Raw genomic sequence first — 57671 nt, forward strand, 5'->3', positions numbered from 1 at the left:
CACGCCAGTCTCACCGACTGCGCGAGTTGTCACACGAACAAGAAACCGGCGAACCACTTTGCGGGTCAATGCTCGCAGTGTCACACGACGACATCGTGGAAACCGGCGACGTTCAATCATACCGGCTTGACTGACTGCGCGAGTTGTCACACGAACAAAAAACCGGCGAATCACTTTGCCGGGCAATGCTCGCAGTGTCACACGACGACATCGTGGAAAGGCGCGAAGGTGAATCACGCCGGTCTCACCGACTGCGTCAGTTGCCACGCGAACAAGAAACCGGCGAATCACTTTGCCGGGCAATGCTCGCAGTGTCACACGACGAACGCGTGGAAACCAGCAAGTTTCAATCACACGGGACAAACGGATTGCGCGAGTTGTCACACGAACAAGAAACCGGCGAATCACTTTGCCGGGCAATGCTCGCAGTGTCACACGACGAACGCGTGGAAGCCGTCAACATTCAAGCACACCTTTCCGATGAATCACGGCAAGGCGGCGAGCCAGTGTTCCACGTGTCATCCCAGCAATCCGCCGGTGTACACCTGCTACGGTTGCCACAATCAATCCGAAATCACCAAGAAGCATCAGGAGAAAAAGATCGCCAATTTCAGTAATTGTGTGAGTTGCCATCCGACCGGCAAGGGTGGCTAGCGCCCAACCCCGTGCGCGGGTAAAGCATCCAGGTTTCTTGGCGAATGTATCGTGATGAAAACTCCAGTTCTAGCATTACTCTAACGGTTCTCGCGCCGCTTTTTGCAACTTTTTATCGGTTCTACTGGTATATTTGTAGCATCCTTTTTTACACCGCCTTGCGCGGGATCGCACAACCAGAACGCGATAAAATTCGAACGAGCAAAAAGTTAAGGACGGGACACCGCGATGTTTGCAAGCGGTCAGGTAGCCAAACGTTTGACGTGTGTAATTCCAAAGCCGGCTCAAAGGGCAGGACAATCTTTGTCTGCCCTTTTTGATTTGAGTTATAAATCGCACCGCGTGCCGCGCGCAGGGCTCTAGTTCCTCCCGCTCCGCACTATCGAATTGAAAACGCCGCATTCCCGAATCGGTAAGAAGAATCTGGCTCTCCCATCTTGATCTGAGAGAGCGCGTACTTGCTGCATTAACCCAGGTATTTCACAACGCGAATCATAACGGAGCGAGAGATGGAGATCTTGCAACTCATCGCGCTTGGCTTGGACGTTCTGTTGGTAGCCGCCGCGATCATGGCTTATTTAACTCGTCCACGCATTGGCGGCGAGTTGGCACGCGGACTAGGGATACTGTTAGTGGGAGTGATGATCCTGGGATTGGCTCATCTCCTCGAAAGCATCCTGTTTGTCGTTATCAATGTGGGACTCTATGTCAACGAGGTAGTCCATCGGTTATTTGTCGGGTTTGGATTCGTGTGGGTCATCGTCGGTTTCGTTACGATGAACCGCGCATTTCGCGAGTAATCAAGTAAACGAATCACGGGGTCCATCGTGCTAGAATCATCGTCTATGGAAGATGTGCAGTTCTGCGCAATTCTTACTGCGATTGTCAAGCGGTTTGTGCGATTGGTTGGCGTGCCCGCGGCGCTGAATGTGGCGCGACGCGTCCCTGGATTGATCGTGGATGAGACGGGCAACGTCCTCGCTTACGACAAGACCGATCCACTCCCCACCCTCACCATATTGATTGACCAATATGAAACCGTCTTTGGCAACATTGCGTCTACCCTGGCGCAACAAGCGACGCAAACATTGCGGAGTCCGCCCAAACCGGTCGTCAATCGGAATGGGAACACTCCCACCGTCACTCGCCCTATTACGATTCTCATTGCCGACGATCACGTTGTCTACCGCGAGGGCTTGGCAAGTTTGCTCTATTCTCAATCCGATTTCAAAATCGTCGGGCAGGTGGATACGATTGAAAACACCATTCAATCGGCGCGTGACTTGAAACCCAACGTGGTGTTGTTAGATTGTGACCTGGCTGACGGTGATGCGGCAAGCGCCACCCGCGCGATCTTGAATGAATCGCCGCAAACCTCCATCGTGTTTCTCGGTACGCACGACAATCAAGAATGGATCTTTGATGCGATCCGCGCCGGGGTGGTCGGGTTTCTGTTCAAGACAATGCGTTCGACCGAATTGGTCAACACCATTCGCGGCGTGATGCGCGGCGAAGCCGGCATCTCGCGCACGATTGCGCGCCGTTTGTTGCAAGAACTCTCGCGTACACCGGCTCCACAGGATGATGAATTTTGCGGCAACGGATCAAAGCATCCGACCAAACGAGAAATCGAAATCATTCGTGAATTGGCAAGAGGAGCCAGCAACCGCGAAATCGCGCAACGATTTGTGATCAGCGAGAACACGGTACGGAATCACGTCGGCAACGTGCTCGCCAAACTGCATCTGCGTAGCCGTCGCGATGTGGCGCAATACGTGCGTCGTTATGGCATCCCCGTATCGGCGTCTGCCCGAGATGCGGCGAAATAACTCGGCACGCTCGACGCCGTCTCGTGCCGCGCCGAGAGTTTGGTCGCGCCTATCTGCCTGACGAACGGGTATGCCCCGGACCTCCGATATGACCGCAAGGTTGTCGCGGAGGTTTTTTATTTTCTTCACCAGCGTCCAGGTTTCTGAAAGAGACCTGGACGCTTTCGCGCCCGGCGAAGATATTTGGCAGTGGAGGCGTCGCCGAGTCTCAAGCGCGTCGGACTAAAGAATAGTCCCCCAATAGTTGTTAGAACTAGTTGATTAACTATCGACAGTGTGGCTTGAAGGGCTTATACAATGGGTACATATTTTCGACAATTGTAAACTCACTTGAACCCACAACACCTTCGCCAAAATCATAAATTCATCCGCGAATAACGCGAACCCTGGCACTTGCGTTCCCACCAGGGCTAGTGTAACCCGAATGAATTTAAAAATTAGCGGAGATTCGCGTTATTCGCGGATAAAAAAACGGGCGAAAACGATTTGGCGAAGGGATTGACCCAGGAAACGATTTCCAGTTCCAGACCGACCGTCGCTCGCGGGCGCGGCGACGACAACACTGGAGGTGCGCAGTGTCAGCATTAACGCTCATCGGCGTGTACGCCATCTTTGGCGGATTGATGTTGCTGGTCATGCTCGGCGCGATTGGGCTGGTTAAGGGAAGCAAGAACTAGCGCGAATTCCGATTCGATTTACGGCTTGCATCGCATCCAAGACCTGTCAGGTTTCCGCGAAGCAAACCTGACAGGTCTGCCGTAAATGCGTTAGGAATCTGCGCTAGGCGGAAAAAGAGAGCGTGTCGCATCAACGCCCGCGTTCGAACGATTGGTAATTGTTCGTGGTGGATAAACAAGGTTCAATCCAATTGGAGGTCAACATGTCGCATCGTCAGTGGTGGTCTGTATCTGGGCTTCGCTTGCCGGCGATCCTGGTCGCCCTCTTGGTGCTGCTCGTCATCGCCGTGCCCGGTTCGCTAGCGCACGCGGCGGCAACCACCAATCCCGGCGAGTTGGACCGACAGCCGAACCCGGCAATCCCAGCCGCCGTCACCAACACACTGCGGATCAGGGTGGTCAGTGCGCGCACATCCGGCGCGATTACGCAAGGTCAGGTCGTTCCCAATTTCCAGTTCATCATCGTGCGCGACGACACCGGCAATCCCACGCAAGCGCGCACGCCCGGTTGTTCGCCCGCGACCGATCCGAATTATCCGGCAAATTGTGAATGGCCCTCGATCAAGGTCATGTCGGGCGGCTCGGCGGGTCAAGTGGTCACGCAAGGCAGTCAGACTAATCTCAACGAAACCACGGGCATCATTCTCCCTAACGGTCGCTACATGATTTCAGTCACCGCGGAGGGATTCAAGATTGATGGCGCGTGGTTTACGGTTCCCCTCGCCGACCCAGGATTGATTACGGTTTCGATGCAGCCGCACCCCTTGCCGCTCGGCACTCTGCGTATTCAGGTGTTTGAAGACAGCATGACCAACGGTCAGTACGATCCCAACTCCGGCGAACGCGGACTCGCCGGATTCGTCGCGCATCTGGACGATGTGCTCGGCGAAGTGACCACCGACTGGTTCGGCAATCCGCTCTGCACGCGCTACGACGCCGGCGGCAATCCGATTCCTGGGTCGGGCGGTCAATGCGTGAGCGATGTGAACGGTCTCATCACGATCCCGAACCTGGGTCCGAATCGGTACGCCGTCTTTGTCGTTCCACCGAACGGGCAGACCTGGATTCAAACGACGACGCTCGAAGGCGGTCATGATTGGGACGTGTGGCTGCACGAGAACTATACCGGGTACGATCCGGAAATGATCGTCGGCGGCGAGCAGGTGCCGGAAGCTGTGTTCGGCTACGTGCAACCCAGGTCTCTCCCAGCGAGCGGCGCGGCCGGTCGCATCACCGGGCGCGCTATGGGCATTCGCGAGTACGTCCAGCAAGCCGGCGGCTCGGTGCCCGAAGGACCCGTCGCGCGTCCCTGGGTCGCGCTGACCAATCTCCTCACCGGCGATACGCTCATCTATGCCGCGCAAGGCAATGCGGACGGAACCTTTGACATTCAGAATGTGCCGAATGGCGATTATCAACTCGCGGTCTGGGATGCGCCCCAACTTTATTTGTTGCAACTGCAGAATGTGACCGTCCAAAATGGTCAGACCGTAAATGTGGGCGATATGCTCTTGGCGCATTGGTTCGGCACGATTGAAGGAACTGTTTTCATTGACACGAATGAAAATGGTCGGCGCGATCCCGGCGAAGCCGGATTGCCCGGTCAGAGCATCGCCCTGAAAACGCGCGAGAACTCACTCGTGGATCAAGGGAGCAACAGCACCGTCACCGACAATCAGGGACGCTATGTGATGAACCTGACCTACGAGTACGGTTGGTGGAATGTCCTCGAAGTGTACAACGATCGTTTCTTTACGACCGGCGTGACGTGGCAAACGGACAATCAACCGACCGAGACGACCGTGCTTGGCGCGGGCGTGGATGTTGCCGTGTACAATCTTGCCGGTTTACGCACGCGCGTGGATTGGGGCGTGCGTCCATACGCGCCGGGCACGAACGGCGGCATCGTCGGCACGGTCGTCTACAACGCGACGCGCAACGAACTCGACGCGCGCTTTTCCGCGACGGAAGACTATGAAGGCGGTATTCCCAATCTGACGGTTAATTTGTACGCCCCCGTGCCATGCACGCTCGACCCTGGCGACCCAACGTGCGCGCCGAACCCCAACGGCTTGGGCGGGTATCGCACCAATCCCGACGGTTCATTCACGCGCGGACCTCTGCTCAACACGTACCTCACCGAGACTTTTACGCGACCGACCGATTGTGTCGCGCGGACAAGCACCGGCGTACCTTTGTCGCAAGCATTCTTGCCACCCTCGACCGGCGGATTCGATTGTCTCGAAGCGCCAGTGATGGGAAATCAAGTTCAGACCGGTTTTTCATCCGTCAATGGCAATTACGGTTTTACGACGATCCTGGCAGACCCGGTAACCGGCGCGCCGATTCCCGAATCGCCGATGCCGCCGGGCGAATACCTGGTCGAAGTGGTCGTGCCGAACGACGCGTTTGGCAGACCCTTGTTCAAGGTCACGAAGGAAGAAGACATTAACGTTTTCGGCGGCGATCAATTTGCGCCGCAAGTTCCGCCGCCGCCCTGCGTGGGTCCCTTGCACACGGTTCGCGTGGTGGGCGATGTGTCGCAGGCGCTCTTCGATCCGTTCAATCCTTCGACGACGAGCGGTGTGTACAATCCCAGTTTCTTGGACGCGGGCGGCAGTCCCTACGAAGGGCAACGCCGACCCTTGTGCAACATGCTCCTCGTCACCGTGCAGAATGGAAAATCCATCGCGCCGATCTTTTCGTACTTTACCGATGTGCCTTTGCCGGGACGTCTGTTCGGCACTGTGTTCAACGACCTCGCGCTTTCGGTCAACCCGCAAGATTTGTGGTACGGCGAAAAAGCCGGCATTCCCAATATTCCGGTTGGCATTTACGATTACAGCGGCAGATACATCACGACCTTGACTTCGGATCCCAATGGCACGTTCGAGATATTGCTCCCCTCCACCGCGACGTACAACTGTCCCTTGCCGGCGGGACCTTGTCCTGGGGTGTATCGTCTAGTCTCGAATGATCCTGGGCAACCTGGACGACCGAATCCGAACTATAACCCGTACTATCGAACGCTCGTGACGAATTGGCAAATCTGGCCCAATCTCACTTTGCTCGCTGATGCCGCGCTCGTATCGTCGGCGACCGTCCTCGAATTTCCAGGTACGCAGACGGTGCGCGCGGCGCAGTGCCAACTCGCCGCGACCACGCCGCAACTCTTCGCCGTATCGCCGCGACCGTACGTCACACTTCCCGCCAATGCCGCGGCGCGCACGTTCACGATCAGCGGTCAAGGTTTTGGCGCGACCCAGAATGACGGCAGAGTGATGCTCGACAATGTGGTGTTGGACATCAACTCGTGGAATGATCGCGAGATCAGCGCGCGGGTACCGGACACGATCACGCCCGGCGCGTATCAACTTCAGATTATCGCGGGCAACGGTCAGCGCACCGTGAATGGCTTGACCTTCCACGTACGCGGCAACGGCTACACGCCCACGGTGTTCGAGGTCGGACCCGGGCGAACGTACGCGACGGTGCAAGCTGCGCTCGAAGCGGCGGCAAACACTGCGCGCGCGCTCGTCGTCGTGTACCCGAACACCCCAGGACAATTCACGCCGTTGGGTGACTATTACGAAAACATCGTCATCCACTCGCCGGTAAAATTGCAAGGTGTGGGACCAGGCGGCACGCGCGCCGATGGCACGTTCGTTCCTGGCTCGATCCTCAACGGGCTGGGTTTTGGAACGCTCCGCGCGCCGGCGTGGCTCACACTCGTCGCGGGATTACAAAATAATCCGGCGACGCAATGGAGCGGCAATCAAAATGTGTACGAGTCAGAGGTCATCTATGTCCTCGCGCGCAACGGACAATTCACCCCGAACTATCGCGCGGGGATTGACGGCTTGACGATTCGCAGCGGCACTGAGTTCGGCACACCCGGACCGACGCCGGCATTTCCGGCGGGCGTGGCGACCCAGGGAGGCGGCATTCTCGTCAACGCCTACGCGCGCAATTTGCAAATCACGAACAATGTGATTTGGGGCAATGGCGGCGCGTACGGCGGCGCGATTCGCGTGGGCACGCCGTACGTCGGCAACAACAACAACGACAATCTTCGCATCGCGAACAATCGCATCCTGGACAACGGCGGCACGAATCTCGCCGGTGCAATCGCCATCTTTACCGGTTCCAACAACTATGAAATCGCGAACAATGACATCTGCGGAAACTTTTCCGCCGAGTACGGCGCGGGCATCAGCCACTTTGGTCTCAGCCCGAACGGTTCGATCCATCACAATCGCATCTACCTGAACGAATCGTACGACGAAGGCGCGGGCATTATGATCGCCAGCGAATTGCCGGCGAATCCCGCCGCGTTGCCGCCGGGCGCGGGCGCGGTGGACATCTACGACAACATTATCGAAGCGAATCTCGCGAATGACGACGGCGGCGGCATTCGTTTCCTGATGGCGGGCAACTTTCCGTACAACATTTACAACAACCTGATCGTGAACAATGTTTCCACCGACGAAGGCGGCGGCATCGCGATTGACGACGCGCCTAACGTACGGATTTACAACAACACGATTATGAAGAACATTACCACGGCGACGGCGGCGACGAGCAACGGACTCCCCAAGCCGACCGGTCTCTCGACTTCGCAAAACAGCGCGGCGTTGCAAGCATCGTTGCCGACTGGCTCGCCGATTTTCAGCAACCCGGTTCTGTTCAACAATATCTTCTGGGACAATCGCGCGGGACGTTGGAATGGGACGATGCTCGTCGGCATCGGCGCTGCCGGCGATGCAACGCCGATCAACTACTGGGACCTGGGTGTGGCTGATGGTTCCGGTTTGCTCGCGCCGACAAACTCGCTTCTGCAAGAAGCGTCCACCGCGTTGCATCCGTACACGATGAATGCGTCCAACGTCGTGGGATCGAATCCTCAAGTCGTATCGCCTTACGATCTGACGGTGACGGCGCTGCCTTGGCGCGGCGAACCAAACTTTATTGATAACATTATCGTCGCGCTCGAAACGCCGCCGAACCAGATGGGCAACTATCACATCGCCAACACATCCCCGGCGCAGAATGCCGGCGCGCAACAACGCTCTGGAATTTTTGCGCCGATGACGGACTTGGATGGCGACTATCGTCCCTCGTTCGGCGGATTTGAAATCGGCGCGGATGAACGCCCCGGCGCATTCCCAGTCTTGGATACGTTCAATCGCGCGGATGGGAATGTGAACAGCGGCGGCATCACCGAGTGGCGCGGCAATACGAACCTGACCGCGTTCCGTGTGTTCAACAATCGCCTCCAGGTTCGCAGCGCCGGGTACTTGTACTGGAATCCAACATTCGGCGCGAATCAAGAAGCGTTCTTTACCTTCCGCCGGACATCGCCGACCGCGACGCGCCAGGGAGTGTTGCTCAAAGTGGACAACCTTGCCGCGAACGGTTCTGGTCCAGGTCCGAACACACGATTCATCGAAGTGAGTTATCGCGCCAATACCAACTCGGTGACGATAGATACACTAGCGCCCGCACCACAGGGGCGTGTCCAGCGTGCGGCGATCAACCGCGTGAACCTGGACGACGGCGATCAATTGGGCGCGCGAGCGTACTCGGATGGAACGGTGAACGTGTACAAGAATGGGATCTTGCTCGGCAGTACGAACATCGCGACCGGCGCGAATGCCTGGGCGCTCGCTTACGTCGCGGGCGGCGGACAGATCGGTCTCTGGTTCCAGGGTCCGCTCGCGCCGCCGAACGACGCGCGCCTGGATCGGTTTGGCGGTGGCACGTTGCCCGCGATCGGTCCGGCTGCGGTGGTTCTCGTGAACGTACCCACCGCGACAGTGACCGCGACAAGGACGGTGACACCGACCGCGACGATCACGCGGACAGCAACGGTTTCGGCGACGGCAACGCTCACGCGCACCGCGACGATCACGCCAACCGCCACCGCGACGCGCACCATCACGCCGACCGCGACGCGCACGATCACAGCCACACTCGCACCCACCGCGACGCGCACACCAACCATCGCGCCAACGCGCACCGTCACGCCGACCGTCGCGCCAACGCGCACCATCACACCCACCCTCGCGCCGGCGGTTCTGCCCAATCCCACACGGACGATCACACCAACGCGCACGAGTATGCAATTCCCATCGCCGACAAATCGCGACGCGGCGCAGCCGGAATACGCAATCGCCAATCCGGTCGCGCGATGGGAGATGCTGGGATTGCTCTCGAACATTTCGGGTTTGGAAACGGTACGTCGGCGCGAGATCGCGCGGAGTTTGAGCTAGTCGAAATCAGGTAGGGCAAATTTCCAATTTGCCCTACCGCGTAACCCAAAGGAGTAGCCGATGAACAACCAATCGCCTTCGTTCGCGATCACCCGTCGCGCTTTTCTGAAACTGGGCGCGAGCATGGCGCTCGCCGCCGCCGGCGCGCACTGGTTGCCCTCGCAAATCGAACCGACCGCGCTTGCCCAATCTGGTAATCCGCAAGTGGATATTCAAATGGCGGCGACGGATGGATTCATTTACTTGCCGGGCAGTGTGCCCACGTTTCATCCCGATCCGCTCGCGCCCGCGCCGTTCACCAACTGGGGCTTTGGATTCCGAAATGTGACCGGCTTGACCGCGCAACAAATTCAAGACCAACGAAACAGATTTCAGAATCCCGCGCCTCTGTTGTATGTTGACGAACTGGACGACGTGCGAATCACGTTGACGAACCTGGGATTGCAAGTCCGCCCCGATCTGACCGACGGACACACGATTCACTTTCACGGCTTTCGCAACGCGATTCCCTTGTTCGACGGCGTGCCGGAATTGTCCATCGCGATACCCACCGGACGCGCGTTCACCTATTTCTATCGCCCGCGCGACCCAGGCACGTACATGTATCACTGTCACTTTGAAGATGTCGAACACGTTTCGATGGGCATGACCGGCATCATCTTTGTGCGTCCAGCCCAAAATCGCACCGGGGCGGGCGGCGGACCCGTGGCGCGCTTGGGCGGCAACGCCAGTTCGCCGGTGCTCGGTTACACGTACAACGATGGCGTCGCGCCGTCGAATGCAAATTCAACCGCCTACGACCGCGAGTATCCGATGTTTTTAAGCGAAGTCTGGGCGGAAGAACGTTATCGCGGCGCGCACATCCAAGAGCACGATTGGAGCGAGTACAACCCGGACATTTGGTTGCTGAATGGACGCGCGTATCCGGACACGCTCGCGCCGAACGGCGGCGGCACGGATTCGGGCACCGGCGATTTGATCGCGCCGCCCGGGCGACCCGACTTGCAGTATCAACCGTACTCGTCGCTGGTTGAAGCGAACTCGGGTGACCGCGTGTTACTGCGATTTGTGAACCTGGGTTATCAACAACACGCGATGCGATTGGACGGCATCCCGTTGCGGATCGTCGGTAAAGATGCGACGCTCTTGCGCGGACGCGATGGCACCTTCAACTCCATTAGCACGGACACGATCTATCTCGGTCCGGGCGAAAGCGTTGATGCGATCTTTATCGCGCCGACCGTTTCAACGCAGACGACGTTTCTGCTCTACAATCGCAACTATACCTATCTCCACAATCCGGGCATGTCCGGTTTGGGTGGACAAATGACCGAGATTCGCGTTTCACCGTCCGGCATCGCGCCACAGCGAACGATCAGGACGCTCCGAGTCCGCTAGGGCTTACGCCTGCAAGGAGAAACCACCGATGAGAAAAACGATTTTCAAACCGACCTTGTTCGTCATCGTGATCGTGGTCGCCGTACTGGTCGCGGTCGCGCATTCCGCCTCGCGCGCGTCGGTCGCGCTCGCGGCGCCGCCGCAATCCGGCTTGCTCTGCACGACGAGCGGTACGCCGAACGCGAACTTTACGCTCACGGCGCGCACGGGTTACATCAGTCTCCCCGATGGCAACCAGATTTTCATGTGGAGTTTTGCCAACGGGAGCGGCGCGTTCCAATATCCCGGACCGAACTTGTGCGTGCAACAGGGCGACACGATAACAATCACGCTCAACAATACCTTGGCGGAACCGGTCTCGATCATTTTCCCTGGCATGGAAAATGTTTTGGCGAACGGCGCGCCGGCGCAACCCCAGTTTAGCGGCAGCACACTCACCTCGCTCGCGCAAGTCGCGCCGCCGGGCGGGAGCGTCACGTACAGTTTTGTCGCGTCGCAACCCGGCACGTACCTGTACGAGAGCGGGACGGATATGGGCAAGCAAGTGCAGATGGGCTTGTTCGGTGCGTTGGTCGTGCGACCAAGCGCCGGCGCGCAGTACGCGTACGACACCAGTACGCGCTTCAACACGTCTGCTGAATTCGTCATGCTGTTTTCCGAACTCGATCCGTTCCTGCATCAAGCGATTGAACGCAATCAAGCGTACGATGTCACCACGTACCATCCGCGTTACTGGATGATCAACGGGCGCGCATTCCCCGACACGATTGCGCCGAACAACGCGGTGTGGTTGCCCTCGCAACCTTACGGCGCGCTGGTGCACATTCGACCGCGCGATGCGTCGAACCCAGACCCCGCCCTGGTGCGGTACTTGAATGTGGGCAGTTTGAATCATCCGTTCCACCCGCACGGCAATCACGGACGCGTGATCGCGCGCGACGCGCGCACGCTCCGCGGACCGACGAACCAAGACCTCTCGTACGAAAAATTCGCGGTGACGATTGGCGGCGGGCAAACCTGGGACGCGACGTACGATTGGGCGGACGTGGAAGGGTGGACGCCGGCGAATCCAATTCCCGTGACGATTCCCCAACTGCAGAATTTGCAATTCAAGGACAATGCGACCTGGTATAGCGGCAGTCCGTACCTGGGTTATCGCGATGACTTGCCTTCCGGCGTCGTCTCGTTCAACGAGTGCGGCGAATACTATATGGTTTGGCACAGTCATGCCTTGAACGAAGCGGCGAACTTTGACGCGGGCTTTGGCGGGATGATGACCTTACAACGCATTGACCCACCATTGCCGAACACGTGCCCATAAGGAGACGATCATGGAAACAATCACCCAGCATACGCGCACCGTTCGGTTTGCCTCGCGTCTAGTTGCGATGGTTGCGCTCGTCGTCGTCGGCGTAATCAATAGCGCGTCATTCATCTTCGCCGCGCCGCCCGGGATTGGCGCGGCGTCGCTCCTGCCCGCGACGACCTGCCCAGTCGTATCGGGAGTGCGAACGTGCAATGTCTGGGCGCGAACCGGCACGCTCACGCTGCCCAACGCGGCAACCGTTCCGATCTGGGGCTATGCCGCGACAGCCAGTGGAGCCGCGACGCTCCCAGGTCCCATGCTCATCGTCAACGCAGGCGAAGCCGTCAACATCATTCTCAACAACGTGAACATCCCCGGCTCAACCTCGCTCGGATTTCCTGGACAGTCGCGCGCGCCCGACACAACCGGCGTCACCGCCGGCAACAGCCGAACCTACAGTTTCACCGCGACCGACTTGCGACCGGGCACGTATCTGTACGAAGCTGGCTTGACGGCAAACGGACAAATCCAGGTCGCGATGGGATTGTTCGGCGCGCTGATCGTGCGCCCTGCCGGCTGCGCGACGTGCGCGTACAACGCGACGACGACATTCAACGACGAAGCAGTGCTCGTGCTTAGTGAAATTGATCCGGCGTTCAACGCCGCGCCGACGACGTTCAACATGCGGAACTATGCGCCCAAGTATTGGATGCTGAACGGCAGAGCATTCCCGGACACGGAGGCGATCAACGCGAACGCCGGCAATCGCGTATTGCTGCGCTACGTCAATGCCGGGGTGACCCAGCATTCGCTCGGCTTGCTCGGTTTGCGTCAGACCATCCTGGCAAATGACGGCAAACTACTCGGCTATCCCTACCAGGTCGTCGCGGAAACGATTCCCGCCGGCGCAACACTCGACGCGTTCGCCACACTGCCGGCGTCCGCGCCCGCCGGCACGCGCTATGCCGTTTACGAAGCCGGGAATCATCTCGACAACAACGGCGCGCGCACGGGCAACATCATCAACTTTGGCGGAATGCTGGCTTTTCTAACTATCCCAGCGGCTGGTCCGACGCCGACCAACACACCGACCAACACACCGACCAACACGCCGACAAATACACCCACGAACACGCCAACCAACACGCCGACCAACACGCCGACGAGTACAGCAACGAGTACACCAACGAATACACCGGTTGGTCCATCGAGCACGCCGACGAATACGCCAACGGCAACACCAACATCGGTGCCTAATCAGATTTTTGCGAATGGTTTCGAATCAGGCAACTTTGCGGCGTGGTCTTTAGCAGTGAACTCGCCAAGCCGCATCACGGTAACGACAACCGCGAGCATCAGCAGCACGTTCGGCATGCGCGCGCTCATCAGCGGCGGCACATCGGGTTACGTGCAGGACAACTCGCCGACGAACGAGACCCAGTATCACGCGCGCTTTTACTTTAACCCGAACGGCGCAACGTTGGGCGGCGGCGGACAAGACATTTTCGTTGGACTCAACTCTACGAACCAAAATGTGTTCCGTGTTCAAGTGCGACTCAACACTGGACAGTATCAGATTCGCGCGGTGGTCGCGCGCGTCGGCGGCAACACCAACACGAGTTGGTACACCATCACCAACGCGTATCACCCGATCGAGATCGCGTGGCAAGCTGGGACGAGCGCATCGTTCACGCTCTACACCGACGGCGTGCTCAGGCAGACGTTGACCGGCTTGAACACCAACGCGTTGAGAGTGGATACCGTGCGCCTAGGTCCCCAAAGCGCGCTCGGCGGCGTGACCGGCGCAGAGTACTTTGACAATTTCACGTCCACGCGGACGACGGTAATCGGTCCATAGCACAACCGACAATGCTGGATCGTAGGGCAAGTTTCCAACTTGCCCTACCTTATCAAAGGAGGTCGGCTTGGAAAAACCGTTTGTGTTCACGCATCAACAGATTCGCCAATTCGCTCCCATCGTCGGGTTGATGCTGCTGCTGTGGGCTGGACTGGTCGCGGGAATGCTTTTTCTTCTCCCCGCACCCGCGCCCGCGCCCGAACCGGTCGTGATGCCGGTGAGTCCCGAAATCGAAGAACGGTGGGGCGTTCGCATCAGTCAAATCGGCGTGACGGCAGATGGCGGATTAGTTGATTTTCGTTTTATCGTGATTGATCCCGACAAGGCATTGGCGATGTTGCAAAATGTGGAGAACCTACCGGTGCTCGTCGCCGAGGATACCGGCGCGATAGTCAACTCGATGGCGATGATGGCGGGGCGCCATAGTTTGCAGCCCGGGCGAACATACTTTTTGCTCTATCGCAACACGCTCGGCGCGATCAAACCCGGCAGTCGCGTCAAAGTGATGTTCAACAATTCAGTGACGAACTCGGGACAGGCTCTTCAAATCGAACATGTCCAGGCGCAATAACCGATGTTTACCCGTGTGTGTCATTGCGAGCAGATTCGCTTCGTTCAACGCAAACTCCGTTTCCTCGCAAAGGCAATTCAACGTTCTCGGCGAATTTGGATCGGCGTGGCTCTGGTCTTGATTGCATTGTCCACGAATGCCGCGCCAGCCAACGCGCACGCGATTGTCGTCCGCACCGATCCGCCGGACGGCGCGTCGTTGGCGGACGCGCCATCCCAGGTTCGCTTGTGGTTTAGCGAACCGATTCTCTTGAATTTTACCCGCATCGATTTGGTGGACAGTCAGGGTCAGAACATCCCCGTGCAGATCGCGCGCGCCGAAGACGATGCCGAATTCGTGCTGGCAGTTCACGTGCCGCCGCTTGCGCCGAATGCGTACCGCTTGAGTTGGCGCACCGTCGCCAACGATGACGTGCATCCCAGTTCCGGTTCCATCGTCTTTGGCGTCCGCCAAACCGCCACGCCGGATGCGCCGACTATCCTCGCACCGTCCTTGCCTGAAGTGTGGTTGCGCTGGTTGAATGTCAGCGCGCTCGCCGGTTTGATCGGCGCGCTCGCGATTTTATTTTTCGCAATGCGCGGTCACGCCGAATCGAATGCGGCGCTCGCCGCGTCCGTGCGGCGGCGAACCTGGGTCTGGGCGTTCGGCGCGTGCGCGCTGTCTTTCACCGCCGGCGTGGGCTTGATCTTTCTTCAGGCGAACAGCGCAGGGAACGATGGGTGGCAGATTCTTGTCCAGGCAAGTTACGGCGCGCGCGCGATATTGCGCCAAAGTTTGGTCGCGATCCTGGGCGCGCTGATTTTCGCCGGCGTCATTGCGACGCGTCGCGCGAAATCCTTTTTGGAATCGCGCGCAACACGCGTTGCGATCCTGGGTCTGGTTCTCGCGCTAGTCACGCTCGAAGCGTCGAACAGTCATACGGCGAACGGCGGGTCGCCGATGGCGATCATTGCCGGCGCGCTTCATTTACTTGCGGCGGGAGTGTGGGGCGGAGGATTGGTCGCGATGTCGCTCGTCCTAGTCCCGCTGTTGCGGCGCGGTCTCACCGAACAGGCGCTCGCGCGCGCGGTGTTGCGACGCTTTGGTGCGCTGGCGGCGCTTGGCTTGGGCGTGTTGCTCGCGACCGGGCTTTATAACAGCGGCGTCCAAGTCGCGTCGCTCGACGCGTTGCTCGTTACGCTGTACGGTCAAACCTTGTTGATAAAAGTTGGACTCGCGCTGTCCCTCGCGCTGATCGGTTTGCTCAACGCCACGCTCTTGCATTCGCGGGTTGCCGATTTTTTGCGCGCGCGGTTGCGTCGTTCGTCCGGCTGGTTGCCGCTCGAATCGCGCCATTTGTGGAAGACGGTCGCGGTCGAGACGCTCGGCGCGCTCACCGTGTTCTGGCTCGCGTCCGCGTTGAGCGCAACGCCGCCGGCACTGGGTTCGGAATTCGATCCGCCGAGCGCGCCCGCCGCGACCGTGCCCAGCGTTGCGACGTATGCGTCCGACTTGTTCATTACATTTTCGATCAAGCCAAATCTGCCCGGCAAAAATTTCATCATGCTGGGTGTGTTCGACACGCGCCGACCGTCGCCCGCGCCGATTGAACGCGTGGTCGTCCGACTTGTCGCGCCGAATGAATCGCGCGGGGTATTGACGCGCGATGCCACTTCGCTGGGCGGCGGGAAATATCAACTCGGCGGCGATTTGATCAACGTGCCGGGCGCGTGGAATGCGTCCGTTATCGTCAGTCGTCCTGGCTTGCCCGATGCGACGGTGACGATTCCCTGGCGCGTGTCTGAAATCACCTCCGCCGAACCGCGACCAGTCTTGGTTTCCAATCGTCCGCTTGCGCCGATCACGACAATCGTCGCGCTTGTTGTCGCATTCGGTCTACTCGGTGTGTCTACGACTTGGCTCACGCGACGAGTCGTGTCGCCGGATTCAAACACGCCACAAAAAGAAAATGCTCCAGTTCCGCCGATGAATAAACGAGTAGCGCGTCAATGATCTTTGCGAAAGGAATCGCCGATGCGAAAGACCCAACTTGCTTCATTACTGATTCTACTTGCCAGTCTGTTGCTCTTGCCCGGTACGAACATAACGCCAGCAGACGCGCGACCCAGTTCGCCGATTGATCCGGCGCTCGCCGAAATCATTCGCGAGCAGCCCGCCGCGCAAACGCGCGTGATCGTGCTCTTGAAAGACCAGCTCGACGCGCGGACGATTGGCGGACGCACACGCCTCGAGCGACGACGCCTCGTCGCCCAGAATCTGCGCGCGCACGCGGATCACACGCAAGCCATCCTGCGCGTTTTACTCAACACGCGCTTGACCCAGGGTCGCGTGCGCGAATTTAGACCGCTGTGGGTTTTGAATGCCATCGCATTGACCGCAGACAGTTCGGTGATCAATGAACTCGGTCAATCGCCCTTGGTCAGTCGCATCGTGCTCGATGCTACCATCGCTGCTCCGCGCCCGGTCGTTCAGACCGCCGCCGCGGCAGAACCGAACATCGCGCGCATCAACGCGCCGGCATTGTGGAACCTGGGTTATCGCGGTCAAGGTGTGGTCGTCGCGAACATGGACACGGGTGTGGATTACACGCATCCCGATATTGCTACACAGTGGCGCGGCGGTAGCAATAGTTGGTACGATCCATACGGTCAGCATCCCACGATTCCAACCGATCTGAATGGGCATGGCACCTGGACGATGAGCGTGATGGTCGGTCGCGACAATGGCGGCACCTCCATCGGCGTTGCGCCCGATGCGCGATGGATCGCGGTCAAAATTTTCGACGACTCCGGCGGCGCAACGGTGAGTGGCATTCACCAGGGATTCCAATGGTTGCTCGATCCAGACGGCAACCCGCTCACTGCCGATGCGCCCGATGTGGTGAACAATTCGTGGTCGTTCAATCTCGTCGGTTGTTTTCTCGATTTTGAACCGGATTTGCAAGCGCTCATCGCGGCAGACATTACGCCGGTTTTTTCGGCAGGCAATTTTGGACCGAACGGTTCGACGAGCGCCAGCCCAGGCAACAATCCCAGCGCCTTCTCGGTCGGGGCAACCGATAACAACGACGCGATCGCGAATTTCAGCAGTCGCGGTCCAACGAATTGCGGACGCAGTTCGTCGGTGACGTACCCGGCAGTCGTCGCGCCCGGCGTAAGCATTCGCATGGCGGATCTATTCGGACTATACACGTCGGCGTCGGGCACATCGTTCTCTGCGCCGCACGTGTCCGGCGCGCTCGCGTTGTTGCAGAGCGCGTTTCCCAATCTCACGGTGGCGCAACAAGAGACCGCGCTGATTTCTACGGCGGATGATCTTGGCGCAATCGGCGCGGACAATTCGTTTGGAACCGGACGCATCAACGTACTATCGGCGTACAATTCCATCGCCGGCGGCAGCAACGCGACAGCGACGGCAACGGTGATCGCAACGAGCACACCAACGGCAACCGCGTTGCCGACGAACACGCCAACCTCGACACCCACGCGGACGGCGACGCCATTGCCGACCGCCACGCGCACGGCAACGCCGATTCCCACGGCAACCGCAACGCCGACCGCCGCGCCGAACGCGATCTTTGCGGATGGATTTGAAACGGGCACTCTCAACGCGTGGTCCGCCGCAACGACGGGCGGCGGACGACTCAGCGCGACGACAAACGCCGCGCTCGTGGGCGCGTTTGGTATGCAGGCAGTCATCAGCAACACGACGGCGATTTATGTGACGGACAACTCGCCCGCGAATGAAAGTGCGTATCACGCGCGATTTTATTTTTCGCCCAACGGCGTGACGATTCCGAATGGCGGCAACCACGACCTTTTCGTTGGACGCACGACGACGGGCACGGTCATTTTCCGGATTCAACTCCGCAATTCGTCGGGAAACTACCAGGTGCGCGCGCTCGCCATCAACAACACCAGTTCGAATTACGCGACCAGTTGGTATACGATCAGCAATGCCAGTCACGCGATTGAAATTGCCTGGCAAGCCGCGACGACGGCAAACGGAACGAATGGCGCGATCAGTTTGTGGATGGATGGGACTTTGAAGCAAACGCGCAGTGGGATTCCAAACGGCAATCGTCGTCTCGATCAAGTCCGCCTCGGCGCGACGAGTGGCTTGAGTTCTGGAATCTCCGGCGCGGAATACTTTGACGCGTTCGTCTCCACGCGCACAACCTACATCGGTCCGTGAAATGAAAACACCAGCTATATCTATCCGCGAATTGCGCGAATAAAAATCGAATCACGGCTGAAAATCGCAGCGGTCTGCGGTCGGTTGTCGGCGGTCGTATTTTGGGAGGAGGCAAATCCATGAAACGCGAATTTCGATTCGCCGTGGTCGTCTTGGTTTTTCTCTTCGGGTTGGGATGCCAATCGTTGAGTTTTGTCGCGCCCGCCGAGCTGGACGCGGAAGTTCTCGAAGAACCAGAGGAAGAGATGGAGACAGAGTTGGCGGAGGCGTTCCCAGAGATTACACCGCGCCCCACCTTTACTCCGCTCGTCCCGGCAATTACGCCGGTTGCCAAAGCGCCCACCATCAAAGCGTCGCCCGTAACGCCAACACGCGTCGCCGCCGTTCCAACCGCGGCAGCCGGGAAAGGAACACCAACGAAACCGATCCCGACCGTGTCCGCGACGACCGCGCCAATTATCCGTTCCGCCGGCGCGTCGTTCGTTCCGCCGCCGCCGCCGTGTCGTTACGCCAACGCCAAGATCACCTTTCCCTCCACCGATCGCACCGTGGGAGGCGCGATTGACATCCTGGGAAACGCCGACCGACCGGATTTGAAATCGTGGAAGATCGAGTACCGCTCTGCCACGAGCAGTACGTTCACTGCGTTGAACACGTCGAGCCAAAAGGTAACGAACGGCGTACTTGCCAAGTTATCTACCAAGGGTTTGCCGAATGGAACTTACTGGCTCCGGCTAAGTGTGTTAGGACGCGAGCATGTTTTTGTCGCGCCCTGCCAAACGCGATTCAAGATTGCGAACTGAACGACATTGGAGTTTGGTCACACGCCCCAAAGGATTCCTTCCATTCATTCAACGCTAACAACATATTTTGTACAAAACAAAAATCGCGCGGCGTTGTCTCCGCGCGATTTTCATTTGCGAAACTATCGCACTATACAACTATTGCACTATTGCACCACTCACCACATCTCGATACTGTAATCCCCAATCACCGCGTCGAGCCGTTGCCGTTCGATAAAGTCCACCGCTTTTTCGAGCAAGCCGTGCGCGTACTGCGCGTCCGTCGAAACGGTGACGAGCGCGATCGTCGCGGCTTGCCACGCATCATGCGAATCCACTTCGGAGACCGCGACGTTGAATTCGTTTCGCACGCGCGCAATCAACGACTTGACAACGTGGCGCTTGTCTTTCAGCGAGTGGCTCGCCGGAATTTCCAGTTCGAGCGTGCAAACACCGATGACCATTTTGGATTTTGGATTTTCGATTTCAGATTGCGAATGGCGAATAGCGGATGGCGATTGGCAAATGGTGAATTACGAATTATGAATTACGAATTGCATTTCGAACTTCAGATTCGATCAACTTTTCGAGGCGCGACACATCAGCGCCGACGAACTGGACGCGCGAAGGATGACGCTCGCTGACTGGACACGCATTACACTCGGCGCACACATCGCGTCCGCGTTGCGCGAAAACCTGCTGCCGCATCGCCGCCAGCGTTTGAATCGCGCGGTCGGGCAGCGGCTCGACCGGTTTGCCAAGCGCCTGTTGCGCAGCGAGCGTCACCTGCGCCGAATGCTCGACGCGCTCCAAGCGCATGTACGCGTCCCACAGCGTTGCGCCGACCGTCACCGAGCCGTGCCGATCTAGGATCATCGCGTCGAAAGTTTTCACCAGGTCGCGCACGGCGAGCGGACCTTCGGGACTCGCGGGTGTCGCGTACGGCGTGGTGGGAATCGTGCCCAGGTCGTACAGCACTTCGGGCAAGACGCATTTGGCGAGCGAAACGCCGGCGAGCGTACACGCAATCGTCATCGGTGGGTGTGCGTGAATGACCGCGTGCACATCCGCGCGCTGGCGATAGCATTCGAGATGCAAACGAATTTCCGACGACGGTTTGAGATCGCGTCCCTTGCCATAGAGCGGCGCGAGTTTTTCACCGCGCAGATCGGTGACGAGCAATTGCTCCGCGTCGAGAAATCCTTTGCTGAATCCGCTCGGCGTAATTAGAATACACGCGTCGTCGAGCCGCACGGAAATGTTGCCATCGCCCGCGGCAACGAAATTTTTTTGGTGCAGTAACTTGCCGATCTCGACGATGCGTTGGCGCAATTCTTGTTCGGATCTAGTGTCCATACTTTTCCATCAACTCATCCGCGAGCGCGTTCTCGCGCGCGATCCGCGCATAGAGATGCGCGCTTGGACGCGGCGCGCGCGTTTGCGTTGCGAAATCGTTCGCGATCAAGCCGAATCGCAAAAAGTCCAAACCTTCGATCCACTCGAAATTGTCAATTAGCGCCCAGTGGAAATAGCCGCGCACGTCCGCGCCATCCTGAATCGCGCGATGCAACGCGGCAAGATACGTCACCAACACGCGCGGGCGAATTTCGTCGCGCGCATCCGGAATGCCATGCTCGGTGATGTAAATCGGCTTGCCCGCGCGCGCCGCGTCCATCACGACATCGTAAAACGCGTCGGGGTCAATGTCGCCCCAGCCAAACCATTCGCGCAGCTCGGCGTCGTTTGCCACGCCCCACGGCTGGGGCGGCGTCTGCCGACCGAACAACTCGCCGATGTTCCGCCAATCCACCGCGACGCGCGCGGAAAAATAAAAATTCAGTCCAATGAAATCCTGGGTGTTGATCGCTTCCGGCGCCGCCGCGCCGAACGGGAGCGGCATTCGCCCATTGTGCAGCGCGTCGAGGAACAAGCGATTGAACACGTGATTCTGCAGCCGGACGAGCGTGCGATTGAGCGACGAACGCGGATTCGCCGGGCGCAGGGCGCGGACGTGATGCGCGACGCCGACCCGCACGTGCGGCTGAACGCGATGCAGCGCGCGATACGCCGCCGCGTGTCCGCGCACCAAGTTCGTCAGCACGCGCAAGGCAAGCATCACATCTTTTTTGCCGGGGGACCATCGCCCGCTGACGTACGCGCTGAAGGCGTACACGTTCGGCTCGTTGATCGTGACCCAGGAATCGCACAGGTCGCCAAATTCCTGAACGGCTTTGTCCGCATAGCGCGCGAACCGCGCAATCGTCGCTTCGGTTTCCCACCCGCCTTTTTCGGTGAGCCAGCGCGGGTTCGTAAAGTGGTGCAGCGTGACGAGCGGCGTCATTCCGTGATCGCGCAGCGCGCTTAACATGCGACGATAGAACGCGATAGCGTCCGCACTCCATTCGCCTTCGCGCGGTTCGAGGCGACTCCATTCCAGCGAAAGACGATGCGCGTTCTGATGCAACTGCGCGGCGAGTTCGAAATCGTCGCGATAACGTTCGCCGCGCCACCAATCGCACGCGACCGCGGACGTGTCGCCGTGCTTGATCCGACCCGGCACTTGCTCCCAGTCCCACCAATCGTTGTTCGTGTTGCCGCCTTCGACCTGATGCGCCGCCGTTCCCGCGCCCCAGAGAAAGCCATTGGGAAAAATCCGTTTGCTCATATTACTGTTGTTCCCAGGTCGCGATCAACTCGAACACCTCGACCGGCGTTTCGCGTCCCTTGACCATGATCGTCTCGCGCGGATGGACGACCGCTTTTTCGGCGATCAACGCGCACGAATCGCGGCTGAGAATGATTTGCCCAGTCTCGGCATTTTCCTGCAACCGCTTGGCGAGATTCACCGAGTCGCCGACGGCGGTATAGTTTATCAATTCGCGTGTGCCGATGTTGCCGACGACAGCTTCGCCGGTATGAATGCCGACGCGAAAAGTCAAGCGTTGATTTTCGGGCAACTGTCGCGCGTACTCGGCGACATTGCGTTGTAATGCGAGCGCCGCGCACGCGGCGCGCCACGCGTGATCCGATTGCGGCAACGGCGCGTTGAACACCGCCATTACACCATCACCCAGGAATTTGTCGAGCGTACCTTCGTACCTCAAGATCACTTGCGCCGCAACGGAAAGATAGCCGTTGAGAATCTGCACCAATTCTTCCGGCGGCAGATGTTCGGACATGCGCGTAAAGCCGTGCAGGTCGGCAAACAGAATCGTGACCGGTTGACGATCACCGCCTAGCGCGGTGCGACTGGGATCGGCAAGCACGCCTTCGACGACCGACGACGGCACGTACCGTTCGAACGTCGTACGGACGCGACGCGTTTCTTCCTCGAGGCGCGCGACCTGGGTCAAGTCCTCGACGACCAACGCGACGCCCGACGTTTCATCATCGCGTTGAATCGGCGACATGTGAATCGTCAAATGCACATCGCCGCGACCGATCACCTGCGTCACCGTCTCACGCACGGTTTGCGTCGTGCCCTGCATCCACACCCGCGCGAGCAATCGCGTGAACTGGTTGTCCTGCATCGGCGGCAACACGCGGTTGAACGCTTGCCCGATAGCGACCGCCGCGGGGATCTGAAAAATCTCTTCCGCCGCGCGGTTGAAACTGACAATCGTGCCTTCCCGATTCACCGTGAGGACGCCGGTCACGATACTCGCGAGCGTCGAGTCGAGGTAATCGCGCATCGCGCGCACTTGTAACACTTGGTCGCGCAAATCGGAGAGCAAGCGCGCGTTCTCCAACGCGACCGCGCTTTGATCGGCGAGCGTCGCGAGCAACGCCAGATCGGATTCGGTATAGCGATCATCCGACGCTTTGGGTCCCACCATCCACACGCCGATCAGCGACTCGTGGCTCATAATCGGCACATAGACTTCGCTGCGAAATTTGCGCAACAACGCGCGCGCGTCCGGCGTCACATCTATGAATTCCGGCAAGCGGTCAATGTCGTATTGCAAAAGCGGCGCGGGGCGCATCATCAACGCGTTGACGACGGGGGCTAAACCATCCACGCGCACTTCGGGGGGCCAATCGGGACGCGCGGGCAAGGGATGCAGGGTGACGCCGGATTTGGCGCGATGCAGAACGAGCAACGCGGCGTCGCGTGCGCCCATCGCGCTCTTGAGTAAGGTGCGGCCTTCTTCCGCGAGTTGCGCGAGATCAATCCGCGCGTTCAATCGTTGGCTGAACATTTGCACCACTTCGCGCACATCGTAGCGTGGACCGAACAACAAGTGACGCACACCGCGTTCGAGGATCGAGAGCAGAGGACGGAAGATTACCGCAAAGAAAATTGCCGCGACCAGGGCAGTCGCCATCACGCCCCAGGATTCGCGAGTGAGCGAAAAATTGATCGCCGCGTTGATCGTCAACGCGTACAGCGCAATCGCGAACAGCGTGATCAAGACATGTTGCGTGCCTTGCCGCAACACGAATCGCAAATCAATGAGATGGTGACGCAGAACGGCATAACTCAAGATCAGTACGCCAGTCACTTGCGCCGCAATCGCGATTTCGCGCGTGGGTACGCCCACCGCCAACTCCAGCACGTCGTACGCGGAAACGAACGGCAACCCAATCGTCAAGTATGCCAACCGATTGCGATGCAAGGGACTCACCAAACGCCGATTCACAATCACACTGCGCGTGATAACGAACGCGGTCGGCACCACCCACAACAAAACCCGCAGACTCGAAACGATAATCGGCACCGACAGAATCATATCCCCGATCGGAATGACCGGGCGATACAAATCCAATACCACCGCCAGCGTGAGCGCGCCCAAGCCGGGGAAAAAGATCCAAGGTTGGCGTTCACCATCCAGCGAAGGAGCAACCAGCGCCGAAGTGAATGCGGAGGCAAACGCGTAGAAAAAAAGCGGCAACGCGCTGGCGAGATAAAAATAGAGTTTTGGAACCAGGTCGCTGTTGCTACCCACACCGACGAGCGCATAGTCGGCGGCGAACACCAATTGGGTAAGCAGCGCGAACGCGATCCAAAACGTGAAACGACTTTCTACGCTATCGTGCCAGCGTTGGCGGACAGCGAGCAAAATCAATAACGCGCTGTAAATCAGCGCGGCAGTGAACGTGACGCCCAACAACAAGAACAGGTCATAATTCATGCGACATCAACGGTACGCCAAGATGGTTAAACAATTCGAAACGCGTCCACCAACACACAGCGGCGCTCGCGCGTAAAGGTGCGCGGGCGCGTCATGCCTTCGCCGGTCGTCCCCGCAATCGAGAACGAACAAAATCCTTCGCCGCCGTAACCCAGCCCCGCGAGATTGGGACCGTTCTTGACAAAAATCGAAACGTCCGCTTCTTTAGCATAGCGACTCAGGTGATCGAGATGGCGCGAGTAAATCACCGCGGTGTGCCGGCGTCCGCCTTCGACCGCGATCGCAAAATCAATCGCGTCATCGGCATTGGGCACGCGCACGAACGGAATGATCGGCATCATCTGTTCGGTCCACACGAGCGTATGCTCGCGCGGCACCTCGGCAATCGCGAGCCGCACTTCGTCGCCCACGGTGACGCCAATCTCCTTCAGAATGACCGATGGATTTTGTCCGATGAGTTTTTTATTCAACCCAGTTGATTTGCCCGGCTTGACCGGTTCGGAGAAAATCACTTTTTCGAGGCGCGCGAGTTCATCCTGTGTCAAGATGCGACAACCCAACCCGCGCAACGCGGCAAGCAAGCGGTCCGCAATCGCGTCCACCGCGATGATATTTTTCTCGTCGGTGCAAATGATGTTGTTATCGAACGACGCGCCTTTGATAATGCCGCGCGCGGCTTCGTCGAGGTCGGCGGTTTCATCCACGACGACCGGCGGATTGCCCGGACCGGCGCAGATCGCGCGCTTGCCGGACAAGAGCGCGACATGCACAACCGCTTCGCCGCCGGTGACAAGAGTCAAGCGCGTCCCAGGATGTTTCATCAACTCTTGCGCACTTTCGATAGTAGGATTCGCGATACCGGCAACGAGATTCGCGGGACCGCCCGCTTCGATGACGGCTTGATTGAGGATCGCAATCGCGCGTGCGGAACATTCCTTCGCGCTCGGATGCGGATTAAAGACGACCGAATTGCCGCCCGCGATCATCGCGATGGAATTACCGATGACCGTCGCGGTAGGATTCGTGACCGGGGTGATCGAGCCGCACACGCCAAAGGGTGCGCGTTCGACCAACGCCAAGCCGCGATCGCCGCTCCACGCCATCGGTTCGAGGTCTTCGATGCCCGGCACTTTGTTAATGTTGAGCAGATTCTTTTCGATCTTGTCTTCGTAGCGACCCAGCCCGGTCTCGCGCCACGCCGACCACGCGAGCACTTGGGCGTGCTCGCCCAAACGTTCGCGCACATGCGCGATGACTTCTTTGCGTTTCTCAAGCGGAAGCGCGATCCACATTTTCTGCGCGCGCGACGCCGCGTTGACCGCGCTCGTCACGTCCTGGAAAATTCCGCCAGAGCCGAGTGCGCTCGCGTCGCCGCGCTTGCCTTGCAATTCGGCGATGACGTACTGGACAATGTTATTGATATCGCGTTCGGTTAGTTCGGACATCGTGCCTCCAAGAGCACAAATAACCACTCACTCTGCATACTCGGAATATTCATCAAGCACACTATCCGACAAGTGAGCCAAGTGACGTTCCATCGCTAAATCACGCACACTGTCATACGGGAGGAATGTACAACTTTCATATAAAGGTCCTTTGTCGAGTAGAGAAAAGACCGGGCGACGAAGTTCTTGAAAAACCTTTTCGCGCCTTTCGCTTGGCGCAACGATATGCAATTTGATGTCCATGTTGGGTTGTAACGCCAACAAATCAGCCATGCGAAGAATACCAGAATAGACCGAGGTTGTGTGTTCTATTTCAAATGCACGGAGAATCGCTCGACCTCTTAGCCAAAGAACATCTATTTGCTCAATTGTTTTGAGCGTAGTCTCATCGTAGTTGAGAGGCAAAACATCCAACAGTGGACGATCTTCATCAGCCCATTCCGAAATCACCGCATTTCTATCACCACGCGGTATCCAAATTCTCATCCCCATATGAGCACCGATCTTTGCCAGCAAAGCCTGTATCTTGATTGATTCTCTAACTTCAGCAACTGGAACAGTGTCAGGTAGAGTTTCAGAATCTTGGGGTACTGAAACCGTTATTGTTCTATCAATTCTACGCACTTCGTGCGAGAGAATTTTTTTATACTCGTCTTCGTCAACTTCAAATGTTTCCCCACCGTCGCTCGCCTGCCTCAAAAGGAATTTCTCAAGAAACCGTCCATCTTCTTCAGAGAGCTGATTCAGACTGTTACGAAATTTCCCAGTCCAGTATGAGTAATCTGGTTCATAATTCCGGGTAAAAGATATTGCTCGCCAGATTCTTTCATCACGCATCGGAATGGATTTTTCTTTTGATAGCCAAACAAGCGGTTTGACTTTGAAACGGATTATGAACGGATCATCCTTTTCGTAAAAGAGCGGAGCTTCATCTCTAAAGCATGTGCTCATCACTTCGAGGATTCCAACCCAACGAGAAAGCTTGGTCATGTAGCAAACTAACCTGTCGCCTGGATGTACCCTATTTGCGGCATTCTGTTGGCGAACGCGAAAACCAGAAACTTCTCTCTTTGATTTTGTGAACGCCTCGTAGGTTTCGGGAGAAAACAAATCAAGATAATAAGCCATTTCTGATTCCTCACTTTTGCAAACTCACCGAATCAATCACGCCCACAATCGAAGAGCGCACGGGCTGATCTTTTATGCCGATAATCTGTCGCGTCGAGCCGCCCTCCTGGCACACCAACACCACATCGCCAACGCCGGACTGCGCGAGGTCAACCGCGATGAGCGCATCGTCCGGTTTTTCGCCGGGCAAATGCAACGGCTGCACGAGCATGATTTTCTGCGCGTGGTATGCCGGATGTTTAACTGTCGAAACGACCGTGCCGATGACTTTGGCTATTAGCATAATGGTAATTGGTAATTGGTATGTGGTAATTACCACTTACCAATTACTATTTACGTGAATTGAGAATATCCAAACGGCAATTCTAGATTTCCCGGATCAATCGTGTCAATGTGGTCAATCACACCGACAATCGCCAGGTCTGCTGGCGCGTTGGGAACGACTGCGAATGACGCGTCACGCGCGCGGACGAGAAACACAAAATCGCCGATGCCCGCGTGGACAACTTCAAGCGCGACCTGGGGACGCCCAATCGGTTCGCGTTTGTGATTGAGCAACTGCGTGATGAGCAACTTGCGCCCGTGCACCGCTTCGTCTTTGATTGTGGCGATCACTTCGCCGACCACTTGACCCAGAATCATTTCAACTGGCTCACAACGCGCCGCACGATCCGATCAATCAACGCGGCATCCGCGCTCGCGCCCAGTTTCGCGATCACTTCGGCTTTCACTTGATTGATGACTTGCTCTGTGTCCACGCGCGGCGCAACCGACGCGGACGCAGTCGCAGTTGCGATTCCAGACACCGATGCGGTTGAGACACGCAATACCACACCCAGTTTTTCGGCGCGCTCGCGCGCGACATCGGTGAGAACCACTTCATCCGTCACCGCGATTTCTTTGACGCCGCGCTTTGCTAGGTCTTCCACATCACGTTCGGTGTAAATCGTCTTCGCCATCCGAACCTCTTCTGACTACTGAATTCTGAATTCTGAATTCTGTTCTACACGCCTTCAATGGATTCGAGTGCGCGCACGGCAGCCTGTTTCGCCGCGAGCACTTCGGCTTCCGTGCCCGACAACCACATCCGACCGAATCGCCCGACCGATGAGATGTGAATGATTTTGATGTTCGCGTATTTTTCCGCTTCGTTTGCCGCGAGGTTGATATACGCCGCGGGCGCGCATTCGAGAATGAACAACGTCTCAGCCGCGACCAACATCGCGCCGCGCCGAAAACGATTGAGCAGTTGCACCTGGTACGGATCCACATTCGTAATGACCTGCACCGAAGCGATCTCTGGTTTTTTGCGATCCGCAATCTTCAAGCCGAGCCGATCCAGGACAATCTTGCCGGCTTCGAGCACTTCGGCTTGGTCGTTCGAGTGAATCTCGAACATGCCGAATTCGCGCTCGACGAGTTGCGCGCCCGGTTTTGCGCGCGTCGCCTTGACCGCGATATCCACGAGACGAAACACTTCGTTGCCGGGCGCGACCTCGATGTAGAGATCCGCCATACCTTGCACCGGCAAATCACCTTGTGTGATCGTGCCGACGAATGCCGCGTACTGCGGTTGCATGCGATCCAGATACGCGTAACAACGCAGTTCAAATTTGTCTGCCATGTTGCCTCCAGAAAAATGCTGGACCTATTTTACCACACTCACCAATGCGAGGCGAATTACACCACGCCGACCACGCATCAACGGTCGTTCATCGCGATGCCGAGCGGCGTGACAAAGAGCGGTTGTCCCGGCACACGCGTCCGCACGCCGGTCACCTGCTCGACGACGGACGCGATCCCTTTGAAATTCGCCGTACCGCCGACGAGATAAATCGCTGCGACGTTTTGCGTGCGAATATGGCGCGCGACAATCGTGCCAACTTTTTCCATCACCGGGCGCACGATCGGAAAAAGCCGGTCGTGCTCGCGCGAATCCGTTTTGATTTTCTCCGCGTCCTCGAACGCGATATTCAACGCGCCCGCGACGACGAGTGTAAAATGCGTCCCGCCCGTCGCTTCGTCTGCCGTGTACACCACGTTGCCATCGCGCACAATCGCGATGCCGGTCGTGCCACCGCCGACATCCACAATCGCACCATCGCGAATTTGCAGAACTGCATTCGCCGCGGTTGGCTCGTCCGTCTCGGCGGTGCAATCGAACCCCGCTGCGCGCACGACATTCGCGGTCGCGCGCACTTCGACGTGGGGCACGCCGGGCGGATAGCCGGTCGCCGCGTGGGTCAGTTCAAAACCCAGGCGCGTTTCAACGCCGCGTTTCATTTCGCGCAACAAATCAATCGCGCCGATGAAATCCACGACCAGACCATCGCGCACGACATTCGCGAAACGATACGCGCCGGCAATCGGCTGATCGTTCGCGTCGAGCACGACGAGCACGGTGTACGCCGTGCCAAGGTCAACGCCAACGCGCACTGCGCCGCGATACGCGACTGGCGCATCGTCGCGCATCACGCGCGCGGTCTGCGCGAGCAAGGTATCCAGGTTGGGATTCACGATTTACTTGCGCTTGTCGTCGAGATAAGGCAGCCCACCTTCCGAGTAATGCGAAACGCGCGGCGTGTCTTGTGTAACCAACTCGCCGCCCGCATACACCTGGAGTTTCCATTGATTGATGAAATCGTGCGCGGACGGCGAAAAACGCGTGCCAGCGGGAAATTCAAACCGCGTGACCTTGCCTTCTTGCCACTGTTCGCGTAATTCTTGCTCGGTGATAAATGCCATGGTTTTTTCTCCCGACTCATTCGCTTGCGCGGTTGAGCAGTTCAAACGATTCCAAAACGAGATCCTCGCGCGCTTGACCGCTCCAGGTTTTGACCGGCAGTTGAAAATTGTACCGCATCCAAATCACATCCACTTGCAGCCGATACGTTCCCGGCGCGGCATCGGCAGGAACTGGAATCGTCCACACATCAGCAAACATTTCCGCGCGCCAGCCCTTGCCCTGAAACAAATCTTGTTGTGTTTTGGCGATCTCGCGATCCTGCGCGTCCAACACGCGTAGCTGAACTTGGAATGGCTCTGGTTTGTCGCCGAGCGCGCGCCAAAAAAATTGAACGCGCAATGGTTCGCCCGCGCGCCAGGACAGTGTTTCATAGCCAACGAGTTCGACCAGATCGGCGTACTCGCCGAAACGCACGCCGACGCGCGTGCTTGGCGCGGTTGCGCCGGTCGCATACACTTTAATTTCGTACGCGCCGTCATCAAAGCGCGCAATCGGGGTAAAGCGCGCAAAGAGCGCGTTGTAGCGATTGATTTCCGCGGTGTAACGCGCGGGTTCGGCGAAATAACGCGCATACACGCCTTGACTGAAAATCAAATACTCGTAGCCGTTCGCGACGTACCACTCCGGGGCGTGATCTTGAATTCCATAAAAGCCGTCCACAAAAAAACGATCGCGATCCAGATAGGGCGAGTATGCTTCAAGCGCGATGCGTGAACCGCGCGACAGGTTGGTGTGAATCCACCGACGCGCCTGCTCGCGTCCATCCGGTTGCAACAATCGCGCGTCAGACGCGACAGTCACATGCAGAGAGGGCAAACCCAACCACGCCACAACGACCACAAGCAACGCGGTCAGCCCGACGCGCCAGCGCGGAAATCGTTGCGACGAAAATTCATACGCGCGCGCGAGAAAATGCGCCGCGGAAATAATTACAAAAGGAACGACCGGCAAAATCGTCGTATCGTGATGGACGGTGAACTGGCTGATGAAAACAAAATAAATGAGCGGAAAAATCAGCAGCGTAATCCCTTTGTGATCCCGCGCGCGCAGAATCAATAACGCCTCGGCAAGCGCAAGCGGCGTGAGCCAACCCAGGTTGCCAAACAAGAATCCCCTATACCATTGGAACGAATCGCCTTCCGCGCCGGGATGACCGGTCGCATAAATGTTTGCGTCATCCATAGGTCCGAGTTTGGCAAAGCGTTGCCAATCGAGAATGACGAATGGATTGAGCAACAAAAAAGTGAGGACGCTCATCGCGCCGGCGAGATAGATTTCTTTGCGTGCGAATCCGCGCCAACCATAGCGCAAGAGATGCGCCGCGACCAGCGCGACAAAAATCAGCGCGCCGTTGTACTTGCTCGCCGTCGTCAAGCCGATGCCAATGCCGGCAAGCGCGTAATTTTTCATTCGCGGCTCTTCGGCGACCTTGAGCGCGAATAACGCGGTGATCAGCGCACAAAAAATCGCGAGGATATCGGGGCGGATAAAATGACTGTGCTTGACACTCGTGGCTTCGACCGCGATCAGTGTAGCCGCAATCAGCGCGGCGACGCGAGCGCCGCGCCATTCGCGCCCGATTAAATAAACTAGAACGATTGTCAACACGCCGATGAGCGCCGACAGTCCGCGTCCCAACAAAAAAATCTCCGGCAGATCCGTTCGACCGACTGCCATCATTTCATAGTCAGGATAAACAAGATCGGTCGGTCGCGCGAATCTGCCGGTGAGCCAACCGACAAGATAGAACGCGCCATACACGAGCGCGTTCAGGTAAAACAGCAGGGCGGGCCAATGGAAAAATTCCGGATTCAAATTGCCGGTCTGCAGAAAACGGAGCGCAATTTTGACCGGCACCCCTTCGTCGGGATGGTACATGTATGGCAGTCCAAAACTAATTCCCCACAGCCGCAAACCCAATCCCAGACTCAGGATCGCGATCAAGAGCCACTGCGCGCCGCGCCGCGCGAACAATCCCTTCATGCGATTTCGTCAAGCATCACGTTTAGCGCCGGGTCGGAAGACGAATTGTCCCGCTAGAATCGCCAACCCGATCACGATCAACATTAGCGGAATGCCTCCCTTGACCAACAGCGTTTGCGCTTGCGGTATGCCCGCCGTGATGCCGACGAGCAACAGCACTACGCCCGGAATGAGGGGCCACCAGTGCGATGCGCGCGCAACGATCAAGTGAATCACGTAAATCGCGATGAACCCCACACCCAGCCCCAACGGCGCGGTGATGTCCGTTTGCGTACCGCGTTCGAACACCATGCCGATTCCAAGCCCTGCCAGAATGCACCCAGGAATCAGCAAGCCGTAACTACGCGTCAACGCGTAGGGAATGAAAAACACAAACCCCAGCAGGATGAGAAATAAACCCGGACCGAATTCAAAGTACTGCATCAACATGAACACGATGCCGAGCACGATCAAGATCAGCCCAGGAATCAAGCGCGCGCGATTCATTTTGGAATCTCCCCTCGGGAACGAACACCGTTTCGTTCCCCCAACGGAACGTTGCCGCGAACGTTCCTTACTCGCAACACGCGATAAACGCGCGACGAATACGCTTGGTGCCTTGCGCGTCGTACGCAACATAGTACGGTTGCCGCTTTTCGATTAAAGCGGCTGGGTCAACTTCCTCGCCTTCCTTCGCCGCGTACACGCGATTGCGCTCGACAAGTTTCGCGACGTGATCGGTAATGCGTTGCTCCTGACCGCGATCCACTTTGTGCTGATTAGCCGAAACGACCTTGCCCTCGCGATCCACCTGCACCGCGACCGCGTCCGTCACAGTGACGACTGCGCCCTGCGCGACGCCCAACGCCTTGCCTTTCAACGCGACCTCTCGCGGCGCGGCGTAATGCAAGACCCTCATCTGATTGTGCTTTGTTTGTTGATCCACCAGGCGAAACTCGCGCTTGGCGACCCGCAACTCGCGCCGCACATTGGATGGCAACTCACCGCCCATTTCCGTGCTCACCATTGCGAGCGGTACCCCGATTGCGCCGCTCGCTGTGCCGGCAAGCGAGCTCGTCTCCGTCTTCCCCGCGCCCGCCGATTTTTTCAACGCGTTTGCCTCCGACGCTTTGAGCACGCGCCGCGCGACGAACGTTTTTTTCAACGCGGCAAAGTACTTGCCCTGATTGTTCTGCAGGTCTGCCGTAATCATTGCGGACGCGACCGTCTTGAATGCGGCATCGCCGCGCGGCGCGAGAATCAATCCTTGCGCGAGCAAATGCCCGGCGTCGCGGCGCGCTTGCGCGAGTGCGGCATCGGGCGAGAGCGACGCGTTCGCATTTCGCAATTGCTCGTACACCGCGATCAACAAATCGTAGAACGCGCCGGAAAATACGCGCGAGAAACTGTGCGACTCGGAGCTGAGTTTTGAGGCGGGCGCGCGACCCGGCAACATGTCGGGGTCTTTGTACTTGAACTTGTTGACGGCATCGCGCAACGCGTTCGCCGAAACAACCGATTCGGCGTACCCTGAATCGAACAAACCCAGCGCGAGTTGTTCGGCGAGGCGCGACACCACGTTGCTCTTGGCGAGGTCGCCGCCATTTTCCGCGAGCATCGCCGCGCGCACGCGCGGATTGGCGAGCGTGACGAGCAACGCGGTCATATCGCCAAACGCTTCGTGGAATGCGCCGGTTTCGCCCAACAACGAATCCCAGTAGTCGGGGTGATGCGCGTCGAGGATCGCGTGTCCGCATTCGTGCGCGACGACGTCGCAACTCTCGCACGTGTACATCACCTGCTTGGTTTTGGGATCGGTGTTGTAAAAGAACTTGAGTCCTCGGCGATCATAGTACGCGTTGAAATCTTTGCCGGCGCGCGGGACAATCGGCAATTGCGCGATCCTGGGTTGCCATTGAAAATCCGCGCCGAAGAAATCAACCCAGGCGGCAAACGTATTGGTCAAGACGACGTGCAATTCGCCGGCTTCGAATTCGGGCGTGCCGGGATTGAATAAACCGCCTCTGCCGGTCCAACCGGGAATCGCGAAAGGTGACTTGCCATTGGGCGGTATAATTTGCTCTAGCCCAAGACCTAGCGCATTCGGGTCATTCGTGAATACGTTGACCGGGCTAATGGACTGCGGTTGCATTGGACTCCTCCTTCCAAGAGTTTGCCTATGCCATATACGCGCGTTTCAATCGTTTGCGCGCGTGCGCGTCCGTTTCCACGTACCACGGTTGGCGTTTGGCGCGCAACGCATCGGTATCCACTGCTTCGCCCGGCGACGCGAGAAATATTTCATCCGCCGCCGCCAGTTTCCGCACATTGTCCTTGACCAAACGCAAATGTCGTTCGTCTACCGGGCTGACTTGCGATGAAGCGAGCGCGCCGCGCGCATCAAAGTTCAATGTCGCCGATACGCGCTCGTCCACGCTTACGCCATTTGCCGCGCCAAATTCCGCGCCGGTCAGGACGACGGGTAGCGTCACGGCATAGTGGACTGCCGCGCCGCCTGCCGCGCCCCGCGCGATATTTTGCAACTCTAACTCCGCGTCCGCTGGCAACGAGAGTGCGGCTTTGACTTGCTCGATGAAACTGGCATCGCGCGCGAGATTAGCGTCGGTGAGATGTAATTCTTGTTTCATCACACCTCCGATCTTGCTTTTTGCTGCGTGCTCAACTACGAACACGCAAGCGCGCGGCTAGCCGTTCCGTCCGCCAAACGCGCCCTTGCTTGTCGGTAGAATCGCTTCGACATCGCCGTGCGGGCGCGGGATCACGTGAACGCTGACGAGTTCGCCGACGCGTTTCGCCGCCGCCGCGCCGGCATCGGTCGCGGCTTTGACCGCGCCGACATCGCCGCGCACCATCACGGTGACGAACCCACCGCCGATGTATTCACTGCCAATGAGTTTAACGTTCGCGGCTTTGACCATCGCGTCCGCGGCTTCAATCGAGCCGATCAAGCCACGTGTCTCGACCATGCCGAGCGCGATCATTTCGGGGGGAACTGTGGACATGGAAACCTCCTGGGTTTGGATGTCAGAAGTTGGTGAATGGATGTTGGATTTTCGATTTGCGATTTGCGATTTTGGGATTTGGGATTACGTTTCACGTTTTACGCATCACGTAGCGTTGGCATGCACTTGCCTACTATGCCGGCATTGCGGTAGACATCGGTGGAGTTGGTCGTGGTTCGTAGCGCAGAACCATGATCTGGTCCGGGCGCAAACCCAGCGATTCAAAGGTTCGCCCATCACGATCACTGAATTCGATTTCAAAAGCGGCACCTCCCGCGAGAATTTCCACGACTGTGCCAACTTGTCCGCGCCACAAATTATATTCTGGCAGATCAACCGTAAGCGCCACTATGTCAAGCATTTTAATCTCGTTTGGCATTTGTCACCTCAGATTTCACAACGGGTAACAGCTGGTCAATCTTGGAGTATCTGAATCACGCTCGATAATCCACGCGCTCCGAACCATCGCTCGCTTCCCGCGCCACTCAAGCATGAAATCAACTTCGTATCTTTGACCGTATCCATCTCACCGCCCTAATTGGGCATCGTGCGTCTTGACGATTAGCAATAGTATCTCGCGTAATTCAGCAGCATTATCCGATGTAATCCCAAACGCCGCCCTGAAGAGACGCGCTTTGTGTTTGCCTTCATCGTGATTAAGGTCAAGACAATAATCGAGACTGTAGCATGCCCGCCGGTAAAATGGCAATTGAAATTGCCCCGCGTGAGCCGTTGGCTGGTCACCCGCCTACGCGGGCGAATTTCGCGTCCACGTAGGTGGACGCCCGGCGGAACGCCCACCAAAGGCGATTTCAATCGCCCCTGTCGGTCGCCATGCTACACTGTCCAATAATCGCGCAATTTACGAATATCCACAATGGCATTGTCGGCATTTGGAATTATCATTACGGTGAAATCAATGCAGTCGCGCAGTACGCGCAAAATCTCGCCTCGCGCGGATTTCTCTTGCCGCAGTTTGGACAGACGTTTTTCGTGCGTGGCTTGGGCAACGCGGGAAAGGTCACGCGCGGCATCCTGAGTTTTGGCAATCCGGGTCGCGGCGCACGTTCGATCAATTTCTGCGCGATCTCTTTACCGCGCCGCAACGCGTGGTTGTACGCCGCGCGCAGATCGTTGCCGGTCATCTTTTTGCCGGTGTGATACCAGTACAACACCGCCTCACCGACCGCGAATGTACCCGCGTACGCAATCGCCACCTTGGGCACGATGCCCCACACTGGAATCAAGCCGATGAGTTGCCGCGCGGCTTGCCGCCACAAAAATCCCGCGCCGACGACGCTACCCAGTTCCGCCATGTGATCTTGCCAACGCGTAGACCGACCGAGCGCGAGACCCAGTTTGTACACCATCATCGCTTGATTCTTCGTTAAGACAACCAGGTCGGCAATGTTGAATGGCACGTCGAGCACCGGAATGATTTCGGCGAAACCGGTGCCGAGCGCGTAACTCGCGTTGGCGAACGCCGTATCGTTGATAAGCGCGCGCGCGACGGCATCGCGAAACAAGGGATAGTGCCGCGCAAGCGCGAGATGTCGGCTACGCAACGCGTCCATCACGCGCGGAACGAACTCGGTCGCGAGCGAATCGGGGTCGAGCGCCGAACCGACCGCGATGCGCGTGCCAACCCACTGATTCAACGAATTGGCAACCGCGCTCGCATCGCTCAACGCGTCCATCTTGTTGTAAAAGATCAGCAGAGCGCGTCCCGCCGATTTCAGATTTGCGTACAGTTCAGTCTCGGCGGAAATATCTGGCGCGGTCGCGTCGAGCATCAACACAATCAGGTCTGCATCGCCGAGGCGCGCGGCGGGCGCGACGCGGAGATCGGCTTCCATCGTGGGGCTGATCACTTTTTCGCGCGCGCGTTTATCGTGGCGCAGCGCGGCGATCAACGTGGACTTACCCACACCCGCCGCGCCGACGAACGCGAGCACGATGGGACGCTCCGCTTCGTCGGCAATCGGACGCACGTCCAATTCTTTGAACGTGTTCCAAATGTTACCGAGATCGTTCCAGCCCGCCATCAACTTCCTTTGCGAAACGTCACCGTGCCTTGCACTTCGAGCGTATCCACAATCGCCATAATCACCGCGTCGGTCGGCGTGTCTTTGGTGAGAAAGGTTTGGCGCGCGGAACTGCCTTGCGCGACGAGGACGACATCGCCGACGCCGGCGTCCACCGTGTCAATCGCGACGAGCGGTTTACCGACGATTTCATTCTCCGCCGTCACTTCGCGGACGATGAGCAATTTCCGTCCGACCATTTTTTCGTCCTTCATCGTGGAGACGACCGTACCGACAACCCGCGCGATGAGCATTCGACTCTCCTGTAAAACGCGATTGTTATTCTGCGTTGCCAAGCAACAATGCATCTCCTCATTGCACAACGAGACCTTGCTCTGCGATCAAAGCGGCAAGATGATTATATGTCAGACAAGCAAATAGTCAACCAAGCAAGTTTGTCAAAAAGCGCATTCGTTTGATGCGGACGTTCGGCTCGACATAGGGCGGCAATATCGCGCGGAGCGCGCGTTCAACTTGCGCGATAGCAGCGGCAATCGCCGCCTGCCGATCCAAGCCGGCAACCGCAACAACGAATGGTTTACCAATCGTGACCGTAATCGGTTTACCCAGATACAATTCTTGCGCGCCGCTCAACGCGACCGGCAACACCGTCGCGCCATTCCGCAACAACAAATGACCGATGCCGCGTTGCAGAGCAAGTAACTCACCCTCGCGCGATCCTAACGTGCCTTCCGGAAAAATTCCCAGGATCGCGCCGCTTTGCAACACGTCGAACGATTTCTTGAGCAGGTCTTTACCCAGCCACAACGCGCCGCGCTCGAAGGGAATCAAAATGTCCACGCGACGCATCAACCACATTTTCCAGTCGCGATTGATCGCCTGCTGCGCGCCAATGAAATAGAGGCGTGGTTCGGCGGGCAACGCGACCATCAGCAGAAACGGATCAATCCAACTCAGATGATTCGCGACGACGATGTAACTGCCGCGCGGGATATTCGCGCGACCGACAATCCGAACCTTGAACAACCAGCGTGCCAAAACGATGAACGCGAGGCGCGCGCCTCTGTACCACAGCGGCGGGCGCGTGTGGGGTTCGAATACAGTGTTCATTGGAAAATAAAACAACCCGCGCTGATTCACACACGCGAATCAGCTTGCGGGCTGTGACCCTCCTAAATTTATCCCGGTGCGCGCGGCTACTCGCCACCATGGTATTTGAAAGAGATTTTGACTTTGGCGCGATACGTCACCGCCTTGCCATCTTCGATCTGCATATCGAGTTGCACGATTTCGGCGATGCGTAGATCACGCAGCGATTTGGATGCCATCTTGATCGCGTTCGCCGCCGCTTTTTCCCATGACTCGGTGCTCGTGCCGATCAGTTCGATGACCTTGTAGACACTGTCCGCCATTGGTTCCTCCTTGTGCCTCGTGGGCATTGTGCCCTGATTCTGCCGCGCCCGACTCACCGCGCAACCAACAACATTTTAACAGGATTCTTCCAAAATATCAATGGGTTTACGAAAAAAAAACGCGCGGGAGCGAACAAACTCCCACGCGTCCATCGTCGCATCTAAATTCACACGATCATGTCGCCATGTCAGGATAGTTTCTTAGCCCGCGCTCTCACTCATTCCCGACTCTGCTTTTTTCGCGGGCACGCCGCCGATCGCGTCTTTCAAACCCTTGAGCACGCGCGCCTTGACGAGTCGGCGTTCCGGCTTGGCTTTGAACACGGTCGGTTGTTTGGTAAAGGGATTGACCCCATCGCGTTCCGGTACCGCTGGCTTGATGATGACGTTCAATTTTAGCAAACCAGGAATCACCGCTTCGCCGGGACCATTCTTGCCGAGTTCACCCATCACGACTTCGTTCATTGCGTCGAGAACGGCTTTCACATCTTTCTTGGCGACGCCGGTCTTGTCCGCAATCGCGCCCACAAATTCGGTCTTGCCCATTCGTTCAGCCATTTTTTCCTCCTTGACTGGATTTTCTAATTTACTTGCAAAAAGCGTTGCGGAAGTTGCTTCCCCGCACCTCCCTCGTCACATCGAAAAGATGCTTGATTTTCCGATGTTTTTGATAGCCACAGTATAAGGCATTCCAGTGAATTGTCAATCTGTTTTTGGCGTCTTGTGGCGCTCAATTTGCAAGAAATACGCAAAAAACATAGTTTTCTGTAAAGGTTGTGCTCAACATAAACTATTTTGTGTCTTGACACTGCGCCCGGAGTGTGGTAGAAATTATCTATGCGAAACGAACAACTCCCGCTTTTTCCTCCTCCTGGAGCAAAGCCAAAACGTCTCGAAGAACCGCGCGAGGCACAGCCCGTCGCTGAAACAGCGCCCCTCGCGCCGACTTCGTCGCTCAACGTGGCGATTGGCGCGTATCACGAGCAAATGCTTCGCCAAGGTTTGTCCAAGTACACGATTCAAGCATTCGGCGGCGATCTCAATTTGTTTCGCAAGTACGTCGGCGCGAATATCGCGCTGAACGAGATCAACGTCGAAACGTTGAATCGTTACCTCACTTGGTTGCGTTATGAGCGCGGCGTACCGTGCAGTCCGAAATCGTACCAGCGGCGCTTGACGACGCTCAAAGTTTTTTTCGCGTGGCTCAAGCACATCGAGATGATTCAACAAGACCCTGCCGCGCCAATCGCGCACCAGCCGGTCACACCGCCGCTGCCCCAAGTACTCTACGCCGACCAAGTGACGCGCTTGCTCGACGCGGCGCGCGCCGCGCGCGATGCCGAAAAGAGCGACGCGCGACCGTACTTGCTCGTCACGCTTTTGCTGACGACCGGCATCAAGAAAAGCGAAACGATCGCGCTGCGCCTCGGCGACATTGATCTTTCGAACCCGCAACAACCGGTGCTGTTCATTCGTTACGAGGAAGCAAAGAAACGTTTCAAGGAACGCAAACTCAAATTGCCGCTGGACTTGTCCGATTCGCTCGCGCGTTATCGCGCGCAGTACGCGCCGAAAGAGCATCTCTTCGAATGCACCGCGCGCAACCTCGAGTACGTGCTCGCCGATCTCGCGAAAACGTCCGGGCTGGGCGACACCGTCTCGTTCGAGAGTTTGCGCTGGACCTGCGCGTTGCGCGATTTCGAAAGCGGCATGCCCGACGACCTCATTCGTCAGAAACTGGGACTCACGACCATCACGTGGGAAGATGCGGGCGAGCGACTCAAGCGCCTCGCCGCCAAACCGCTGTAATCTTTTTCCTTAAATACTAAACTCACAGGAGCAGTATGTCCGAAGGATCCATTGACCCAACGCAAGTCCGGTTTTTCAGCGGAAATTCCAATCCCCCACTGGCGGCTGCCATCGCCAGCCACCTGGGCATCCCGCTCGATCAAACGCACATCTCGCGCTTTAGCAATGACGATTTGTACATTCAACTCGGCGCGAGCGTGCGATCACGCAAGGTCTACATCATCCAGTCGCTTGCGCCGCCGGTCAACGATCATCTGATGGAATTGTTGATGATGTTGGACATTGCACGCGCCGCCGCCGCGACCGAAGTCCACGCCATCATTCCCTATTTTTCTTTCGCGCGTTCCGACAAAAAAGATGCGCCGCGCATTTGCATCACCGCGCGCTTGGTCGCCGATCTGATCAAAACCGCCGGGGCAACGCACCTCATGACGATGGCGCTTCATTCACCCCAGGTTCATGGTTTTTTCAGTATCCCGACCGACCCCCTCACGTGCCGCCCCGTTTTCAGACACCACTTTGCTTCGCGCGATCTCTCCAGTACGATCGTCGTCGCGCCCGACATGGGGCAAGCCAAATCCGCCGCGCGTTTTGCCACCGAACTCCGATTGCCCATCGCGGCGGGCAACAAGGAGCGTATCTCCGACACCGCAGTGCGGATCACGGGAATTGTCGGCAATCAAATCAAGGGATACCATCGCGCGTTGATCTACGATGATGAAATTGCGACGGGCGGTTCGATTCTCGAAATCAGCCGGGTGCTGCTCGACCAGGGGATTCAAGATATTTGGGTGGCTTGCACGCATGGCGTATTCGTGCATCAGGCGCTCGAACGATTTGACGCCGTGCCTCAAATCACCGAAATTGTGACGACCGATACCGTCCTCATTCCGCCCGAAAAAAAAATCGCCAAGCTCCACGTGATTTCTGCCGCGCCAGTTTTTAGCGATGCCATTCGGCGCAACTATTTGCGCGAGTCCATCGGCGATCTATTCACCTTTGGCGAAGAAACCGCGTAACGATGTCCAATCTCTCTTGCGCCGCGATTCTCCAATCGCGTCCTGATCCGCTCGGCGTGCTCGCCACGACTGCTTACGTCGTCGAGCACGCGCGGGTAGTGAAAATTAGTCACGGCGCGATTGAACGCGCGGCGGACACGCTCGCACAAAAAAACGTCGAGCCGCCCGCGTGGAATCGCGAATGGCATTATCACGACGGCGCCCCGCGCACCGTCAATTATTTGTTTCTGCTCGACGCGCTGAATTTTTGTTTCTGGGGCAAGCCCAAGTGGTGCGTCGAATATCGCGGCGACACACTCGATGGCTACTGGGCGCTTGCCGCGTCGCTCAAACGCGCGGCGGAAACCAATTCCGATTTTCTGGACGCGGAATTCCTCGCGCGCATCACACCGCAAGAACTCGCGGACATTTTGAACGGCGCCGGCGAGATTCCGCTGTTCACCGAACGGTGGCGCAACGCGCGCGAACTTGGCGCCGTGCTAAAAAACTTGTGGGAAGGACAAGCCGCGCGTTTGGTCGAGTGCGCGGAGCGCGATGCGGCACGGCTCGCGCAAATCATCGCAGAGAATTTCGCGTCGTTCAACGACATCACCGTGTACGATTATCACGAAGTGCGCCTATTCAAGCGCGCACAAATCCTCGTCGCCGATCTGTGGGGCGCGTTCGGCGGACGCGACTGGGGCGAGTTCGACAACATCGAAGTACTCACTGCGTTCGCGGATTACAAACTGCCGCAGATTTTGCGCGCGTGGGGTGTGCTCGAGTACGCGCCGTCGCTCGCGGAACGCGTGGACACACAGAGCGAACTCGCGGCGGGGAGTTCGGAGGAAATCGAAATTCGCGCGGCGATGATTTGGGCAGTCGAGTTTCTGCGCGAGGCGCTCGCACAACGCGGGCGCGTTCTGCGGAGCACTCAAGTGGACTGGATTTTGTGGGAGGCGAGCCAGGCGTTAGAAGGAATGCAACCGTACCACCGAGTCAGGACGGTCTACTATTGAGCCATTGCCGAATCATTTCCGCATGATCGCGATAGTGTTCAAACGTATTCCCTGGCATCGCTTCGATCAACGCGATGCCATTCAGCCACTCGAAGCGATGCGGGTCGCTGAGTGATTCCTGGGTCAGCGCTTCAAGCCCTTGCATGATTTGATCGAAAACAGTGCGCGATTCCTCCAGCACGTCATCGAGCATTCGATATTTGTTCGATTCATAAATCCACGCGTTCACTTGCTCTTCGTCCAAATCACGCGACCAGGGCGCGGGTGTCGGCTTGTCGCCGCGCTGCGCCGCCGCGAGCCACGCGGCGGGTCGTTTTTCCCACGCGGTCAAATGTGCGACCAGGTCTTTGACGCTCCACACGCCGACGACGCCCGGCACCTCCATGCGTCCTTCGCCGATCTCGGTCAACAATGCTTCCCACGCCTCGCGCTCGGCGAGCAAAGTCTGGCAGAGATGATCTTTGTTCATTGTGACCTCCCAGGTTTTTCGTCATCCATTCGTCGCGGCAGATGCGATGAACGTTTCCGCAGGTTCGATTTCCGCGTGCGGGTTATCGCCATCGAGCCAGCGACGGATATTTTCCGCGTGCTCGTGATAGTGTCCGTACGAATCGCCTTCGATACATCTCCACAGCGGTCGCGATTCGCCCCAGAAGGGGATCGTGTAACGACTGTACAGATCCGGCGCGAGCAAGTCCGCCTCCGGCAACAGCTTGACGAGTTGATACAGCCGGTCGAACACCGCCTTCGATTCGGCGAGGATGTCGCTCAATGTGCGATCGCGATTGTCGTTCCAGACGAGCGCGTTGCGCGCATCCACTTCCAGCCCATCGCGATGCGTACCGAGCGTAACCTTGCCGCGCACCGCGTCTTGGAGCCAGGTCTGCACCCATCGTTCATAATACGCGACATGCCCGATAGTATCCTTCACGGACCACCCACCGTGAAGCGCCGGCAACGTCATCCGACTTTCGTCCACGCGCGCGAGCACGGCTTCCCATTCAGTACGCGCCGTCCGCATCGCATCGAGCAACTTGGCTTTGGTCATTTCGTCGCTCATCGTCCCTCCCGCTTGACAATCGCTCTCTAACCTGCTATCATCGTTTTGCCGGTTCAAGTATAACAAACGTTCTACCCGCTGTCAATACCTTTTTATGAGTTATTCACGGTTTTTCAAAAGTCATTTGCAGACCCATCCCCCTGCCCCCTTCCCAATAAACGAAGGGGGTTGGGGGTTAGGTTGGCAAGTGAGTCAACCGACTTTTGAAAAGCCGTGCTGAGTTATTTGCGTACATGGGGAGAGAAGAACAACGTGGAAGAAGACTCGTCAAAAGCCGCAGAACTCGCGTTATTGGGCGGCGCGCTGTGCCTTGATTTTGCGAACACCGTCGGCGACCACAAAACCGATCATCCCTCCGAGCATCTGACCAGTTACGCGGATCTCGTCGCGTGGAGTCGCCATGCCGGCATCCTCGACGCGCAAACCGCGCGGCAGATGCTCGCTCAAGCCGCGCGCCGACCCGCTGCCGCGCGCAACGTTCTGCGCCAAGCCGTCGCGCTCCGCGAGGCGCTCTATCGAATTTTTGTCGCGCGCGCCGACGATGCATCCCCTCAATCGCGCGACCTCGACTTGTTGAACCAAGCCATCGCGCGCGCGTTCGCACATGCGCGCCTCATTTCGAATGGCAACGATTTCGCGTGGGGCTGGGAAGAAGAAATCGCACTCGATCGAATGCTTTGGAGTATCACGCATTCCGCCGCGGATTTGCTAACGATGGGCAATCTGGATAGAGTAAGGCAGTGCGGTGACGACGAATGCGGCTGGTTGTTTTTGGACACAAGCAAGAATAAAAGCCGGCGCTGGTGCGATATGAACGATTGTGGCAACCGCGCCAAAGCCCGCCGTTTTTATACGCGCCTGCGCGTCGCGCTCAAATCCTAAATCCGAGTTTCCATTCATGCCCCTAACCTTCGACATTCAATCACGCGATCCGCAAACCCGCGCGCGCGCCGGCGTTCTGCACACCGCGCACGGCGACATCGAGACGCCGAACTTTATGGCGGTCGCGACCCAGGCATCCGTCAAGGCACTCACGCCGGACGATCTTGAAAGCATCGGCTTGCAACTTTTGATCGCGAACACGTATCACCTCGCGTTACGTCCCGGCGCAGATAAGGTCGCGCAACTCGGCGGCTTGCACGCGTTTATGAATTGGCAACGTCCGCTAATGACGGACAGCGGCGGCTTTCAAGTGTTCTCGTTAGGCGCGGCGATTCGCGATGGCGTGGGGAAGATTGCGGATATTTTTCCAGAGGAACAAACTGCAGATGAGCAGGGGCGCAGAGGCGCACAGGGGAAACTCGCCCCCGCTCCCCCGCTCCCCCGCTCCCTTTCCCAAAAGACGGGCATACCTCTCTGCAGGATTGACGACGACGGCGTGACATTCCGTTCTCACCTCGACGGCGCGATCATGCGACTCGACCCAGAACGTTCGTTGCAAATTCAACATCAACTCGGCGCGGATTTCGTCGTCGCGTTCGACGAGTGCACCTCGCCGCTCGACTCACCCGAGTACACGCGTGAGGCGTTGCAACGCACCCATCGCTGGGCGGAACGCTCGCTCGAACAACATCACAAAACGCGCCGCGAGTACCAATCGCTGTTCGGCATCGTGCAAGGCGGCGCGTACCGCGATTTGCGTGAAGAGAGCGCGCGCGTCATCGGCGGTTTGCCCTTCGACGGCTTGTGCATCGGCGGCTCGCTCGGCAAATCGAAAAAAGAAATGCACGCGATTCTCGATTGGACGATTCCATTTTTGCCGGACGACAAACCGCGGCACCTGCTCGGCATCGGCGAACTGCAAGACATCATCGCCGGCGTCGCGCGCGGAATTGACCTGTTCGACTGCGCCTCGCCGACGCGCTGGGCGCGCAACGGCGCGCTCATTGTCTCGCACGAGATCGCGACAAACGCGGAGCAACGCATCACGATTTCGAACGCGCGCTTCGCAATGGACACCTCGCCGATTGACCCGACGTGCGATTGCTACGCGTGCCAACATTTCACGCGCGCGTATCTGCACCACTTGCATCGCGCAAAAGAGTTGATCTATTATCGGCTGGCGTCGCTCCACAATTTGCGAATGATGATGCGATTCATGCGCGAGGTACGCGACGCGATTCGCGCAGGCACGTTCGACGAGTTCAATACGAATCACGCCTCACCCAATGGGTGAGGCGTGATCATTATCTGGGACGTCGACACGTTCACCGACCCAGGTTTTCATCGCTCATCGCGTTCAGCGCCGAGTGGCGAACCACGCGCCGAGAGAGATGAGCGCGAGAACGCCGCCGGCAAGTGCAAGTACGCGCGGATCGAGCGATGATTCACGAACCGTGGCTACATTCAAAGCCAGGAGCGTGGGCGTCGGCGCTGGTGTTGGTGTGCCCGCGCCTCCCACCCGAGGGCTACGCGCGTACTCGGTTGCGCGTGCCTGCGCGACGGCAGCAATCGTCGCGAGCGCGATGGAACGAGTTTGCGGGTCCAAGCCGATAGTCGGTCGCCCAGCCGGCATGCCGCGCACAAAGGGTTGGATAAACCCATCCTTTATCGCTTGGTCGGACAATTCTTCTTTGCTGAACGCGGGCATCACGCCGCGCGGGCGACGGACTTGGGCGAGGATTTCTTCGTCCGTCAATTTGCTCCCGGCGAGCGCGGGAGCCAGGTCAGTGCCGGCGACTTCGAATCCGCCATGACACAAAAAGCAGATCCATCCGCCCGCCAATGCTGATTGCGGTTCTTGCTGTGCCGCCAACTCGGCAATCACCCAAATGAACGCGATCAAGATCAGTATTGTCAAACGCTTCATGCTCCTCCTCCAATTTCTCTCAGCGCGTCGCGGGCACATCGTGCCGGGTTGACGCGTCGTCCATTTCCTTCACCAGTGGTAACCTGGTGACAAATTCATTCCCTGGGATATCTTCCGCGCGTGCGAAAATCTGCAGCGGGTATTCTGGCGCGCTGTACGGCGCGATAATCGAAATGATTGGCAAGTCGGCTTGACGGTGAGAACGCGGCAATACGAGTATCCGGGTTAGTACACGACGAACCGCCGGTATTCGTACCGCCAACAGGATGACCAACACGCCAAGATAGATAGTGAGTTCCTGTACCGCTTGCGGATCGCGGATCGCCAATTTTTTGCTCGCGGTCGTCGCGAGAATCGCGTGAAACGCAACGGCGTTGCCAGCAAAGTACACTAGCCGGTGTAATCCCTTCCAGTTTTTTCCCAGGCGTCGCATCGCCCAGCGATTCGATGTAACGGCGAGCGCACCCAGGACAAGCAGTCCCAGTAGACCCAGCAGAATAAACAACTGGGTGGGAAAGACTAGCCAGGATAACTGGTCCTCAAGAATATAGTACGCAACGTGAACGATTGCAAACCCAAAAGACCATAACCCCGCCGGTTTGCGAAGTTTGCTCGCGCTGTTCCACCCGAAATACAAATTCAATGGAGTCATCGCCAAGCAAATCAGGAGAAAACGCAATGCCCACTTGCCACTCTCGAGTTCAGGGTCGAAGGTGTGAGTTGCGCTCCAATCCGTACTTCCCTGCGTCAACACGACCGTCAGTACGGACACCGCAAACAGATTGAGCGCCGCCCAGCGCCAATTGGATTTGAACCAGGTCATTTTCGCTCTCCATTCGAACCAGTCTGCGCGTTCACACTCCTTATACAACTGTGAGAAAAGAAAAGTTCCCGGCTGGGCGTCACAGTCGGGAACAAGTACACTCGCACTCGTCATTGAAGCGACTCGGCAAATCGAATTGCCGCGTCTTTACTCAACGGCGTTTCGAGCCGATACGTAACCTCTCCCACTTCCCACGCGAGCGTATTCGCGTTGACCGAACGCGCGCTATCCAATCGCGGCTTGCCTGTCGCATCGAGTGTGACGAGCAAGTGCGGCGCGCCCGATAACCACAGCGCGCGTCGTCCTTTGACCGAGGTCTCTTCGATCACCGTGCCGCCGCTCACCAATTTGCCGTACAGAAAATTCGTCGCCTGATACAGCGTGAACGCGGGCGCGTTCGCATCGTCAAAAACCAAGATGACTTGTTGCGCGCCAAAATCTGGAATGCTCTGCAAATACACGCGTGTTGGCAAGCGCGATGCCGGCAAAAGAATTTTGAACCGGCTTTGCGCTTGTGCGTCTGCCAAGATCGTTTCGCAACATTGACCGCTTGGCGTTCGCGTCCCTGACGATGATGGTGTTTGGGTGATCGAAACCGTCGGGGTCAGGGTGACGGGAATGATTCGCACCGTTCGTAAACCTAGCCACTGTGCTAACGCCTCGCGCGCGTCCGGGAACGCGAGCAAAATCGCGATGGCGAGAACGAGCGCGGCGATGAGTGTGAACGCGCGACGCGATAATCTGAAAACGCGCACGGATTGCCGTGTTTCCAATGCTGCCCGTACTCGCGTCGCCAGCGCGGGCGTCGCGGGATACGCGATAGTCGCGCCGGCGCGAATCAACGCCGACTCTAGTTTTTCAAATTCGTTTTTCGTACCCAACTGATTTCTATTCACCGACCAGTGGCTCCAAATCGGGAAACTCGCGTCGAATCACCTCGCGCAATTTTGCAAGTGTACGGTGCAATCGCGATTTAACGGTACCCAGCGGAATCTGCAACACATCGGCGACTTGATTTTCAGGTAATTCAATAAAATAACGCAGCTTGATAATCATCTGGCTCTCAGAGTCCAAGCGACCAACCGCTTGGAGCAAGCGTTCATCTTGTTCGTGTGCGACGGTCACATGTTCAGGTGACACCGTTTCTTCATTCATCAGTGCTTGTCGCGCGAATCGTTCCGTCATTCGTGTGCGTCGTTGCTGTGACTTGACGCGATTGAGCGCCTGATTCGCGACGATCCGCAAAATCCACGGACGAAACGGCTGACCCAATCGAAACGAATTCAACGCGCGAAAGGCGCGCACGAACGCGTCCTGCGCGGCATCGGCGGACTCGTGCTCGTCGTGCGTAATGAGCCATGCCGTGCGGAAGGCGATTTGTTCGTACTCGCGTACGAGCAATTGATATGCGTTTACATCGCCGCGTTGGGCGCGCGCGATCAAAGTCTGTTCGTCGTTCAATCGTTTATCCACGCGCGTGGAATCGAACCGCGTATTGTTTCACTGATAATACAACGCACACTCGGTCCGGGTTCCCAATTGATTGACGACGCTTTGCCCATCAGTGTAAGTGTGGGCTGTCTGGCGACAATTCAGATTTCTTCAAAAACCGGGCGATCTGCCATCCTAGAATCGCCAGGATACTGAGATGGACAAAAAGGTGCGGCAACAGATTCTGGGTCCAATACCATCTATCCACCTGAATTAGTGTCAATCCGATAAAGCACCAAGCAACTACCGCCGGGCGCAAACGACTCCACGCCATCCAGACCAGAATCGGAATCAGGAGAAAAACATAGTGGTGATAATGGACTTGGTGAGCCGCCACAACGGATCCCATACCAAGGACGAGAAACAGTGGCTCGCGCTGACCAAGTCGAAATGAAAGGACGGCGCTGATTACGAAAACCACACCCAGATACAAGCCGAGCCAATACTGCGCGTCTTGCCATGCCGATTGTTGAATCCAGCCAATAGATACTAGGACCGATACGAGCGACAGAGAAGTACCGACAAACTCACCCAACAAATTCCTGAACACATCCACATATGTGCTGAAAATGCTCCAGCCGAAATAGAGATCAGTGAGGATGAGCGCGCCGGTCAGGATGACCAGACTCCAAGAAATTGCGTGCCAACTGCGCCCACTCGCCAGATAGAGCAAGAAGAATCCTGGGGTTACCTTGGTCAAGATCGCCAAACTCATTCCGACGCCTGCAACCGCCGGCGCAGTCCCTTGGTAGATGAACATCAAGAAAATTCCGAACACGCTGATCAGATTGATTTGTCCAATGTGTACGAGTTCCAACAGTGGCGCATAGGCAAATGCAAGAGGGAACCACCACCAAATGTGGTTCAATGAGTATCCATATCGCCGAGCGATTCCGACAAGGATCAGGGCAAGCAAAGCAAGATGCACTGCCAGGAACATCGCGACCCGCAGTTCCTCAGGAAATATGTTTGCAAAGAGAGCAATTACAAAGAGCGCCGGTGGAGGATAGATGAAGCGGTATGGAGAGTGTCCACGAATATCATACGGGTCGTCGCCTGCCACGGCGCGTTGAAACGCGCGTAGATAAGAAGTGTTAAAGTCAGACAACAGTCCCTGAGGAACTGGGATCACGGATAGGAAATTCAACTCGGTCCGAATTCCAAGCATGACGTACCACATCAAGAGCATCCCTACCCCAACTCTGGCTATTGCCCTGGGAACTGATCCTATCTTCAGGTACGTTAATGCCGTGATGGAAGGTCGCCGCGGCATCTGCGACTGTGTTCCCACTCTCGAACCAACCCAGCCACGCACTGCCGTAACCATCCCCGTCACAAACACGGCAAGTAGTACGACCTCCAATTGCGCGAGTCGGAAAAACGCGGTTTGAATTGCGATGAGCAAAATGATGACACAGCCGGAGAAAAACGCCAGTCGAGCCGAAGCGCCCAAAATGCGACTCACCCAATACAGCCCGACCGCGAGCGTCATCGCAAAGACCAGTTGCCCTGGCGAAGGAATCGTCAAAAGGGCTAGCCAGTCTTGGAGCGTGTTTGGAGGAACCCACTGCGGACGAATCTCAACGCGGTGCACTGCGATTCCCAATTCGCGCGTGTCAATGGACGTCGGGTACAATTCGCTCAGAACGAAACCGGCTGAATGAAAACCGACGACGAGTTCCTCTGGACGTAAGGATACAGTGTCAGTGATCAAAAAAGACCAATCTCTCCAACCCGCCCTGGTGATTGAGCCGACCAGCGTTCCGTTGACGGTGATCGTTGTCATATAAACTTGGTCTTGATAACGCAATGCGTTCGTCCGCATATAGAGAAGGATCGGCGTCGCTTTCCCGATATTCATGAACCGAATACATGCGTCTCTCCCCGTCCAACGAAAAGTATGTTGTGCATCTTTATCCGGACCGAAAAATCCTTGCGTCAGGAGAAGATTGCCTCGCGCTAGATCAATTTTCGTTGGCAGCCGCGACTGATAGGCGATTGAGACCGATACAACTGAAATCAAAATGAGACCAACGAGATGTTTAATCCATCTCTGCCATAGCGGATTTCCAGATATCCCAGGAATGGACATGGATTTCATACGGACACTTGTCCTCTGGCATCTGATTTCTATTGATTGACGACACTATGCCAAGATGCTACAATCCCCCGCAAGGAGGTGCACATGTCGCAAAAGCGATTTGTCTTTTGCCTGTATACGTTCGTGTTCGTCCTGCTCGCCGCGTGCCGCAGTGAAATCGCGCCTGTCGCGCCTAGCCCGGTCGCGGCGACATCGCTGCCGACGCAACTCGCGCCGCTTCCTTCGCCAACACCACAACTCACGATCACGCCGACACGCGCGCCACAAATCACTCTGCAAGAATATCCGACGCCGCGCGGCTCGCGTCCGCACGATGTCGCACCCGCACTCGATGGCGGCGTGTGGTACACCGCGCAAGGTTCCGGCGAACTCGGCTGGCTCGACCCCGCGACCGGCGCGACACGCCACACCAAACTCGGCGATGGCTCCGCGCCGCACGGCGTCATCGTAGGTCCCGACGGCGCGCCCTGGATTACGGATAGCGGCTTGAACGCGATTGTCCGCGTGGATGCCAAGACAAATGAGGTCAAACGATTTCCATTGCCCGCCGAACGACGCGGCGCAAATCTCAACACCGCGACTTTCGACAAGCGCGGCGTGCTGTGGTTTACCGGGCAAGGCGGCGTGTACGGGCGACTCGACCCGGCGACCGGCAAAGTAGACGTGTTCGATGCGCCGCGCGGCGCGGGACCGTATGGCATCGCGACAACACCGAGCGGCGAGGTGTACTATGCGTCACTCGCGGGCAGTCACATCGCGCACATTGACATGCAGACCGGCAAAGCGACGGTCATCGAATCGCCGACCGCGCGACAAGGCGCGCGCCGCGTATGGTCCGATTCGCGCGGGCGAATCTGGGTGAGTGAGTGGAATGTGGGACAAGTGGGAATGTACATCCCGGAGACAAAGCAGTGGCGTGAGTGGAAATTGCCGGGCGAGCGACCACAAGCGTATGCAGTGTTTGTGGACGATCAAGACCTGGTGTGGATCACCGAATGGAGCACCAACGCGCTCGTGCGTTTTGATCCCGCGCGCGAAACGTTTCAAGTGTTTCCGCACGCGAGTTCACCCGCGAACGTCCGCCAAATCCTGGGTCGCCCAGGCGAAGTGTGGGGCGCGGAGTCGGGCGTAGACAAACTCGTCGTCGCAAGGACGCGATAATCTAGAATTCTTGTTATCGCATCACCTGCGGCAACAACACCGCGAGCGCATGAACAAGCGCGTCCACATCCGCGCGCGTGTTGTATCCTTGAATCGAAACGCGAATCCCCGGACAACCATTCCACGTGACGATGGGCGCTTCGACACGAAACTCGTCGTACAATCGGCGCTTGAGTGATTCGGCGTCGCACGACGGCAACGGGAACCTTGCCATCTGCGCGAACCATTCACGCGCATCCGGACAGAGCGGCGGTAAGCCGGTGAGCGCGGTGATTTGTTCGCGGGCGTATTGCAAAAGGTCGTGACACGCGTCGCGCACGCGTTCCCAGTCGTGCTCGTGGAAAAAGCGAATCGCCGCGCCGATGCTGAGAAAAGCGGCAATGTCGCGCGTCCCCATCCACTCTTGCTCGTCAATGAACCGCGACGCGCTCGGTCGCTCCGATTGCCAGCCCCAACTGACAACGAGCGGCTCGACGCGCGCTTGCATTGCGCGACGCGCGTACAGGAACGCGCAACCCTTGGGCGCATTCAACCACTTGTGCGCGTTCGAGGTGTAGAAATCCGCGTCAATCTCTGACAAATCAAGCGGAATCTGTCCGAGCGCGTGCGCGCCGTCAATCATCGTGATAATGCCACGCGCGCGCGCGCGGCGACAAATTTCTTGCGCTGGAAAAATCAGCGCGGTCGGCGAGGTGATTTGACTGAGAAAAACGACGCGCGTGCGCGGCGTGACCGCCGACCAGAAACGCTCGACAAAATCCGCGCCCGTCGTCACCGGCAACGGAATCGGCACGCGTGTATAAACTGATCCATTTTTCTCGCACAAGAATCGCCACGTCCGATCCATCGCGCCGTACTCGTGATCGGTCGTCACAATTTCGTCGCCAGGTTGCAATCGCAAACTACGCGCGACGATGTTGATCGCCGTCGTCGCGTTCGGCACGAACACCAGGTCGTCCGCTTCCGCGTTCACAAAGCCCGCAAGACGCGCGCGCGCTTGGCGCATCAAGTCGTCGAAACGCCGACCCAGGAATTCGACGGGCTGGCGTTCGAGTTCTAACTGCCAACGCTGATACTCTTCGAACACGGGGCGCGGGCACGCGCCGAACGAACCGTGATTCAGAAACACCACGTCGGGACGCAAAAGAAAAAGTTCGCGCAAATCATTCCCCATAAATTTACACCCACCGGATCGCGCAACGCTCGTCGCCATTGCCATTGGCAATCCGCCATCCGCCATCCGCCATCGCGTTACTGCGCCATTTCTCCACCGCTGATGAAAAACACTTCGCCGGTCACGAACGACGCGGCATCGCTCGCAAGGTACACCGCCAGTCCGCCAATTTCGTTCGGATCACCGGCGCGACGCAGCGGAATGCGCTTGAGAATTTTCGGTCCAATGTCTGGATCGTCCAGAACCGCCGAATTCATATCAGTGCGAAAATAGCCGGGCGCGATCACATTCGCGCGAACCTTGTAACGCGCCAGTTCGAGCGCGAGCGTTTTGGTCAAATTGATGACCCCGGCTTTACTCGCGCCGTACGCGCCAAACCCAGACACGCCTTTCGCGCCGGCGACCGACGCGAGATTAATGATGCTTCCCGATTTCTGTTCGGTCATCACACGCGCGACCTCACGACAAACGTAAAACACGCCGGTGAGATTCGTGCTCAAGACCCAGTTCCACGTTTCGTCGCTCATCTCCGCAATTTTCTCCGACCAACCCACGCCAGCGCTGTTGACGAGAATATCAATCCGTCCAAACTCGGCGCGCGTTTGCGCGATCATTTTGGCGACCGATGCGCTATCACTCACATCCGCTTCAATCGCCAAGCCACACCGACCTTGCGCCTGAATCGCGCCGACGACCTCATCCAATTGCTCGCGCGTGCGGCTGGCGACCGCGACCTCCGCGCCCGCGTCCGCGAACGCAAGCGCGATTGCGCGCCCCAGCCCGCGCCCACCGCCGGTGACAAGCGCGATTTTACTGCCGAGTTGAATCATTCGTCTACCACAGGTTTCAATTCAGTTGCGCACCAACTATCCGTATCCTATAATTCAGTCGTTGAATTGCAAGGAGAACCATGTCTCAACAAGTTATCGAATTACCTGAATCGGTCATTCAAGAATTGGATCGCCGGCATATTTCGCCGCACCAAGTCCGCGCATTCGTCGTCCAAGCCGTCGAAGCGTGGCTTCGCGTCCAAGCCGAAGCGCCAACTGGCGAGCCACCATTGACAACCTCACGATTTGCCAACAACGCAACTCCCTTCGCTGAAAAACTCGTGCGCGAGAATCGCGAGCTATTCGAGCGACTCGCCAAGTTGTAGGATCAATGTCTTCCGATATGCAAATCGCGGAAATCAATGATCTGCATTTCCCATTGAGCAAGTAATCCTCTTTTGTGTTGGTATCGCCGAAGAGAATGCGCGTCAAGCGCGTGGCGAATCATTGCGCCCTAAAACGATCACCGACATCGCGAATTGGTTTCGCGAACTTTTTGACATTCCCTCTTAGACCAACTGGTCATCCGTTCGTCTCATGCTCGCGACAAAAATCGCGAACGCGACAAATCCCAGGAACGACGACGCGAGAAATACATCGCGTACTTCTGCGCCGCGCGCGATGAATGACGCGGTGAATGGTCCCACCACGAACGCGACGTTCAACGGCAAGTAAATCATGCTCATCACCGAGCCGCGTTTTTCGGCGGGCACGTTGAGACTGATGATCGTGAACATCAGACTGCTCACCGATGGATTGATCGCGGCGATCAACGCCCACGCGAGCGCGAGCGACGTCATATCCGGCGCGAGATAGAGCGGCACGAACAAAACCGCCACCGCAAACATCAACCCCGCGAGCAAACGCCGATGCCCGGCGCGTTCCGCCAACGCGCCCCACACCGCCGAGCCGAGTAAGGTCGTGATGCCCGCGACGCCTTGTGTAACCCCAATCGCCGTCGGCGCGGCGCGTTCGCCGACGAGTTCGCCAATCCGCACCGGCAAGTACGGGAACGCGAAAAACGTCGCGGTGTTCGAAACCAAGTTGATCGCGAAAATCGTCACGGCGACCGGCGAGTGAATCACCGCGCGCAGCGCGTCGCCCAGCATCGTAAAAATCGGCGGCGTCGGTTTCGGCGTGAACGTTTCGCGATACAACGCCGTCAACAAAATCGCGGTGATCGCGGACACGATGGCATCCAATCCGAAAAGCCAGTGGATGCCGAACTGGGCGATAACGAATCCGCCCACCAGACCGCCGACGAGCGAACCCATCGGCGCGGAGCCGTTGACAAGTCCGAGCGCGAGCGCGACGCGATTTTTCGGCGCGACCTCGGTGAGCGACGCGTACATCAACCCGGTATTGCCGAGCGCAAACCCGGTGAGCGCGCGCGCGACCAAGTACAACCACACATTGTTGCTAATCGCCGCGAGCGCCATCGCCGCGACTTCGACATAGTAACTGCGAAGGATCAACGGCTTGCGCCCGTGCCGATCCGCAAGCACGCCCCAGAACGGGACGAACCAAATGCCGAGCGCGAAACCGGCGGCGGCAATCGGTCCCGTCCACGCGTTGATCTCGTCCGGCGTAAAACCGATGACGCGCAAAAATTCCGGCGTGAACAAGACGAAATGCGCGACAACCGCGACCTCGAGGAAATTCGCGAGTGCGAAGAGGAAGGTGAGAAGTTGCCAGGACTGGTTAGGTGGTTCGGTCGTCGGGTAGTTAGATGATTGATTCAATTTTGGACTTTCGATTTTGGATTTTGGATGAGCAAATTGCGAATTGCCCGATTGGCAGAAACTAATTTGGCAAGCTAACTTTTACCGCACACCACCACGCTGATCTCGCCGCGTACGTCGAGGAAGCAGAGCTGGGTTGCCGGCATCGCGCCGACCAGCGCGCGAACCGCGTCCGCATAACGCAAGACCTGCTCGCGATACTCGGCGATTTTTTCCTTCAACTTTTCCTCATCGCGAATATCGTCGGTTTTGAAATCTACTACGTGCCACACTTCGCCCGCGCGATACAACACGTCAATCACCCCTGTCTCGGTCTGACCGTCGCGTTGAAACGTGTACGGCAATTCGTGAAAGCGTTTCGCCGCGTTCATCTCCGCGTAGAGTTCGTGCCTTTGAAAGCGTTCGAGTAATCGTCGCGCCTCGGAAATTGTTTCGCCAATTTCAAGACGATCGGTCAATCCCGCCGCGAGCGCGTGCGGAAACAGAAATTCATGGAAATCCGCGCGGTCAGGGAAACGCCAACGCCGCAATGCTTCGTGCACCAACTTGCCGATGACCCAGGCAGGTCCACGCGGGCGTTGCGCGATCGGCACGATGCGCCAGACGCGCGGCGGCGGTTCGGCTTCGCGCGCGCGCATTTTTTCGTCAGCCAGTTCGCTCGCCGGCGCGACGATGGGAGAGATGAGCGGTTGGAAATTGGAAACTGGAAGTTGGAGGTTGGAAATTGGATTTTCAATTTTCGCTTCTTCGCTTCGCTCAGGACGATGTTTTTGATTTTCGATTTCGATCAACGGCGAGACCAAGCAACCGATACTTGTCTCCATCGCACTCAATTCGATTTCGATCGGCGTAGTGAGTGGCTCTGGAATCGTCGCGGTGTCGAGTCCAGTGGACGCGCCGAGTGGATCGAGCCAGCCGCCGAGCGTGAGCGTGCCATCGGTCTTGCGTTTCCCATGTCCGCAGACGATCAGTTTGTCTTTCGCGCGCGTCGCGGCAACGTAGAGCAAGCGACGATTTTCGGCGTCCGCGTGATCCTGGTCGCTCAAGCGCGCAATTAGATCTATCACCGAATGTTCTTGCGCTTCGGCGACCGTAAAGACGGGACCCAATTCCGCGTCGAGTAAAAAGGAACGTGCGGCGCGCGGTTCGTGCGCGGCATCCGCGATGACGACGACCGGAAATTCCAAACCCTTAGCTTTGTGCACCGTCATCAATTGCACCGATGCGCCGGCTTGGACTGGCGCTTCGCCTTCGCGCGCTTCCACATCGCGCAGCGTTTGCGCGTACTCGAGAAACTCGCCGATGCTCGTCAGCCCGCTCGTGTGCGCGTCGGCGAGCAATTTGTCCACGTTGCGGCGCGGTCGTTCGGAATCCGGCGCGAGACACAGCATCGCGCGATAGTCGGTTGCGTCGAGAAAAAATTTTAGCGTCGTGGCGACCGAGACGCGCCCGGCAAGTTGAATCGCGCGTCCCAGGATTTCGCGTGCGCGCGCCGCGCGCGCTGCATCGTCCGGCGCGAGCGACGTCAAATCGCCGCGCAATGCCGCCCAAAACGATCGCTTGGTTTCACCCGCACGCCGCAACAGATAAAGCGCGCCATCGCTCAAGGCAAATGCCGGCGAGCGCAACACACCCGCCAGCGCAAGGTCGTCGGTCGGGTCGGCAATCGCGGCGAGCGCGTTCATCAGGTCGCGCACTTCGGGACGCGCATAGAAACCTTTGCCGGCAACCGTAACAAATGGAATGTTCGCGCGCTCGAACGCGGCTTCATAATCCGCAAAATGCGTTGACGCGCGAAACAACAGCGCGATGTCGCCCCACTCGATTCGTTCCTCATCGCGCAGACGCCACAAGCGCGCGGCAAGCGCGCTCGCAGTTGCCGCGCGCGCTTCCGCCGCGTTTTCTCCGACGCCCAGACAAAATTCGACGAACGGCGCGCAGACGCCGGCGCGCGGTTCCGCGCGATGCGCGCGCAACGGCGAAAACGGAATCGCGTGGGGGCGCGCCGGGTCATCGGCGCCACCCAGGACGGGTTCGAGCAGCGTATTCAAATGTTCCACGAGTGATTTGTGCGCGCGATAGGTGAGATCGAGATTGAACGCCGCGCCCGCGCTCGCCGCCAGATCGGCTTGCACGCGGCGCAACACCGTCACATCGCCGCCGCGAAAACGATAGATGCTTTGTTTGCCATCGCCGACAACAAAAAGCGAATGGCGAATG

General features: G+C 57.7%; 52 protein-coding genes (1 of these 52 running past the window's edge). 18 read left to right on the plus strand and 34 right to left on the minus strand.

From position 1 onward, the window contains the following. The 11 genes from HY868_20330 to HY868_20380 all read left to right on the plus strand — a co-directional run. Positions 1-654 (plus strand): hypothetical protein (locus HY868_20330; GenBank protein ID MBI5304492.1); only part of this gene is annotated, 654 nt, incomplete at its 5' end. Positions 655-1163: 509 nt separating this feature from the next. Next, positions 1164-1454 carry a hypothetical protein gene (locus HY868_20335; protein MBI5304493.1) on the plus strand — a complete coding sequence of 97 codons (291 nt, stop codon included), beginning with the start codon at positions 1164-1166 and terminating at the stop codon, positions 1452-1454. A 27-nt stretch (positions 1455-1481) separates the two neighbouring features. Beyond that, positions 1482-2483, plus strand: coding sequence for a response regulator transcription factor (locus tag HY868_20340; GenBank protein MBI5304494.1), 1002 nt, complete (start codon positions 1482-1484; stop codon positions 2481-2483). Between the two features lie 880 nt (positions 2484-3363). Next, complete coding sequence (locus HY868_20345; GenBank protein ID MBI5304495.1) at positions 3364-9432, plus strand: IPT/TIG domain-containing protein; 6069 nt, start codon at positions 3364-3366, stop codon at positions 9430-9432. 60 nt (positions 9433-9492) lie between these two features. After that, positions 9493-10830 (plus strand): multicopper oxidase domain-containing protein, encoded by a 1338-nt coding sequence (locus HY868_20350; GenBank protein ID MBI5304496.1) that lies wholly within the window; start codon positions 9493-9495, stop codon positions 10828-10830. A 28-nt stretch (positions 10831-10858) separates the two neighbouring features. Next, positions 10859-12151, plus strand: a complete 1293-nt coding sequence (locus tag HY868_20355; protein MBI5304497.1) for a multicopper oxidase domain-containing protein — start codon at positions 10859-10861, stop codon at positions 12149-12151. A gap of 10 nt (positions 12152-12161) precedes the next feature. Then, entirely contained in the window at positions 12162-13994 is a 1833-nt protein-coding gene (locus HY868_20360) for a multicopper oxidase domain-containing protein (GenBank protein MBI5304498.1), read from the plus strand. 67 nt (positions 13995-14061) lie between these two features. Further along, positions 14062-14565, plus strand: coding sequence for a hypothetical protein (locus HY868_20365; GenBank protein ID MBI5304499.1), 504 nt, complete (start codon positions 14062-14064; stop codon positions 14563-14565). A gap of 105 nt (positions 14566-14670) precedes the next feature. Further along, complete coding sequence (locus tag HY868_20370; GenBank protein MBI5304500.1) at positions 14671-16557, plus strand: copper resistance protein CopC/CopD; 1887 nt, start codon at positions 14671-14673, stop codon at positions 16555-16557. Positions 16558-16578: 21 nt separating this feature from the next. Then, the gene (locus HY868_20375) at positions 16579-18759 is read left to right on the plus strand and encodes a S8 family serine peptidase (GenBank protein MBI5304501.1); all 2181 of its coding nucleotides are present in this window, start codon (positions 16579-16581) and stop codon (positions 18757-18759) included. A gap of 119 nt (positions 18760-18878) precedes the next feature. Then, entirely contained in the window at positions 18879-19562 is a 684-nt protein-coding gene (locus HY868_20380) for a hypothetical protein (protein ID MBI5304502.1), read from the plus strand. A 158-nt stretch (positions 19563-19720) separates the two neighbouring features. Here HY868_20380 and HY868_20385 read toward each other — a convergent pair whose 3' ends face one another. The 23 genes from HY868_20385 to HY868_20495 all read right to left on the minus strand — a co-directional run bounded on the left by HY868_20385 (position 19721) and on the right by HY868_20495 (position 38992). Further along, a complete protein-coding gene (locus HY868_20385; protein MBI5304503.1) occupies positions 19721-20005 on the minus strand; it encodes a DUF503 domain-containing protein in 285 nt (94 codons plus the stop codon). A 76-nt stretch (positions 20006-20081) separates the two neighbouring features. Beyond that, on the minus strand, positions 20082-20897 hold the full coding sequence (locus HY868_20390; GenBank protein ID MBI5304504.1) for a class II aldolase/adducin family protein: 816 nt from the start codon (positions 20895-20897) through the stop codon (positions 20082-20084). Further along, entirely contained in the window at positions 20887-22206 is a 1320-nt protein-coding gene (locus HY868_20395; GenBank protein ID MBI5304505.1) for a glycoside hydrolase family 1 protein, read from the minus strand. Before HY868_20395 ends, HY868_20390 begins: the two co-directional genes overlap by 11 nt. Position 22207: 1 nt before the next feature. Next, a complete protein-coding gene (locus HY868_20400; protein ID MBI5304506.1) occupies positions 22208-24673 on the minus strand; it encodes a PAS domain-containing protein in 2466 nt (821 codons plus the stop codon). A gap of 26 nt (positions 24674-24699) precedes the next feature. Beyond that, the gene (locus tag HY868_20405; GenBank protein MBI5304507.1) at positions 24700-26118 is read right to left on the minus strand and encodes an aldehyde dehydrogenase EutE; all 1419 of its coding nucleotides are present in this window, start codon (positions 26116-26118) and stop codon (positions 24700-24702) included. Between the two features lie 27 nt (positions 26119-26145). Then, positions 26146-27246, minus strand: a complete 1101-nt coding sequence (locus HY868_20410; protein ID MBI5304508.1) for an EVE domain-containing protein — start codon at positions 27244-27246, stop codon at positions 26146-26148. Positions 27247-27256: 10 nt separating this feature from the next. Next, on the minus strand, positions 27257-27529 hold the full coding sequence (locus HY868_20415) for a EutN/CcmL family microcompartment protein (protein ID MBI5304509.1): 273 nt from the start codon (positions 27527-27529) through the stop codon (positions 27257-27259). Positions 27530-27579: 50 nt separating this feature from the next. Then, the gene (locus tag HY868_20420; protein ID MBI5304510.1) at positions 27580-27888 is read right to left on the minus strand and encodes a EutN/CcmL family microcompartment protein; all 309 of its coding nucleotides are present in this window, start codon (positions 27886-27888) and stop codon (positions 27580-27582) included. Further along, entirely contained in the window at positions 27885-28205 is a 321-nt protein-coding gene (locus HY868_20425) for a hypothetical protein (protein MBI5304511.1), read from the minus strand. Before HY868_20425 ends, HY868_20420 begins: the two co-directional genes overlap by 4 nt. 44 nt (positions 28206-28249) lie before the next feature. Continuing rightward, positions 28250-28870 (minus strand): hypothetical protein, encoded by a 621-nt coding sequence (locus HY868_20430; protein MBI5304512.1) that lies wholly within the window; start codon positions 28868-28870, stop codon positions 28250-28252. A gap of 77 nt (positions 28871-28947) precedes the next feature. Beyond that, positions 28948-29718, minus strand: a complete 771-nt coding sequence (gene eutJ, locus HY868_20435; protein MBI5304513.1) for an ethanolamine utilization protein EutJ — start codon at positions 29716-29718, stop codon at positions 28948-28950. A gap of 48 nt (positions 29719-29766) precedes the next feature. Continuing rightward, complete coding sequence (locus HY868_20440) at positions 29767-29991, minus strand: hypothetical protein (GenBank protein MBI5304514.1); 225 nt, start codon at positions 29989-29991, stop codon at positions 29767-29769. Between the two features lie 16 nt (positions 29992-30007). Next, a complete protein-coding gene (locus tag HY868_20445) occupies positions 30008-31975 on the minus strand; it encodes a glycosyltransferase family 39 protein (GenBank protein MBI5304515.1) in 1968 nt (655 codons plus the stop codon). A 9-nt stretch (positions 31976-31984) separates the two neighbouring features. Then, positions 31985-32461 carry a hypothetical protein gene (locus HY868_20450; GenBank protein ID MBI5304516.1) on the minus strand — a complete coding sequence of 159 codons (477 nt, stop codon included), beginning with the start codon at positions 32459-32461 and terminating at the stop codon, positions 31985-31987. A 67-nt stretch (positions 32462-32528) separates the two neighbouring features. Then, positions 32529-34106 (minus strand): hypothetical protein, encoded by a 1578-nt coding sequence (locus HY868_20455; protein MBI5304517.1) that lies wholly within the window; start codon positions 34104-34106, stop codon positions 32529-32531. 25 nt (positions 34107-34131) lie between these two features. Beyond that, on the minus strand, positions 34132-34602 hold the full coding sequence (locus HY868_20460; GenBank protein ID MBI5304518.1) for a hypothetical protein: 471 nt from the start codon (positions 34600-34602) through the stop codon (positions 34132-34134). Between the two features lie 57 nt (positions 34603-34659). Further along, positions 34660-34977, minus strand: coding sequence for an ethanolamine utilization microcompartment protein EutM (eutM, locus tag HY868_20465; protein MBI5304519.1), 318 nt, complete (start codon positions 34975-34977; stop codon positions 34660-34662). Between the two features lie 133 nt (positions 34978-35110). Further along, a complete protein-coding gene (locus tag HY868_20470) occupies positions 35111-35356 on the minus strand; it encodes a DUF4926 domain-containing protein (GenBank protein ID MBI5304520.1) in 246 nt (81 codons plus the stop codon). 526 nt (positions 35357-35882) lie between these two features. Next, positions 35883-37022, minus strand: coding sequence for a zinc-ribbon domain-containing protein (locus tag HY868_20475; protein MBI5304521.1), 1140 nt, complete (start codon positions 37020-37022; stop codon positions 35883-35885). After that, positions 37022-37315 carry a EutN/CcmL family microcompartment protein gene (locus HY868_20480; protein MBI5304522.1) on the minus strand — a complete coding sequence of 98 codons (294 nt, stop codon included), beginning with the start codon at positions 37313-37315 and terminating at the stop codon, positions 37022-37024. The genes HY868_20475 and HY868_20480 overlap by 1 nt, the downstream gene beginning before the upstream one ends. Before the next feature lie 127 nt (positions 37316-37442). Next, positions 37443-38132, minus strand: a complete 690-nt coding sequence (locus tag HY868_20485; protein ID MBI5304523.1) for a 1-acyl-sn-glycerol-3-phosphate acyltransferase — start codon at positions 38130-38132, stop codon at positions 37443-37445. A gap of 86 nt (positions 38133-38218) precedes the next feature. Then, positions 38219-38434, minus strand: coding sequence for a dodecin domain-containing protein (locus HY868_20490; GenBank protein MBI5304524.1), 216 nt, complete (start codon positions 38432-38434; stop codon positions 38219-38221). A 201-nt stretch (positions 38435-38635) separates the two neighbouring features. Further along, entirely contained in the window at positions 38636-38992 is a 357-nt protein-coding gene (locus HY868_20495) for an HU family DNA-binding protein (GenBank protein ID MBI5304525.1), read from the minus strand. Positions 38993-39271: 279 nt separating this feature from the next. Between HY868_20495 and HY868_20500 the strand changes: the two genes are divergently transcribed. The 3 genes from HY868_20500 to HY868_20510 are packed head-to-tail and all read left to right on the plus strand — an operon-like array spanning position 39272 to position 42260. Beyond that, complete coding sequence (locus tag HY868_20500) at positions 39272-40243, plus strand: tyrosine-type recombinase/integrase (protein MBI5304526.1); 972 nt, start codon at positions 39272-39274, stop codon at positions 40241-40243. A 35-nt stretch (positions 40244-40278) separates the two neighbouring features. Then, complete coding sequence (locus tag HY868_20505) at positions 40279-41262, plus strand: ribose-phosphate pyrophosphokinase (GenBank protein ID MBI5304527.1); 984 nt, start codon at positions 40279-40281, stop codon at positions 41260-41262. A 2-nt stretch (positions 41263-41264) separates the two neighbouring features. After that, positions 41265-42260, plus strand: coding sequence for a hypothetical protein (locus tag HY868_20510; protein ID MBI5304528.1), 996 nt, complete (start codon positions 41265-41267; stop codon positions 42258-42260). On the opposite strand, the gene HY868_20515 is transcribed toward HY868_20510, so the two are convergent. Together HY868_20515 and HY868_20520 are read right to left on the minus strand one after the other, a co-directional pair. Continuing rightward, positions 42241-42729 (minus strand): ClbS/DfsB family four-helix bundle protein, encoded by a 489-nt coding sequence (locus HY868_20515; protein ID MBI5304529.1) that lies wholly within the window; start codon positions 42727-42729, stop codon positions 42241-42243. The two genes, HY868_20510 and HY868_20515, sit on opposite strands and share 20 nt — an antisense overlap. A gap of 21 nt (positions 42730-42750) precedes the next feature. After that, positions 42751-43320: a ClbS/DfsB family four-helix bundle protein gene (locus tag HY868_20520; GenBank protein MBI5304530.1), complete on the minus strand. Its 570-nt coding sequence runs from the start codon at positions 43318-43320 to the stop codon at positions 42751-42753. Between the two features lie 252 nt (positions 43321-43572). Between HY868_20520 and HY868_20525 the strand changes: the two genes are divergently transcribed. Next, positions 43573-44202: an ABATE domain-containing protein gene (locus HY868_20525; GenBank protein ID MBI5304531.1), complete on the plus strand. Its 630-nt coding sequence runs from the start codon at positions 43573-43575 to the stop codon at positions 44200-44202. A gap of 16 nt (positions 44203-44218) precedes the next feature. Beyond that, complete coding sequence (gene tgt, locus HY868_20530; GenBank protein MBI5304532.1) at positions 44219-45496, plus strand: tRNA guanosine(34) transglycosylase Tgt; 1278 nt, start codon at positions 44219-44221, stop codon at positions 45494-45496. A gap of 63 nt (positions 45497-45559) precedes the next feature. Here the strand turns inward: tgt and HY868_20535 are convergent, their stop codons facing one another. The 5 genes from HY868_20535 to HY868_20555 all read right to left on the minus strand — a co-directional run bounded on the left by HY868_20535 (position 45560) and on the right by HY868_20555 (position 50544). Beyond that, on the minus strand, positions 45560-46129 hold the full coding sequence (locus HY868_20535) for a cytochrome c (protein MBI5304533.1): 570 nt from the start codon (positions 46127-46129) through the stop codon (positions 45560-45562). A 19-nt stretch (positions 46130-46148) separates the two neighbouring features. After that, complete coding sequence (locus tag HY868_20540) at positions 46149-46952, minus strand: ferric reductase-like transmembrane domain-containing protein (GenBank protein MBI5304534.1); 804 nt, start codon at positions 46950-46952, stop codon at positions 46149-46151. A 110-nt stretch (positions 46953-47062) separates the two neighbouring features. Then, positions 47063-47848, minus strand: coding sequence for a hypothetical protein (locus HY868_20545; protein ID MBI5304535.1), 786 nt, complete (start codon positions 47846-47848; stop codon positions 47063-47065). Continuing rightward, entirely contained in the window at positions 47841-48413 is a 573-nt protein-coding gene (locus HY868_20550) for a sigma-70 family RNA polymerase sigma factor (protein MBI5304536.1), read from the minus strand. Before HY868_20550 ends, HY868_20545 begins: the two co-directional genes overlap by 8 nt. A gap of 100 nt (positions 48414-48513) precedes the next feature. Further along, positions 48514-50544: a DUF2029 domain-containing protein gene (locus tag HY868_20555; GenBank protein ID MBI5304537.1), complete on the minus strand. Its 2031-nt coding sequence runs from the start codon at positions 50542-50544 to the stop codon at positions 48514-48516. Between the two features lie 243 nt (positions 50545-50787). On the opposite strand from HY868_20555, the gene HY868_20560 reads away from it, so the two are divergent. Then, the gene (locus HY868_20560) at positions 50788-51705 is read left to right on the plus strand and encodes a lyase (GenBank protein ID MBI5304538.1); all 918 of its coding nucleotides are present in this window, start codon (positions 50788-50790) and stop codon (positions 51703-51705) included. A 13-nt stretch (positions 51706-51718) separates the two neighbouring features. Here the strand turns inward: HY868_20560 and HY868_20565 are convergent, their stop codons facing one another. Next, a complete protein-coding gene (locus HY868_20565; protein ID MBI5304539.1) occupies positions 51719-52879 on the minus strand; it encodes an aminotransferase class V-fold PLP-dependent enzyme in 1161 nt (386 codons plus the stop codon). A 77-nt stretch (positions 52880-52956) separates the two neighbouring features. Next, complete coding sequence (locus tag HY868_20570) at positions 52957-53709, minus strand: SDR family oxidoreductase (GenBank protein MBI5304540.1); 753 nt, start codon at positions 53707-53709, stop codon at positions 52957-52959. Positions 53710-53789: 80 nt separating this feature from the next. On the opposite strand from HY868_20570, the gene HY868_20575 reads away from it, so the two are divergent. Then, complete coding sequence (locus HY868_20575) at positions 53790-54035, plus strand: hypothetical protein (GenBank protein MBI5304541.1); 246 nt, start codon at positions 53790-53792, stop codon at positions 54033-54035. A 183-nt stretch (positions 54036-54218) separates the two neighbouring features. On the opposite strand, the gene HY868_20580 is transcribed toward HY868_20575, so the two are convergent. Together HY868_20580 and HY868_20585 are read right to left on the minus strand one after the other, a co-directional pair. Then, positions 54219-55451: an MFS transporter gene (locus HY868_20580; protein MBI5304542.1), complete on the minus strand. Its 1233-nt coding sequence runs from the start codon at positions 55449-55451 to the stop codon at positions 54219-54221. Positions 55452-55525: 74 nt separating this feature from the next. Beyond that, on the minus strand, positions 55526-57671 hold the 3' portion of the coding sequence (locus HY868_20585; protein MBI5304543.1) for a UvrD-helicase domain-containing protein. The gene runs 1217 nt beyond the window's last position; the window shows 2146 of its 3363 coding nt (coding positions 1218-3363); its start codon lies beyond the right edge, outside the window; it ends in the stop codon at positions 55526-55528.

It is taken from the genome of Chloroflexota bacterium (assembly GCA_016219275.1).
GTDB lineage: Bacteria > Chloroflexota > Anaerolineae > UBA4142 > UBA4142 > JACRBM01.

What these genes read in the sequence shown, in the direction of transcription:
- HY868_20335 (MBI5304493.1), top strand. Translation starts at nt 1,164, where the DNA reads ATGGAGATCTTGCAACTCATCGCGCTTGGCTTGGACGTTCTGTTGGTA.
- HY868_20345 (MBI5304495.1), top strand. Translation starts at nt 3,364, where the DNA reads ATGTCGCATCGTCAGTGGTGGTCTGTATCTGGGCTTCGCTTGCCGGCG.
- HY868_20350 (MBI5304496.1), top strand. Translation starts at nt 9,493, where the DNA reads ATGAACAACCAATCGCCTTCGTTCGCGATCACCCGTCGCGCTTTTCTG.
- HY868_20355 (MBI5304497.1), top strand. Translation starts at nt 10,859, where the DNA reads ATGAGAAAAACGATTTTCAAACCGACCTTGTTCGTCATCGTGATCGTG.
- HY868_20360 (MBI5304498.1), top strand. Translation starts at nt 12,162, where the DNA reads ATGGAAACAATCACCCAGCATACGCGCACCGTTCGGTTTGCCTCGCGT.
- HY868_20375 (MBI5304501.1), top strand. Translation starts at nt 16,579, where the DNA reads ATGCGAAAGACCCAACTTGCTTCATTACTGATTCTACTTGCCAGTCTG.
- HY868_20380 (MBI5304502.1), top strand. Translation starts at nt 18,879, where the DNA reads ATGAAACGCGAATTTCGATTCGCCGTGGTCGTCTTGGTTTTTCTCTTC.
- HY868_20385 (MBI5304503.1), bottom strand. Translation starts at nt 20,005, where the DNA reads ATGGTCATCGGTGTTTGCACGCTCGAACTGGAAATTCCGGCGAGCCAC.
- HY868_20390 (MBI5304504.1), bottom strand. Translation starts at nt 20,897, where the DNA reads ATGGACACTAGATCCGAACAAGAATTGCGCCAACGCATCGTCGAGATC.
- HY868_20395 (MBI5304505.1), bottom strand. Translation starts at nt 22,206, where the DNA reads ATGAGCAAACGGATTTTTCCCAATGGCTTTCTCTGGGGCGCGGGAACG.
- HY868_20400 (MBI5304506.1), bottom strand. Translation starts at nt 24,673, where the DNA reads ATGAATTATGACCTGTTCTTGTTGTTGGGCGTCACGTTCACTGCCGCG.
- HY868_20405 (MBI5304507.1), bottom strand. Translation starts at nt 26,118, where the DNA reads ATGTCCGAACTAACCGAACGCGATATCAATAACATTGTCCAGTACGTC.
- HY868_20410 (MBI5304508.1), bottom strand. Translation starts at nt 27,246, where the DNA reads ATGGCTTATTATCTTGATTTGTTTTCTCCCGAAACCTACGAGGCGTTC.
- HY868_20415 (MBI5304509.1), bottom strand. Translation starts at nt 27,529, where the DNA reads ATGCTAATAGCCAAAGTCATCGGCACGGTCGTTTCGACAGTTAAACAT.
- HY868_20420 (MBI5304510.1), bottom strand. Translation starts at nt 27,888, where the DNA reads ATGATTCTGGGTCAAGTGGTCGGCGAAGTGATCGCCACAATCAAAGAC.
- HY868_20425 (MBI5304511.1), bottom strand. Translation starts at nt 28,205, where the DNA reads ATGGCGAAGACGATTTACACCGAACGTGATGTGGAAGACCTAGCAAAG.
- HY868_20430 (MBI5304512.1), bottom strand. Translation starts at nt 28,870, where the DNA reads ATGGCAGACAAATTTGAACTGCGTTGTTACGCGTATCTGGATCGCATG.
- eutJ (MBI5304513.1), bottom strand. Translation starts at nt 29,718, where the DNA reads ATGCGCGACGATGCGCCAGTCGCGTATCGCGGCGCAGTGCGCGTTGGC.
- HY868_20440 (MBI5304514.1), bottom strand. Translation starts at nt 29,991, where the DNA reads ATGGCATTTATCACCGAGCAAGAATTACGCGAACAGTGGCAAGAAGGC.
- HY868_20445 (MBI5304515.1), bottom strand. Translation starts at nt 31,975, where the DNA reads ATGAAGGGATTGTTCGCGCGGCGCGGCGCGCAGTGGCTCTTGATCGCG.
- HY868_20450 (MBI5304516.1), bottom strand. Translation starts at nt 32,461, where the DNA reads ATGAATCGCGCGCGCTTGATTCCTGGGCTGATCTTGATCGTGCTCGGC.
- HY868_20455 (MBI5304517.1), bottom strand. Translation starts at nt 34,106, where the DNA reads ATGCAACCGCAGTCCATTAGCCCGGTCAACGTATTCACGAATGACCCG.
- HY868_20460 (MBI5304518.1), bottom strand. Translation starts at nt 34,602, where the DNA reads ATGAAACAAGAATTACATCTCACCGACGCTAATCTCGCGCGCGATGCC.
- eutM (MBI5304519.1), bottom strand. Translation starts at nt 34,977, where the DNA reads ATGTCCACAGTTCCCCCCGAAATGATCGCGCTCGGCATGGTCGAGACA.
- HY868_20470 (MBI5304520.1), bottom strand. Translation starts at nt 35,356, where the DNA reads ATGCCAAACGAGATTAAAATGCTTGACATAGTGGCGCTTACGGTTGAT.
- HY868_20475 (MBI5304521.1), bottom strand. Translation starts at nt 37,022, where the DNA reads ATGGCGGGCTGGAACGATCTCGGTAACATTTGGAACACGTTCAAAGAA.
- HY868_20480 (MBI5304522.1), bottom strand. Translation starts at nt 37,315, where the DNA reads ATGCTCATCGCGCGGGTTGTCGGTACGGTCGTCTCCACGATGAAGGAC.
- HY868_20485 (MBI5304523.1), bottom strand. Translation starts at nt 38,132, where the DNA reads ATGAACACTGTATTCGAACCCCACACGCGCCCGCCGCTGTGGTACAGA.
- HY868_20490 (MBI5304524.1), bottom strand. Translation starts at nt 38,434, where the DNA reads ATGGCGGACAGTGTCTACAAGGTCATCGAACTGATCGGCACGAGCACC.
- HY868_20495 (MBI5304525.1), bottom strand. Translation starts at nt 38,992, where the DNA reads ATGGCTGAACGAATGGGCAAGACCGAATTTGTGGGCGCGATTGCGGAC.
- HY868_20500 (MBI5304526.1), top strand. Translation starts at nt 39,272, where the DNA reads ATGCGAAACGAACAACTCCCGCTTTTTCCTCCTCCTGGAGCAAAGCCA.
- HY868_20505 (MBI5304527.1), top strand. Translation starts at nt 40,279, where the DNA reads ATGTCCGAAGGATCCATTGACCCAACGCAAGTCCGGTTTTTCAGCGGA.
- HY868_20510 (MBI5304528.1), top strand. Translation starts at nt 41,265, where the DNA reads ATGTCCAATCTCTCTTGCGCCGCGATTCTCCAATCGCGTCCTGATCCG.
- HY868_20515 (MBI5304529.1), bottom strand. Translation starts at nt 42,729, where the DNA reads ATGAACAAAGATCATCTCTGCCAGACTTTGCTCGCCGAGCGCGAGGCG.
- HY868_20520 (MBI5304530.1), bottom strand. Translation starts at nt 43,320, where the DNA reads ATGAGCGACGAAATGACCAAAGCCAAGTTGCTCGATGCGATGCGGACG.
- tgt (MBI5304532.1), top strand. Translation starts at nt 44,219, where the DNA reads ATGCCCCTAACCTTCGACATTCAATCACGCGATCCGCAAACCCGCGCG.
- HY868_20535 (MBI5304533.1), bottom strand. Translation starts at nt 46,129, where the DNA reads ATGAAGCGTTTGACAATACTGATCTTGATCGCGTTCATTTGGGTGATT.
- HY868_20540 (MBI5304534.1), bottom strand. Translation starts at nt 46,952, where the DNA reads ATGACCTGGTTCAAATCCAATTGGCGCTGGGCGGCGCTCAATCTGTTT.
- HY868_20555 (MBI5304537.1), bottom strand. Translation starts at nt 50,544, where the DNA reads ATGAAATCCATGTCCATTCCTGGGATATCTGGAAATCCGCTATGGCAG.
- HY868_20565 (MBI5304539.1), bottom strand. Translation starts at nt 52,879, where the DNA reads ATGGGGAATGATTTGCGCGAACTTTTTCTTTTGCGTCCCGACGTGGTG.
- HY868_20570 (MBI5304540.1), bottom strand. Translation starts at nt 53,709, where the DNA reads ATGATTCAACTCGGCAGTAAAATCGCGCTTGTCACCGGCGGTGGGCGC.
- HY868_20575 (MBI5304541.1), top strand. Translation starts at nt 53,790, where the DNA reads ATGTCTCAACAAGTTATCGAATTACCTGAATCGGTCATTCAAGAATTG.